Genomic DNA, 56,732 nt, shown 5'->3' with positions numbered 1-56,732 from the left:
CTTGCGGCCGACGCCTGGAACCGGCGCCTGGCCGGGGCGTTCGACGCCGTGGTGGCGGCATCCGCCTTCTCCTGCGCGGAATTCGCGCGCGTGGCGGCACCGGCGCTGTACCGGGTACCGCTCGGCGTCGACCTGGACGTCTTCTCACCCATGGGCACAGCCCCGGATCCGGTGGTACGGCTGGTGTACGCGGGCCGGCTGTCGGCGGAGAAATCCCCCCGACTCCCCCTGGAAACACTGCGCGTACTGCTGCGGCGCGGCGTCCCGGCCCGCCTGGACGTCCTGGGCGACGGCCCGGAGCGCGGCCGCCTGGAACGACGGGCGTACGAGGCCGGGTTGCCGGTGCGCTTCCACGGCCATGTGACCGACCGCCGCGCGGTGGCCCGCGCGCTCGCGCGGGCGGACGTGGCGCTGGCCCCATGCCCGGTGGAGTCCTTCGGCCTCTCGGTCCTGGAGGCCCTGGCCTGCGGCACCCCGGTCGTCACGGCGGACTCCGGCGCCGCGCCCGAACTCCTCGCGCCGGGAGCGGGCTTGGCGGCGGCCGCCTCGCCGGAGGCGATGGCGAACGCGGTGGCCCGGCTCCTGTCCGTCCCGGAAGACCATCGCCGCGCGGCGGCGCGGAAGCGGGCGGAAGAGTTCCCGTGGGAGCGGACGGTGCGGGGGATGCTGGCGGTGCACGCACGTTCCGGTGAACAGAGTTTCCGTAATCCGTAATCTCCGCCGATACGGCCGGACTTGAGGACGGAAGGGGATATGCTCGCCCTCGGCGGCGCACTTCGTGCGCCCCCTCTCCGAGGACCGCCACTTCCGGACGCTCGCCCTGGGCGCCCGGCAATGCGGGCGCCCTCCGGAGCGCCACTGGCTATGGCGCACTGCGAGAGAGGGGGCGCCTATGGGGCGTCACCGCAAGGAGCGACCGACGTGGTTTTCCGGGACTGGAGCCCGGCGCGTGGCGAAGCGAGCTGCCGGGGCGGTTTTCACCGCCCTGGTCAGCTACGCCGTCCGTGAAGGGTTGAACCAGACCCTTGACCATAAGGACGGCCCGCTGTCCCACGAGCAACATGGGGCAGATGACCGTTAGCTCCTCGAAACCCTCGGCGACGGTAGCCGCCGTCGCTGAGGGTTTCACCATGCCACACCGCATGACGGGGGTGCAACGGCATCGCGCCGCCTGTCGCCCCACCCGGTCTCGGGCACAATCCGCCCCATGACCCTGCGCGTCCTGCTGCTCTCCCCCGCCACCGGCCCCGCCCTCCGCGCGGCCCGGTTCGACGACGACTCGCCGCTCGACGAGCGCGGCATCGCGCAGGCCCGCGCGGTCGCCGGGGCCGTGCCCCGCGCCTCCCGGCACCTCACCGCCCCCTCCCGTCGCTGCCGTGAGACGGCCGCCGGCCTGGGGCTCTCCGCGGAGCCCGCCCCCGGGCTCGTCGGCCTGGACGTCGGCCGGTGGCGAGGCCTGGGCCTCGACGAGCTGGCGGCCGCCGAGCCGGAGGCCGTGGCCGCGTGGCTGGCGGACCCCGCAGCCGCGCCGCACGGGGGCGAGTCGGTGGTCGCGCTCGTCGGCCGGGTCGGCGCCTGGCTCGACGGGCTCGGGAGCGGGAACGACGGGGAGAGCGACGACGGCGACGGCCGGGTGCTGGCCGTCGCCGAACCCGCCGTGATCCGGGCCGCGGTCGTGCACGCGCTCGCGCTGCCGCCGCAGGCGTTCTGGCGGCTGGACGTGCGGCCGCTGACGCTGACCGCGCTCAGCGGGCGGGCGGGCCGGTGGAATCTGCGGTGCGGGGAGGCACTGGGGCCCGCGTCGTAGCGGCTATGCGTACGGGTGGAACCCCCGGCCCGCCTTGCGGCCGAGCAGCCCCGCCTCCACCATCCGCCGCAGCAACGGCGGTGCCGTGTACAGCGGTTCGCGGAACTCCTCGTAGAGCGACTCCGCGATCGCCAGGACCGTGTCGAGGCCGATGAGGTCGGCCAGGGCGAGCGGGCCCATGGGGTGGGCGCAGCCGAGCTCCACGCCCGTGTCGATGTCACGGGCGGTGGCGAAGCCGGACTCGGCCATCCGGATCGCGGAGAGGAGGTACGGGACCAGCAGGGCGTTGACGACGAAGCCGGCCCGGTCCTGGGAGCGGATCACCCGGCGGCCGAGCGTCGTGGTGACGAACTCCTCCGCCGTGCGCCGGGTTTCGGCGCCCGTGTGGAGGGACGTGACGACCTCGACCAGCGGCATGACCGGCGCGGGGTTGAAGAAGTGGAGGCCGATGACACGGTCGGCTCGAGTGGTGGCCATGCCCAGCCGCATCACGGGGACGGAGGAGGTGTTGGTGGCCAGGACGGCCGCCGGATCCTCGACGATCTTGTCGAGGCCGGCGAAGACCTCCGCCTTGACGCCGGCGTCCTCCACCACGGCCTCGACGACGAGCTGCCGGTCGGCCATGTCGTCGAGGTCGGCGGTGAGGACGATCCGGGCGAGGGCGGCGTCGCGCTCGTCCGCCGTCGCCTTGCCCCGGGCGACGGCCCGGTCGAGCGAGCGGGTGATCCGCTCGCGCGCGGCGCGCACGGCCGTGGCGTCGGCTTCGCGGACGACCGTGTCGAGCCCGGCGCGGGCGCACACCTCGGCGATGCCCGCGCCCATCTGCCCGCCGCCGACGACGCCGACGCGGCTGATCGGGGTGCTGATCGGGGTGCCGGTCACCGGAACTGCTCCTCCTCGGTGGAGCCGCGCAGGGCGAGCGTCTCGGCGGCCGGGTTGAGGGCGGTGGACACCAGGTCGAAGTAGCCGGTGCCGACCTCGCGCTGGTGCTTGACGGCCGTGAAGCCCTGTTCCTGGGCGGCGAACTCCCGCTCCTGGAGGTCGACGTACGCGGTCATGCCGTGCTCGGCGTAGCCGCGCGCGAGGTCGAACATCGCGTGGTTGAGGGAGTGGAAGCCGGCCAGGGTGATGAACTGGAAGCGGTAGCCCATCGCGCCCAGCTCGCGCTGGAACTTGGCGATCCGGTCGTCGTCGAGGGCGGCCTTCCAGTTGAAGGACGGCGAGCAGTTGTAGGCGAGCGCCTTGCCGGGGTACCGGGCGTGGATCGCCTCGGCGAACTCGCGGGCCTGGGCGAGGTCGGGGGTGCCGGTCTCCATCCACAGCAGGTCGGCGTAGGGGGCGTAGGCCAGGCCGCGCGCGATGACCGGGGCCATGCCGGGCTCGACGCGGTAGAAGCCCTCCGCCGTGCGCTCGCCCGTACAGAAGCGGGCGTCGCGCTCGTCGATGTCGCTGGTGAGCAGGTTGGCGGCGAGCGAGTCCGTGCGGGCCACGATCAGGGTGGGGACGTCGGCGATGTCGGCGGCGAGCCGGGCCGCGTTGAGGGTGCGGATGTGCTGGGCGGTGGGCACGATGACCTTGCCGCCGAGGTGGCCGCACTTCTTCTCGGAGGCGAGCTGGTCCTCGTAGTGGATGCCCGCCGCGCCGGCGGCGATCATCGCCTTGGTGAGCTCGAAGGCGTTGAGCGGGCCGCCGAAGCCGGCCTCGGCGTCGGCGACGATCGGCGCGAGCCAGTCCACGTCGCCGCCGGAGCCCTCGGCGGTGGCGATCTGGTCGGCGCGCAGCAGGGCGTTGTTGATCCTGCGGACCACGGTGGGCACGGAGTTGACCGGGTAGAGGCTCTGGTCGGGGTAGGTGTGCCCGGCCTGGTTGGCGTCGGCGGCGACCTGCCAGCCGGAGAGGTAGACGGCGCGCAGCCCGGCCCGGACCATCTGCACGGCCTGGCCGCCGGTGAGGGCGCCGAGTGCGTGGACGTAGTCGAGCTCGCGCAGTTCGCGCCACAGCCGCTCGGCGCCGCGCCGGGCCAGCGTGTGCTCCTCGCGGACGCTGCCGGAGAGCCGTATCACGTCCTCGGCGCCGTAGGTCCGTTCGATGCCTTTCCAGCGCTCCTCGGTGGCCCAGCGCTCCTCGAGTGCCGCGGCAGCGGTTTCCACGTGCTCCATGTCCCCTCCTGATGTGAAGACTGCTGTGAAGTCTGCTGTGAAGACTGCGAAGAAACGGAATGCCTGCGAAGGCCGCCGGCCCGGCCCCCCTCAGGGCCGGGCCGGCCGTGCGACGACTCTCCCACCGGCACGGCAGGGCCGTCGACGATGGCCTCGTGCCAATTTCCGCGAAGGGTCCACGGCCACTTTGCGAACATTGCCAACACCGCTACGCTCGCGGGTATGGGCAGGACCTACGCCGGTGCCCGGCTGCGCCGACTGCGCGAGGAACGCGGACTCAGTCAGGCCGAGTTGGCCCGGCGGCTGGCCGTCTCCCCGAGCTATCTCAACCAGATGGAGCACGACGCCCGGCCGCTGACCGTGCCCGTACTGCTGCGGCTGACCGAGGCGTTCGGTGTGGATCCCGGGTTCTTCGCCGAGCGGGACACCAGCCGCCTCGTGGCGGACCTGCGGGAGGCGCTCGCGGACGGGCCGGAGGGCGGCCGGGTCTCCCCCGCCGAGCTGAGCGAGCTCGCCCACCGGCTGCCGACGGTGGCCCGGATCCTGCTCGACCTCGACCGCCGCAACCGCGCGCTCACCGAGCGGGTGGCCGAACTCGCGGGCGACCGGGGGCCGGACGAGGCCGCCGTCCTGGGCCGCACCCCGTACGACGAGGTGCGGGAGTTCTTCTACCGGCGGCAGAACTACCTCCACGACCTGGACACGGCCGCCGAGGGCCTGGCGGCCGGGATCGGGCTGCGGCGCGGTGAGGTCCGGCAGGCGCTGGCGGCGCGGCTCGCCGAGCGCCACGGCGTCCGGCTGGTCGCCGATGCCGAGCAGCAGCACCGCTACGACCCGGCCTCCCGGGTGCTCCACTACTCGCCCCGGCTCCGCCCCGGCCAGCAGGCCTTCCGGATGGCGACGCAACTGGCGCTGCTGGAGTACGGGCGGGAGCTCTCCCGGCAGGCGGCCGAGGACTTCGCGGAGGACTCCCCCGCCTGGACGCCCGCCCGGATCGGCATCGCCAACTACTTCGCGGCCGCGCTGATCCTGCCGTACGGCGTCTTCCACTCCGCCGCCGAGGAGACGCGCTACGACGTCGAGCGCCTCGCCGACCACTTCGGGGTCGGCTACGAGACCGTCTGCCACCGGCTGTCCACCCTCCAGCGGCCGGGGGCGCGGGGCGTGCCGTTCTCCTTCGTCCGCGTCGACCGGGCGGGCAACCTCTCCAAGCGGCAGTCCGCCACCGGCTTCCACTTCTCCCGGGGCGGGGGCACCTGCCCGCTGTGGAACGTCTACGAGGCCTTCGCCTCGCCCGGCCGGGTCCATGTGCAGATGGCCGCCATGCCGGACGGCCGGCGGTATCTGTGGACGGCCCGTACGGTCACCCGCTCCCGGGGCGGCTGGCACGAGCCCGGCAAGACCTTCGCCATCGGCCTGGGCTGCGAGATCCGGCACGCGCACCGGCTGGTCTACTCCGCCGGCCTCGACCTGGACGACGCGTCGGCCGCGACGCCCATCGGCATGGGCTGCCGGGTCTGCGAACGGCTGGACTGCCCCCAGCGGGCCGTACCGCCCCTGGGGCGCCGGCTGGCCGTCGACGAGAACCGCACGACCTTCGTGCCGTACCCGGTGGAACGGCCCTGACCACGGGCCCGGCCACAGGCCCCGGCCACCGAAGCGCGAGCACTCCGGTACGGCTATACGATGAAAAAGGCCCTTATACAGGAACCCGCGTCCCATCGTTTGCCCTCTCTCCAGGAGACCCCCCGTGAAGAGGAGCGACAACCGTGGGCCTTACGTCCCAGACCTTCCTGCTGACCCTGGTGGTCATAGCCGTCGCGGTGACCGCGCTGGTCCTGTGGCTGTGGCCGAGGGCCGCGAAGAAGGGGCCCCTGGCGTTCGCCTCCCGCCTCGGGATGCTCGTGCTGGCCCAGGTCTGCATCCTGTCCGTGCTCCTCGTCGCGGCGAACAACGAGTTCGGCTTCTACTCCACGTGGAAGGAGCTCCTCGGCCAGAACTCCCGCAAGCAGGCGCTGCAAACCGGTTCGGGCAACGGCAAGCGGCCCCCGGCCCTGACCGTCAAGGGCCAGGAGCCCGTCGGCCTCGGCCCGAAGGACAAGGCCGGGCAGGTCGACCGGATCGAGATCAACGGCCCGGTGACCGGGCTGAGCATGGACGGCTTCGCGTATCTGCCGCCCCAGTACTTCCAGAAGGGGCATGAGAAGGACACCTTCCCCGTGATCGTGGCGATCACGGGCCAGCCCGGCCAGTCCATCAACCTCATCACCAAGGCCAAGGTGCCCCAGGCCGCCTCCAAGGCCGTGATGGCGGGCGAGATGAAGCCGACGATCGTGCTGATGCTGCGCCCCTCGGTGGTGGCGGACCGCGACACCAACTGCACGGACGTGCCCGGCGGTCCGCAGGCGCTGACCTTCTTCAACCAGGACGTCCCCGTAGCCGTCAACGACGTCTACCGCGTGGACAACGCCCGGGGCGCCTGGGGCGCGGTCGGCAACTCCACCGGCGGCTACTGCGCGTTGAAGATGGCCATGACCGACCCCTACCGGTACGGCGCCGCCGCCGGTCTGTCCACCGACCTCTTCGCCCGCCAGGACCGCGACACCGGCGACCTCTACGCCGGCAACAAGCAGCTCAAGAACGAGTCCGACCTGACGTGGCGCCTGGAGCACATGCCTCCGCCCCCGGTCTCGCTGCTGCTGGCCGCCAGCGAGAAGGGCGAGGAGAAGTACTACGCGCAGATGGAGAAGTTCGCGGGGAAGGCCAAGCCGCCCACCAAGGTCGAGAAGCTGGTGCGCGAGGAGGGCGGCCACAACTTCGTCACCTGGCGCGAGGAATACCCCGTGGTGCTCCGCTGGCTCGACAAGGAACTCGCCACCCGCCGCTGAGCCGTGCGCACACGGCCTTCACCACCGGAGGGGAACGGTATCGGCAGGCACCACGTCCCAGCCAGTGTGGCCCGAATGCGCACGGCTCCGTACGCCGTACGCGGGGGGAAGGGGCGTACGGCAAATGGACACGGAACGCCGCAAACCACTGCTGGCCGGGCGCTACCGGCTCATGGAGCAGCTCGGCCGGGGCGGCATGGGCGTCGTCTGGCTGGCCATGGACGAGGTCCTGGACCGCGAGGTGGCCGCGAAGGAGGTCCAGGCGCCGGAGCGGATGAGCGCCGACGACGTACGCGTCCTCTACGCCCGGCTGAAACAGGAGGCCCGCGCGGCCGCCCGGGTCAGCCACCCCAACGTCATCACCGTGCACGACGTGGTGGAGCAGGAGGGCCGCCCCTGGATCGTGATGGAGCTGGTGCGCGGGCAGTCCCTGGACGCCGTGCTCCGCCGGGAGGGGGTGCTGACGGCCAAGGAGGCCGCCCGGATCGGCGCCCTGGTGCTCCAGGCGCTGCGCGCGGCCCACGCCGTCGGGGTGCTCCACCGCGACGTCAAACCGGCCAACGTCCTGCTGGAGTCCGGGGGCCGGGTCGTCCTCACCGACTTCGGCATCGCGCTCGTCGAGGGCGCGGGCACCCTCACCCGCACCGGCGACCTCATCGGCTCGGCCGAGTACCTCGCCCCGGAGCGGGCGGTGGGCAAACGCCCCGGCATCCCCTCCGACCTCTGGTCGCTGGGCACCCTGCTGTACGTGGCGGTCGAGGGGGTGTCGCCGTTCCGGCGCGGTGACGCCCTCAGCACGCTGCGGGCCGTCGTCGACGACCCGTTGGCGCCGCCCCGGCGGGCCGGCCCGCTGACGCCGCTGCTGGAGGGGCTGCTGCGGAAGGACCCCGCGCGGCGGATGGGCTCGGCCGAGGCCGAGCAGCTCCTGGAGGCCGTCGCCACCGGCCGGCTGACGGAGCATCCGGGGTATGTGCCCACGACCCTCGACGAGCCGGTGCGCGCCCGGACGGAGACCCCGGCCCCGGGGCCCCTGCCCGTACGGGAGACGCCACCGCCGTTCGCACCGACGCCGACGCCGTCCCCGGCGCCCGCGCCCACCCCCACCCCCACCCCCACGCCGACACCGACGTACGCCCCCACTCCCACGCCGCCTTCGCCCAGGCCCTGGGCCGGGCCCTCCCCGGTCGCCTCGCCGACCCCGCCGCCCGTACCGGTCGGGCTCCAGCAGGGGGGTCTCGCCACGCCCCTGGTCGTCCCGTCCTACGGCGATCCCCGCCACCCCTCGTACCCGGTGCGCCCGGATCCGGATCCGGGCGCACCGGATCCCGGGCGGCGGAAGGCGGCCTGGATCGTGGCGGCCGTCACCGCGCTGGTCCTGGTCGCCGGGGGCACCGCCGGAGTGATCGCCCTGCGCGACGCCGGGGACAAGGGCACGGGGACCCCGGGCGGCGGGCCCACCGCCTCGGCCTCCCAGGACACGGGCGGGGGTCAGGACGGGCAGAGCCAGGCCCCGGCCACCGGGGGGACCGGGGGCAACGGGGCCGGTGACCCGTCCCCGTCGCCCAGTTACGAACCATCTCCCAGCCCGCGGACGTCGTGCGGCGGTGGCTGGGTGACGTCGTGTTAGTCACGCTATCGGGGGTGTGAGTGTGCAACGGACCAGGATCGTCCCACTGCTGACGGTGCCCGTGCTGCTGGCCGGCGCGGGCCTGACGGCCTGCTCCTCGGACGGGGCGAAGCCGGCGAAGATCGCCCTGGAGGCGGCGGGGGTGGTCGCGGCGCAGCCGTTCGTCCAGGCCCCCGGGGCCGACATCCGGGGGGTCAAGGCCACCCCGGTGAACGGGGGCACCACCCGGGCCGACGCCAAGGGGGCCTTCGGCGGCACCCCGGGCCAGACCCACTGCGACCGGGCCAAGCTGATCGACCAGCTGACCCAGGACCCCGTGAAGGGGAAGGCCTGGGCCGACGTGCGGGGCATCGCCTTCGAAAGGATCAAGGATCACATCAACAATCTCAGCGAGAAAACCCTCACCCAGGACACCCTGGTCGAGAACCACAACTACCAGGGCGACGGCAAGACCGTCGCGTACCTCTCCGTCCTCCAGGCGGGCGTCACCATCCTCTGGGACGACTACGGGAACCCGGCTGTGAAGTGCAACTGCGGCAATCCGCTGGGAAAACCGGAGGACGTCGACCGGAAGGGGTCCACGTACACCGGGAACAGGTGGGAGCACTTCGAGGTCACCCAGATCACCGTGATCGAGGCGCGCACCATCGAGGAGGGCCCTCTGAAGGAGGTATCGCTCGTCGACGTCCGGCACCCCGACAAGGCCTTCGACCGGCCGGCCAAGGGCGACGGCACGACCGACGGCAAGCCGTATTCCCTGCCGTCGCCGAGCCCGTCGCGGCCGGGCGGGTCCGGGTCCCCGTCGGAGCCGGGGTCCGGGTCTCCCTCCGGTTCCGCTTCCGGTTCCGCGTCCGGCTCCCCGTCCGGGCCGGGTACGGACTCCCCGTCGGACTCCCCCTCCGGCTCGGGATCGGCCTCGGGACAGGGCCCGTCCTCGACCCCGTCCCACTCGGCCACCCTGCCGGGCAACGGCACCGGCGGTCACAACCCGTCGTCCGGGGGCGGGCAGACGGCATCCAAGCCGCCCTCGCACCCGGCGCCGTCACGGACCGGCGGTAGCGGCGGCGGTGGCGGCGGTACGCACACGCCCCCGCCGAAGTCGCTCGCCCCTCCGCCGCCCGCGTCCGGCCGGACGCCGGGCACGGCGCCGACGCACGCCACCACCGCCGCGCCCGCTCACACGACGGCCGTGGCTCCCCCGCCCGACCGCACCACCGCCGTGGCCCCGCCCGCGAGGACGGCGGCCCCGCCGGAACGGACGGCAGCTCCACCGGAGCGGAGGACGGAGGCCCCGCCGGAGCGGACGGCGGCCCCGCCGGCCGTCAACCCGCCGGCTCCGACCGGGCACGCGCCAACCGGCTATCAGTGATCTCGTACGTCGGCGACGCGTACAGCCCCCGCGCCCGCCGCTCCGGATCGGGGTGGGGGTTGCGGCAGAGCCACCCGGCGAGGTCGCGGAGCTCCAGCATGGTGGGCACGGTCCGGCGCAGCGCCCCGGGGTCGCCGGTGAAGGCCCGTTCCAGGACGCACAGCAGGAGCGCGTAGACGTCGTCGAAGCGGTCGGCGGCCCGCCGGACCTCACCGTCCGGCGGGTAGTCGCGGACCCGGGCGGCGGGGTCGATGGGGTAGGCGTCGTGCCAGGTCACCGGGAGTGCCGGGCCGGTCGGCCCGGTGGCGGGGGTGTCGTGGGGCCCGTAGGAGCGCTGCCGGAGGATCTCGTCGAAGCGGAAGTAGTGCGCGGGCTGCCGGGCCTCGCCGAAGAGCCGGTCGTCGGAATCGAAGACGGTCCGGTCGGCCCCCTCGCCCTGCTCGGTGATCACGCGCAGGGCGGTGAGCGCCGAGGCGAGGTCCGTGACGGGGAAGACCTCGCCGCCCGAGTCGTAGAAGTCCCGGGGCCCCACCTGGCGCGCGGGGTCGCCGTTGAAGAGCTCGCGCTCGCCGAGTTCCGCCGTCAGCCGGAGCACGCCCTCCCGGATGGTGCGGTAGAACTGGCCGACCGAGGTCCAGCCGTCGTCCTCGCGCACCGACGGATGGCCGGGCGGCTCGGCCACGTAGGCGGGCCGTTCGACGGCCAGGAAGGTCTCCAGCGCCTCGACGCCGAAGTGGCGCAGGGCGACGGTGACGCCGTCCCTGCTGAAGGGCAGCCGGGCGGGGTAGGCGCTGACGAACCGCGAGTGGGCCACGAGGGGTCGGCCGCCGACCGCGTTGAGGAGGTTGGCGACGAGCGTCATATGGAGCATCTCCTCCAGCACCACGCTCCGGATGACGAAGAAGGCGGGGCGGTTGGTGCCCGCCCGGATCGTGTGCATGGCGGTCAGATAGGGCGGGATGGTGAGGTGCTCCAGCGTCAGCGCGGCCTGGAGGAACAGCTGGAGGTCCGCGCGGTCGCGCGGCACCCGGAACGGCGGCTCGGCGAGAACGGCGGTCAGGTCCGTTCCTCCTTCCCTCGTGTGACGGGGACGGGCCGGTGCAGCTCCCCGAGGTCGCGGTCGACGGCCTCGGCGCTGCGCAGCGCGAGGGCGGCCATGGTGAGCGAGGGGTTGGAGGTGCCGACCGAGGGCATGCTGCCGCAGCCGACGGCGTAGAGGTTGGGGTGGTCCCAGCAGCGCTGCCAGGGGTCGACCACGGAGGTCGTGGGCGAGTTCCCCATGATGTGGGTGCCGGCCGCGTGGCCCGCGCCCTGGTAGACGTAGTCGTGTCCCTCGAAGCGGTACCAGCCGGGGGCGGCGGGCCCCGGCGCGTACGCGGTCCGGTCGTCGGCGCCCAGCAGGGCGAAGAGGCGGCCGGAGACGGCCCTGGCGGCGGCGATGCCGCGTTTGACGTGGTCGGAGAGGTCGTAGGTGAGGACGGGCCGCGGATTGCCGAGCGCGTCGCGCCGGCGGGGGTCGAGGGTGACGCGGTTGCGGCTCTCGGCGTCCTGTTCCATGGCGAACTGGAGGCACAGCTGACGGCCGACCTCGTGGCCCAGGGTCTCGCGCAGCGCGGTGCCGAAGAGGCCCGCGCCGCGCGGCGCCCCGGTGTCGGCCCCGATGCCGAGGAGGCGGGCGACGTCGCTCGCCGGGGCGCCGGTGGGCCAGCTCCACCCCCAGTTGGCGATCTCCACTCGGAAGGGGGCGCGGGCGCGCCGGGCGGGCCCGGTGCGGAAGCCCTCCAGGCCGGAGGTGGAGCCGGGGCCCCGGAACGGGCCGACGGGCCGGTCGAGCAGGCCCCAGGTGAGCAGGGTGGGGTGGTCCATGAGGTTGCGGCCCACCTGGTCGCTGCTGTTGGCGAGCCCGGAGAGCAGCAGCAGTCTGGCGTTCTCGACGGCGTGGGCGGCGAGGACGACGACGTCCGCCTCGGCGGTGTGGGTGGTGTGCGCGGGGCTCGCGGGGTCGTCGTAGCGCTGGTACTCGACGCCGAGGACGCGTCCGTTGCCCGCGACGAGGACCCGGTTCACCACGGCGCGGGCGAGGAGGGTGACCCGGTGGCTCCAGGTGGCCTGGGTCTTACGGGCGTCGTACTTCGCCTGCACGGGGCAGATGGGGACGCAGGAGGCGTTGCCGACGCACCGTTCGCCGTAGTTGGGCAGGCCGGTGGCGCCCACGGGCCGGTATCCGGGGTGCCGGGGGTCGGGGGTGCTGTTGCGGGCGTGCGGGGTGGTGACCACGCGCAGGACGGTCCCGGGCCCGTCCGGGGTCTCGTGGACGGAGGTGCCGTCGAGGCGGGCGGCGAGGACGCGGTCGAGGTGGCTGCGGGGGATCGGGCGCATCGGGTAGGCGTAGCCGGGTGGGAAGGGCAGGCCGATGGCGTCGCGCTGTTCGTCGGCGTCCCCGGCGGCGCCCAGGGCGTGTTCGGCGGCCCGGTAGTGGGGTTCCAGGTCGGCGTAGCCCAGGGGCCAGTCCCGTCCGTAGCCGTAGGCGGCGCGCACGGCGAAGTCGTCCGGGTGCATCCGGGGCACCAGGCCCATCCAGTGGAGGGTGGTGCCGCCGGAGGCGCGCAGGTAGTCGCTGGCGTAGGGCAGGGGGCCGTCCTGGACGAAGTAGCCGTGGGCCCGGTAGCCGCCGGACGGCAGGCCCTCCAGGTCCAGGACGTCCGGGGAGGGGGCGGCGGCGTTGGCCCGGTAGGGCGCGTTGGGGACCTTGGCGAGGGCCCCGTAGTAGGTGTTCAGGGCGTCGAGGTGGCCCGGCCAGGTCTCCAGGGTGCGGGTGCCGGCCTCCAGGACGAGGACGCGCCACCCCCGGTCGCCGAGTTGTTTGGCGACGAGGGAGCCGGCGAGCCCGGCGCCGACGACGACGGCGTCGTGGCGGCGCCCGGTGGGCTGACGGGCGGTCATGCCGTGCCCTCCGTCGCCGTGCCCTCCGCCGCCGGGTCGGGGGCGCCGGGGGGCGGGTCGGCCCAGGTGCCGAAGCCGGGCGGCCGGGCGCCCGGCGGGTGGCCGTGGAAGGTCCGCCAGGCCAGGCCCTCGGTCCAGGCCTCGGGCGAGACGACGAAGGCGGTGTTGGGTTTCTCGCGGCCGAGCGCCGTGTGGGTGGCGCGGGCGAGGGGCGGCCAGACGCCCAGGTACCACAGGTGGGTGATGGCCCGGGCGATGTCGCGCGAGACCTCGTCGGCGAGGGCGCCCGGGTCGCCCCCGGCGGCGGCCAGGTCGTCGAGGAAGCGGCCCACGGCCGCCCGGCCCAGCTGGTCGAGGGTGGTGTCGTGGTAGAGCCGGACCATGCCGGTGCCCCGGAGGTCGAATTCGTCGAAGCCCGTGAGGCGTACGGACAGTTCGACGAACCCGGCGCATTCCGGGGGCACCGTGGCCGGTGCGGCGGGTGTGGGCGGTGGTGCCGTGTGCTGGGTGTCCATCCGTACTCCCCCGTCCATACGACTGCCGCATTTCTAGCGGACCGTCCGCAATGGGCGGAAGAGGGGTGAACGCCCTTCATTCCTCGCGGTGGCGGCCGGGGGCGTACCCCTGGTTCCTCAGCGTCGTACGAGGTCGCTGGGGTCGGTGTTGGCGCCGCAGACCACCACGGCCACCCGCTCGCCCTCGGCCGGCGTGTACGCGGCGTCCGCTCCCCCGGCCAGGGCGGCGAGGGCGGTGGCGGCGGCGTGTTCGACGGCCAGCCTGCGGTCGTCCCAGAGGTCCTGGCGGGCGCGGACGATGGCGGTGTCGGGCACCAGCACGGAGCGCACGCCCGGATCCCGGGCGATGGCCAGGGCGGTGCGGGAGGCCCGGCGGGCGCCCAGCGCGTCGGCGGCGACGGAGTCGACGGGCACGTCGACGACCCGGCCGGCCTCCAGCGCGGCGTTCAGCGTGCGGCAGCCCTCGGGCTCGACGGCGACGGTCCGCACTCCGTGGTGGCGGGCGGCGGTGGCGACGCCGGAGAACAGCCCGCCGCCGCCGACCGCGACGACCACGGTGTCCAGCCCGGGGACCCGGGCCCGGATCTCGTCGACGAGCGTGCCCGCCCCGGCCGCGATCAGCGGGTGGTCGTAGGCATGACTGGCCAGGGCGCCGGTGGTCGCGGCGAACTCCTCGCAGGCCGCCAGCGCCTCGGCGTACTCGGCGCCCACCAGACGGACGTCCGCGCCGTAGCCGCGCAGCTTGGCCACCTTCACGTGGGGCGCGTTCTCGGGCAGGAAGACCGTGGCCCGCACGCCCTGGAGCCGGGCGGCCCACGCACAGGCCAGCCCGGCGTTGCCGCCGGAGGCGATGGTCACCCCGGCCTCGGGCAGCGTGCCGGCCTCCCGGTGGGCGGCGAGGAAGTTGTAGGCGCCGCGCGCCTTGAAGGAGCCGGTGTGCTGCATGTGCTCCAGCGCCAGCCAGACGCCGTCGCCGCCCTCGACGACGGCGACGGACCGGGTGCGCCCCGCCAGTCGGTCGGCGGCCCGCTTGATGTCGTCATAGGTGAGATCACACACGGCCTGCTCCTTCGAATGAATGGATCACTCCACGGTACGGGATCGTTTCCGGTGGCCGCTGGGCCGGATGGCCCTGCTTTTACCGGTCATTCGGCGGGATACGGGTGCTGACGCCGTCTCAGAGATCATTGCCCGCGTAGGAGAGGTTGAAGCTCTTGTTCGCCAGGGGGAAGTCCGGGACGATCGTGTCCGCCAATGCAACCGGCAGCGCCGGCCAATTGAAGAACGACGGGTCCACGATCTTCACCCGGCTCAGTACGGGGCCCGGGCCGAGCTCGACGCGGGTGGCGATCGTGCCGCGCCAGCCCTCGACGAGCCCCACGCCCGAACGGGGGCCGGGGGCCGCCGGGTCGCCCTCCGGCGGCGGGGCCACGACGGCACCCGGCGTCAGGCCGTCCGCGAGGTGGCCGACCAGGGCCAGCGAGGTGTCGGTCTCCTCCGCCCGGACCAGGAACCGGGCCAGCACATCGCCGCCCGAGTGGACCGGGACGCGCAGCGCGGGGCCGTAGTCGTACAGCGGATGGGCGATGCGCGCGTCGGCGGACAGGCCGCTGGCCCGTGCCACATAGCCCAGACAGCCCAGGTCCCGGGCGGCCCCGGCGGCGAGCCGGGCCGTGCCCGTGAAGCGGTCCCGGACGGTGGTGTGACCCAGGGCCAGCTCCACGATCGAGCGGATGTCCTCGCCGAGCGCCCGCATCCGGCCCGGGCCGGGCAGGGACCGCAGCCACGCACCGCCGAGGACGACGCCGCCGCGCAGCAGCCGGTGCCCGGTAACCTCCCGGTTGAGCCTCAGCAGCTCCTCCCGGACGCGCTGGGCCTGGGCGTTGAGCACGCCGTGGCCGACGTCGTTGCACAGCGCGCCCAGGTCGGCGACGTGGTTGTGGAGCCGTTCGAGTTCCAGGAGCAGCGCCCGCGCGCGACGGGCGGCGTCGGGCACCCGGACGGCGAGGGCCTCCTCCACGGCCAGGCAGTAGGCCAGCGCGTGTCCCACGGCGGTGTCGCCGCTGACCCGCTCGGCCAGCGGCAGCCCGCGCCCGGGGGTACGGCCCTCGAAGAGCTTCTCGACGCCCTTGTGCGTGAACCACAGCCGGGCCTTCAGCTTGATGATCGTCTCGCCGACCACGGAGAACCGGAAGTGGCCGGGCTCGATCAGCCCGGCGTGCACCGGGCCGACGGGGATCTCGTAGACGCCGTCGCCCTCGACCTCCAGGAAGGGGTACGGGCCCTCGGGCTCGGCGAACGGCGGGGGCGGTCCCGCGTCCGGGCTCATCGGGTACCAGCCGCGCGGCCAGTGGAAGTGCCGCACGAGCCGGTGGGGCAGCGGGTGGTCGCGGGGGACGATGCCGTACAGGTCGCGCGTCTCCCGCTCGAACCGTCCCCCGGGGAAGGAGAGCCGGGCCAGCGTGGGCAGTTCCGGCGCGTCGGGGTCGAGGCGCACATGCAGTTCGGTACGGGTGTCGGGCGGGCCGGAGACGAAGAGGTGGACGACCCGCACGGCGCGGTCGCGCTCGCCGTGGGCCGGGTCGTGGTGGGCGGCGACCAGGGCGAGACGGTGGCCGGCGCGCAGCAGTCCGGCGAAGCGCGCGGGCAGTCCGGCGACGTCGGTGTCGATGACGGTCCGTGATCCGGCGCCCGTGGTGCCCGTGTCGAGCGGCTTCATGGCTCACCGCCCTCCGACGATCGCCGCGGCGTCGGCCAGCAGCCCCGTGAGCGGCCCGGTGGTCACGCCGAGGGCCGCGCACAGCAGCAGCCCGACGGCCGGCGGGATCGCCTCCGAGGCGGGCAGCCGCGCGGGCGGCCCCGGCAGGGGCGGCGGGCCCAGCAGCATCCGGGCCGTCCGGGCGCCCAGCGCGGCGAACGCGACCAGCAGCAGGAGCAGCGCGATCCCCATGACCGCGCCCATGCCCGCCGCGAACCCGGCCCGTACCAGCCCCAGTTCGGCGGCGAACAGGGCGAACGGGGGCAGCCCCAGCAGGGCGAGCACGGCCAGCGCGAACAGGGCGCCCACGGCGGGCGCCTGCGCCAGCAGCCCCCGCACCCGGCCGATCCGGCTGGTGCCGCGCAGCCGCAGCACGTGCCCGGCCGTGCGGAAGGCGACGGCCTTGGCCAGCCCGTGCCCCGTGATGTGCAGCAGCATCGCGGAGGCGGCGAGCGGGCCGCCGACGGCGGCGCCGAGGGCGATCAGGCTCATGTGCTCCATGCTCGAGTAGGCCAGCATCCGCTGGTGGTCGCGCTGCGCCAGCAGCAGGGCGGCCGCCAGCGCGAGGGTGAGCAGGGCCGTCGCGGTGAGCAGGGCGCGGGTCCAGCCGGGGCCGAGGGCGGCGTCCGCGATCACCTTGTAGCGCAGCAGGGCGGTGAAGGCGACGGCGGACAGCACCCCGGACATCAGCGCGGAGACGGGCGCGGGCGCCTGGCCGTAGGCGTCGGGGAGCCAGGCGTGCAGCGGGGCGAGCCCGGCCTTGGCGCCGAAGCCGAGGACGATCAGGCCGGTGCCCAGCCGGGTGACGGCCGGGTCGAGCTCCCCCGCGCGGGCGGCGAGCGCGGGCCAGTCCAGCGCCGACGCCTCGGGGATCCCGGCGCGGCGGGCCGCGTAGTAGAGGAGCACGGTGCCCAGGAAGGCCAGGGCGATGCCGGCCGAACAGATCAGCACGTACTTCCAGGCGGCCTCGACGGAGGCCCGGGTGCGGCGGTGGCCGACCAGGAAGGCGGTGAGGATCGTGGTCGCCTCGATCGCGATCCAGACGATCCCGAGGTTGGCGGCGAGCACGGCGGTGGCGAGCGTGCCGAGGAAGGCGTGGACCAGAGCGTGGTAGCGCCGGGCGGTCCGGGCCTCGGGCCCGGACGCCGCGCAGGCGAGGACGGCCACGGCGCCGACCGTCAGCAGCATCCACACGCTGAGCGCGTCGGCGCGCAGCCCGTACGCGGCGACGGGGCCGTGCCGGGTGACGGTCCGGGCGAGCGCGACGGCGCAGGCGAGGACGGTGAGGGGGGAGAGGAGCGCGAGGTGGGTGACGAGCGGGTGCGTTCTTCCCTGACCCGCCGCTTCCCGGCCGTTCGGCACGCGCCGCGATCGCCCCCGGCCGGGGCGCCGGCCCGTCTCCCCGGTCCCGGCGCGCTCCGGGGGGCCGGGCGCGGAGCCCCCGGTTTCGGGAAGGGGCGGGGAAGGGGAGGAGGCCACCGCCCCCGCGGCCACCCGCTCGCGCTCGGCCACCGCCCCGCGTTGCCGCGGCGGCCGTGCCGCGCCCGGCGCGGCGGCGGCCCGCCGGCGTGCCCCCGCCAGGGCGAACGCGGCGGACACCGCGAACGGCACCCCCACCGGCGCGGCCAGCAGCACACAGGTCGTGGAGTGGGTCATCGATTGGGTCATCGGTCGCAGAGCTCCCGCAGGTCGTCGATGCCTGTCCCGCCGAAGGCGGCCCGCATCCGGGTGGTGAGGATGCCCAGCACCAGCACCGCGAGGAGCACGTCGAAGGACACGCCGAGCTCGACGATGAGCGGGACCCCGGAGGCGGCCAGGAACGCGGTGGCGGTGATGCCGTTGTCGAGCAGCAGGAAGCCCACCACCTGGGCCAGGGCGCGCCGCCGGGTGACCAGGACGAAGAAGCCGATGAGGACGACGGCCAGGCCGACCGGCAGGGCACGGGTGGCGGGCGTGGGATGGAGGGCGACCAGGGGCCTGGCGACGGCGTAGGCGAGGAGGGTCAGCAGGGCCGCGCTCAGCAGGGAGGCCGCGACGTTGACGAGCGGCTGTGTCTCACGGGCCTCGCTGACGTCCTCCGCGTAGTGGTGGCCCGTCCCGCCGGCCGGTGACGCGGGCCCGGTCGCGACGGCGGTCAGGGCGCGCCGCATCAGCAGCGGCAGCAGCCCGGCGCGCAGCAGGCCGATGCCGACGGCGACCGCGAGCAGCTCCCAGCGGCTGTCGTGCCCGTCGAGGAGAGCGGCGATCCCGGCGAGCGCCACGCCCTGGAGGGCGAACACCCGGACGATCGAGGCGAGCTGGCGCAACCAGAGCACCACCACGGCCGCCAGCAGGAACGCGCCGCAGACCAGGTCGAGGAGCTGGGCGTGGAGGGTGCCGGGCACGGCTCGTCACGCTCCCGTCAGGAAGTAGGAGGCGGTCACCGCGAGGAGGGCCAGCAGCAGGGAGCCCGCGAGGAGTTCGGGGACCCGGAACAGCCGGACCTTGGCCCAGCACACCTCGGCCGCCGCGAGGGCGGCGCCCAGCACCGCGACCTTGGCGGCCAGGAGCGCGATCGCGAGGGCGACGGCGAGCGGGGCGGCGGTGGTGGCGATGCCCCAGGGCGCGGCGAGCGTGGCCAGCAGCCCGAGCAGGACGGCGAGCCGCATCTGGGCGCCGAGTTCGACGAGCGCGAGGTCCGGGCCCGCGTACTCCAGGATCATCGCCTCGTGGACCATGGTCAGTTCCAGGTGGGTGGTGGGGTTGTCCACCGGGAGCCGGCCCGTCTCGGCCAGCACGGCGAGGGCGAGGGCGGCGGTGGCCAGCAGCCCGGACGGGGAGGCGAGCCGGTCCGCGTCGCGCAGGCCGCCGGAGACGATGGCGGCCAGGTCGGTGGAGCCGGCGGGCAGCGACAGGGCGAACACGGCCAGCAGGATGGCGGGTTCGACGAGGGCGGCGACGGTCATCTCCCGGGAGGCGCCCATGCCGCCGAACGCGGTGCCGGTGTCCAGCCCGGCCAGGGCCAGGGCCACGGTGCCCAGGGCGAGCAGCGCGACGACGAGGATGAGGTCGGAGCGGCCGGTGGCGAGGGTGGCGGTGCTGGCCAGCGGCATCAGCGCGGCGACCACGGCGGTGGTGGCGACCAGCAGGGCCGGGGCGACGCGGAAGGCCGGGCCGGTGCCGGTGGGGGTGATGGGCTCCTTGCGCAGCAGTTTGCGCAGGTCCCGCCACGGCTGCCGGACGCCCGCCCCGGCCCGGCCCTCCATCCGGGCCCGTACCTGCCGCATCAGCCCGGTGAGCAGGGGCGCCCCGGCGACGACCGCCAGGACCTGGGCGCACATGGCGGCCGCCCCGGCGGCGGTGTGGCCCGTCACGGGCGGACCGCCAGGACGAGGAGGAGGGCGACGAGGCCGCAGAAGCCGTAGCCGAGGTAGAGGTGGACGCTGCCGGTGGCGAGCCGCCGGGAGGCGTGGCCCAGGGCGGAGAGGGCCTCCAGCAGCGGCCGGTAGAGGCGGTGTTCGAAGCGGTCGGGGACCCGGCGGCGGAACCGTACCCGTTCGACGAGGTACGCGGATTCGGGGGCGGCCGTCACCCGGACGTCCTGTTCGGGCGCCAGCACCCGGTCGAAGACCCGTTGGAGGGGCTCGGCGAACGAGGTGGCGGTGTAGGCCATGCGGGCGGTCGGGGCGCCTCCGCCGCAGTCCCACAGGTGGGCGTTGTGGCGCCGGCGGCGGCGTGCCGCGAGCCGGGTGAGCGCGGCCGCGGTGACCAGACAGGCCGTCAGCGCGCAGGCGGCCCACAGCGGGGAGAGGGTGGTGGCGAGGCGGTCCAGACGGACGCCGAGGGGGCCGCCGGTCAGCGGCGGGCCGTCGGCGAGCCCCGCGGCGGCGACCGCCGCGGACAGCCCGTCGCCGAGGACGCCGGGGACGAGCGCGAGGGCGGCGCAGAGGGCCGCGAGGAGGCCCATCCCGGCGAGCAGGGCCGGGGGGCTCTCACGGGCCTCCGCGGCGCGGGGGCCGCGTGGCCGGGCGAAGAAGGCGACGCCGAGGGCCTTGACGAAGACGGCGGCGGCCAGTCCGGCGGACAGGGCGATCACGGCGACGGCCGGGGGCAGCACGAGGGCGGTGACCAGGCCGGGTACGGCCAGGCCGTGGATGAGGGACTGGAGCAGGAGCCATTCGCCGAGGAAGCCGTTGCCGGGCGGCAGGGCCGCGGCGCCGAGCGCGGCGAGCGCGAAGAGGCCCGCGGTGACGGGCATCCGGGAGCGCAAGCCCCCCATGCGGTCCAGGTCGCGCAGGCCGGTGGCCCGCAGCACCGAGCCCGCCGCGCAGAACAGCAGGCTCTTGAAGGCGGCGTGGTTGACGAGGTGCAGCAGGGCGGCCGCCAGGGCCAGCGCGGCGGGGGCGCCGCCGCCGGCGTCGGCGAAGAGCCCGGCGGCGCCGACGCCGATGAGGGCGAGGCCGAGGTTCTCGGAGGTGGAGTAGGCGAGCAGCCGCTTGAGGTCGGAGGCCATCGCGGCCTGGAGGACGCCGTACGCGGCGGAGAGCGCGCCCGTGGCCAGGACGCCCAGCCACCACCAGCGCGGCCCGCCGTCCAGCAGGTCGAAGCCGGTGCGGACGAGACCGTAGATCCCGAGGTTGACCATGGCGGTGCTCATCAGCGCCGAGACGTGGCTGGGGGCCTCGGGGTGGGCGCGGGGCAGCCAGGGGTGCAGCGGCACCGCGCCCGCCTTGGCCGCGAACGCGGCGGCGGTCAGGACGAAGACCGTGCCGCGGACGGCGGAGGGCAGTTGGTGGGCGCCGTCGCGCAGCGCGGTGAACGTCTCGCCGCCGGCGCGGGCGGCGAAGAGGGCGGTGCCGGCCAGGAGCAGGAGGAAGCCGAGCTGGGTCATGACGCCGTACCAGAGCCCGGCCGCGCGGACCGCCGCCCGCGCGGCGGGCGGTCCGCTCCGGTGCCCGGCCAGGACGAGCAGCAGGGAGGTGAGGGCCATCAGCTCCCACAGCAGCAGGAAGGAGCAGACGGACGCGGCGGCCGGGACGAGCAGCAGGGTGAGCGCGAAGAGCGGCAGTACGGCCTGGGCGGTGCGGGAGGCCGCTCCGTGGCCGGTGTGCCCGGCGGCGTATCCGATGCCGTAGACGGCCACGGGGAGGATCACCCCACCGGCCACGGCCATGAACAGGCCGGACAGGGCGTCCACCGCCAAGTGGACCCCGGTGGGCGGGAGGAGGCCGGGCAGGAAGGCCGACCAGCGCGCGCCGCGCAGCGCGGCGGTGCCGGCCGCGAGCCCGGCGGCGCCCGTCCCGGCGACGCAGACGCCCGACGCGACGACACGGGCCCGGCCCGGCAGCGCCGCCCCGCACAGGGCCCCGGCGGCCGCGCAGGCGACCGCCGCCGCGACGGCGGTCCCGATGACGCTCACTTGGCCGCTGCCCACGGGCCGCGGGCGGGCCCGGTATCCGGGGGCTCGCCCCCCGTCGTCGTACCGCTCACCGGCCGGCCACCCTGCGCAGCGCGGCCACGATCCGTTCCGGCTCCGGAGGGCAGCCCGGCACCTCCAGGTCGGTGGGCACCACATCGGCGACCGCGCCCTCGACGCCGTACCCCCCGGCGAACTCCCCACAGTCGAGGGCGCAGTCGCCGACGGCCACCACGAGGCGGGGCCGGGGCATGGCGGCGACCGTGCGGCGCAGCGGCTCGGCCATGTTGCGGGTCACGGGGCCGGTGACGAGCGCGACGTCGGCGTGCCGGGGCGAGGCCACCAGGCGGGCGCCGTACCGCTCGGCGTCGTACACCGGCCCGAAGGCGGCGGCGATCTCGATCTCGCAGCCGTTGCACGACCCCGCGTCCACGCAGCGGACCTGGACCGAGCCGCCCAGGTCCCTGGCGGCGCGTGGCGGGCCGGCGGTGGGTGGTGGCGGGGCGGCCTCCGCCACCCGTCCGGTGTCGCGGATCTTGCGCAGCAGGCCCATGCCGCCTCCCTCGGAACTCCCCGGCGCCCGGTACCGCCGCGCCGTGGGACTGAGTAGTAAACGGCCGCACCCCCCTCAGGGGTTACGGGGGCCCGGGTCGTTTCACCACCGCCCGCGCCGTTGCCGCCGGGGTCGCACCGTGAGGGGTCCCGGGGCCCGTCCGCCGGGAAATACCGGGCGTTCACGAGGACAGGTGATAACGGAATGGCCAAGAGGCCGGCGATGCGTGTACCGGCGGTCGACACCTATGGATAGACCCGCGTCCTATGCCACTCGGGGGAAAGGCGGCCGGAGCTGCACATCGTATGACCAGCCGATCGTCGCCGTCGCCGAGCGGATGCCGTTTCCGCTGGTCAAGCCCGCAGGTCAGCACCGTGGGCCATTGCCCGGAACCGGGCTCGCCCGGAGTCCTCCGCTGCTACTGTCCCGCCTCATGGAGACCCTCTTCACTGCTGAGGAACTCGTCCGTATCGAGGCCGCCGCGCAGGAATGCGGCCTTTCCGTGCGGGATTGGGTGCGCGAGGTCGCGCTCCAGCGCCTCAAGGGCGAGTGGCGCCACGACCTCGAGGACGCGATCTGGCCGGTCACCGTCCACCGCCGGCCCGGCGGCACCCTCCAGGAGCTGCACCACGCGGGCTGCTGGGTGCCCCGGGGCGGTGAGGACACCCTGACCACCGCGGAGGCCCGTGAGCGCGCGGCCAAGTTCGACGTCCGGTTCTGCGACGCCTGCGAGCCCGAGAGGTTCCTCGTCCCCTTCGACTGACCGTCCGTCATCCCGCCCCCGTCCCACCGCCCGTGAGCGAGCAGTGGGCGCACCCCATTACTCTGTCCCCCTCAAGATCGATTAGGTGGGTGGGGGAAGTACGGCATGAGGGTGTGGACGCGCCTCACGGGGTGGGCGACGCTGCTCACCGGTTACGCGACCGTCCTGCTCGGGGCGGCCCCGTTCCGGGAACTGCCGCCCAAGCGGCATCAGTTGGGGCTGATCGGCGCGACCGCGTCGTGCGCCGCGTGCTGGATCGTCGCGTCGCTCCTGGCCCGCGCGCACCGGCGCAAGGCCCTGCGGAAGAAGACCTGGCGCAGGCGCTACGAGCCCTGGCCCGAGCCGCGGCCGTCCCGGCTGCTCTGCTGGGCGCTGGGCTTCGGCATCGCGCTCACCAGCGCCGCCGCGCTGTGCCAGGGCGTGGGGCCCGATGGCGCGGAGGGCGAGTGGCTCGCCAAGGCGGCCCGGTCCGGCGGGGTGACGGGCGAGGTGCGCGTGGAGCGGATCGTGGGTGAGCCGCGCCCCACGGACGTCGAGATCAACGACACCGACGAGTACGCCTCGACGATCGTCGCCACCGTCCCCTTCGCCTCGGGCGCCCGGCAGGTGACCGTCGAGGAGGTGCACACCGGCGGCAAGCCCGAGGCGGGCCGCACGGTGGAGCTGATCTATGTGCCCGACCGGCCCGAGCTGGGAGCCCGTCAGGCACCCGGCAACGACATCGGCACCTTCGCCGGCCGCATGATCCTGCTGCCGCTCATCTGGACCTTCGCCCTCGCGGCGGGATTCGTCACCGGCCTTGCCCTGCACCGCCGGGAGCCCGGCGTCCGCTACGCGCGTCGATTCGTGCCCTGGGTCCATCTGCCCGCGGCCCTCCTCCTGGTGTGCGGGGCGGGGCTCGTCCTGCCCCTGCTCATCGGCTTCCCCGACACGGAGACCGGCTGGGCCCTGGCGGCCGCGAGCGCCACCACGCCGTGGCTGGCGCTGGCCTGGGTGGCGAGAACGAGCTGAAACGCGCCGAAACGAGCTGAAACGCGCCGAGCGGGGCCCGCGTCGGCGGGCCCCGCTCGGCGGGAGGACGACCGGCCGGTCAGGAACGACGGCGCCGGAAGGCCCGGCGGATCATGAGGATCACCAGCACGATCACCGCCACCACGAAGAGGAAGGCGAGGATCAGGATGATGAGCAGGGCCACGCCCAGCTTCGCGAAGAAGCCCTTCTTCTTTTTCTTCTTGTCCTTGGCCAGCGTCGTGTGACCGTGCTTCTTGTGGGAGGCGGCGACGGCCCGGTGGCCCTGCGACGCGTCCGCGGCGCCCGTGCCCACCGCCGCCGTGCCGGCCTCGGCGGCCGCGACGGAGACGACCCGCGCGGTACCGGCCGACGGGCTCGCCGCCGTCGCGGGCGTCGCCATCAGGACGGCGCCCAGGACCACGGCCACCAGGGCCGAGATCCTGCGGGCCGTCCGGCCTCGGTACCGTCCGTCGGTCTTCCGCTCGTACTTCATCCGCGCCCCCTGTGTCTGGTGCTGTGGCTTTCGTCGCTCCGCGAGCCGCGGGGCGCATCCATTATCCGCACACCCGGACACCGCCCAGCAGGGCGCGTCCACGGCCCCCGGAGGGGCACACACCGCGCGCGGACCATAAGTACGGCCATATCGGGATTGATGGCGCCGGGGGCCGGACAGGGGTGGGGAATGCGGGCCGCGTCGCGCGGACCGGAGCCTAGAGTTGCGTCACGGGCTCCCGAAACGGCCGGAAGGAAGAACGCGTTGGATCAGCCGACCCATGGTTGTGTTCTGCTGCTGGACGGCACCCCCGACCGGCGGCGGGGCGCCCTGCCGAACCCGACCGCCCACGCCATCGCAGGAGCGAACCCCCGTGGCTTCCTCGCCGCCGCCTCGGCCGACGTGGTGCAGCTCCCCGCCATGGCCGGACCCCAGAGCGTCCTCGCCTACCTCCAGGACGCCGTCCGGGTGCCCGGACCGCTGCTGATCTGGATCACCGGCCATCTGATGGTCCCGGCCCGCCGCGGCACCGAACTCCACCTGGCGCTCCGCGAGAGCACCGCCGCGACCGTCCGCTACACCGGGCTGCCCTGGCAGTGGCTCACCCGGACCCTGCGCGAGCACGCGGGACCGACGCTGCTCCTCGTCGACGCGGAGGCCGACGCCCACGCCTGGCCGCAGGTGACCGCCGCCGCCCACGACGGCCGGCTCGCCGACGGCCTGGCCCTCCACGGGATGATCACCCCCACCCCGGCCAAGCCCTCGCTGGAGGCCGGGCCCTACACCCGCTCCTTCCTCACCGCCCTGTCCGTCGGGCACCCCACGGCCGGGCCCGTCCTCGACCCGGCGCTGCCGCACCAGCTGGCACTGACTCAGGCCACGCTGCCCGAGGGCTTCCTGGCCCTGGCGTACGGCGACGCCGGGCCCGTCCTCGCCAACCGGGCGGCCCCGCCGCGCGCCGCGGCGCCCCCGGCCGCACCCGTCACGCCCGCTTCCGCACCCACGCCCGCGTCCTCACCCGCACCCGCTGCCGCCGTGCCCGCGACGGCGCGTCAGGAGCCGGCGCCGCAGGAGGAGGATCCGCTGCCGGGCATCCTCGCCGCCGCCCACGCCGGGCGGCACAACGAGGCGGCGGCCATGGCCGCCGCGTGGGAGCAGCAGACGCTGCGCCGCCACGGCCCCCACAGCCCCGAGGCCGCTCTCTGGATCGAGGTGCGGGCCGACCTCGCCCGGCTCGCCGGGGACCATCCGCGCGCCACCGAGCTGTGGCTGTCGGCAGCCTCCCACCGGCTGGACCGGGGCGGCCCGGCCGACGCGGAGGCCCTCGCCGCGCTGAAACGGGCCCACTACTGCTGGCAGCACAGCGGCGACCGCGCGGCACGGCTGGCGCCCGCCCTGCTCGCGCTGTGGGAGCGGGTGCCGGACAGCGAGGAGGCCGCCGCCGACGTACGGGCGCGCCTGACGGGGGAGATGCCGCCGGTGGGCTCGCGCTAGGCCCTCACCCACCCCGTCGGGTCGTCCACCAGCGGGCCTTGTACATGCCACCGCGCAGCAGGGTCCGGGTGCCGTCCGGGCGGTAGAGGACCAGCGTGGTGGTGCACCACGAGCAGGAGTGGCCCGGCTCGGGGCGGGAGAGCAGGATCCGGCCCGTGGCGGGGTCGTCCCCGATGCTCTTGACGTCCGGTCCGCTGATCCTCGACTGGAGCGGATAGCCGACGAACGCCTGCTCGTCCGTCGCGTACTGGTACACCGCCGACGCCGTGGTCACCCACAGGTGCCCCGGTCTGCCCAGTACGGGCGCCAGGTCGTGCCCGCCCCGCGTGGGCAGGGCCACGCGCCGGACGACGGTCAGCTCCGGCTCCGCGGCCGGCCCGTCCACCCGCAGGGCGACGAGCTGCCGGCTGCCCAGCGCCCACAGCAGCCGGGTGCGCGGGTCCCAGTGCACCCCGTGCGCCCCCGGCAACGGCGTCTGCGCATGGCCCGTGGCGCGCGAGCCGGCGGAGGCCGCGTACACCCGGACGTAGCCGCCGGTGCTCGCCGCCACGGCCACGTTCCCGTCGGGCAGCAGGTCGATGCTGTGGGCGTTGCCGGTGCCGGTGTCGGCCGCCCAGTACACCTCCCGGTCCGGGTAGCCCACCACGGCGGCCAGTCCGCCGGAGGCCGTGGCCAGCAGATAGCGTCTGCCGTTCAGCGACCGGAACTTGACCTCGCTCGGGTTGGTCCACGTCGTGCCGGGGTCCAGGTCGGACAGTTCGGACCGCCCGTCCGCGCTCCACGACCAGAGCACCCCCGGATCGCCCTCGTCCTGGGCGTCCCACCGGGGCCGCGCGGAGTCCAGGACGTACACGGACCGCGTCGCCTGGTCGGCGGCCACGATCGGCGCGGCGGCCGCGCGCTCCCCCGCCCGTCCCGCCCGGGCACCCGCAACGCCCGGTGCCGCGAATGTCAGCGCCGCCGCCAGCAGGACGGCCACCGGCCCGCTCACCCCTGTGTTCACGACGCACAGCGTCGGGCCGGACCCCCCGGACGGACGCGGCACCACGCCCGCGCGTCACGCGAACGGCCCCGCCGGGGCGTGGGCCGGACGGGTGATTTCCCCGGCGTGGCGCGCCGCGCGTGCCCGTTTTGGGGGAGCGTGTCTGTCGGACAGACGTGCTCGTGGCCAGGGTGGGAGTACTCAGCGATGACGACGACCGAATCAGCGCAGGAGCCGTTCCCCGTACGGTTCTGGGATGTGAAGGACCTCCGGGGGCTGGACTTCGACCCCTTCATGGCGGCGCAGCTGCGGGACGAGCCGATCTCCCGCGTGAAGCTGCCCAACGGTGAGGGGCACGCGTGGTTCGTGACCCGTTACGAGGACGTCAAGTTCGTCACCTCGGACCCCCGGTTCAGCCGGCGCGCGGTGCTGGGCCGCCCGATCACCCGGCTCGCCCCGCACTTCATCCCGCTGGACGAGGCCGTGGGCTTCGCCGACCCGCCCGAGCACACCCGGCTGCGCAAGGCCGTGGCCAGATCCTTCACCACCCGTAGCCTGGACCGGCTGCGGCCGGGCGCCCAGCGCGCGGCGGACGAGCTGCTCGACGAGATGGAGCAGGAGGGGCCGCCCGCCGATCTGATGGAGCATCTCCACGGGCCGCTGCCCCTGGCCGTGATCAGCGACCTGATGGGCGTGCCCCAGGTCGACCGGCGGCAGATGGCGCTGTGGACGAACGTCATCCTCTCCGCCGGGTACGGCCGCGAGGCCAGTGACCGGGCGAAGAACGGCATGGCGGAGTACTTCACCGAACTGCTGGCCCAGCGGCTCGCCGAGCCCCAGGAGGACCTGGCGGGCGAGCTGGCCGACGCCACGGCCCAGGGCGGGCTCAGCACGGAGGAGGCCGTGGCCATCGCCCTGCTGATCCAGGCGAGCGCCGCCCACGCCGTGCGCAACAACAGCGCCAACATGGTCTACGCGCTGCTCACCCACCCGGAGCAGACGGCCCGGCTGCGGGCCGAGCCGGAGCTGCTGCCGCAGGCCCTCGAGGAGCTGCTGCGCTTCATCCCGCACCGCAGCGCCGTGGGGCTGGGCCGCATCGCCATGGAGGACGTCGAGGTCTCCGGGGTGCTGATCAGGGCCGGTGAGGTGGTGCACTCCTCCTATCTCACGGCCAACCGCGACCCGTCGGTCTTCGACCACCCCGACGAGCTGGACTTCGACCGGGAGCACGTCCCGCATCTGTCCTTCGGTCACGGGCCGCACTTCTGTCTGGGGTCGATGCTGGCCCGGCTGGAGTCGGAGATCATCATCTCCACGCTGCTGCGCCGCTTCCCGGAGCTGCGGCTGGCGGAGCCCGTGGAGAAGATCCGCTGGCAGCGCAGCGCGCTCATCCGGGGCCCGGAGAACCTTCCCGTCACCTGGTGAGAAAGGTTCCGCCATGACGCTCATCGGCGCCCCCGACGGTCTGGTCGTGCCCCCGGGCGAGGGCCGGACGCTGGTCACCGCGGCCCAGCGGGTCACCTTCAAGGTGACCGGGGAGCATTCCCGGGCCGCCTCCAGCTTCGAGGTGGTCGTCCCCCCGGGCTTCGACGTCGGGGCGCACCGGCACACCCGCAGCGAGGAGCTCTTCTATGTGCTGGAGGGCGAGCTCGACGTCCTCGCCTTCGAGCCGCGCGTACGCACCCGGGACAACTGGCGGGAGTGGGAGTCCGCCAGTGGTCAGCGCTGTGTCAGGGCCACCGCCGGCACGGTGATCGTCGTGCCCCCGGGCTGTCCGCACGCGTTCGCCAATGTGACGGGCGACCCGGCCCGGATGTTCTTCCAGGCGTCGCCGCCGCCCGATCACGAGCGGTATTTCGAGGAGCTCTTCGAGATCCTGGACTCCGGGCCGGCGGTGGACCACGAGGCGATCGCCGAGCTCCGCCTCCGCTATGACATCGAGCAGCTCACGCCGCTGCGGATGGCGCCTCCGGGGGCAGGTGGAGGCGCCGCTGCCGCTCGGTGATGGCGACGTCGTTGATGCTCGCGTAGCGGCGGCGCATCAGGCCGTTCGGGGCGAACTCCCAGTTCTCGTTGCCGTGGCTGCGGTACCACTGGCCGTGCACGTCGTGCCACTCGTACTCGAAGCGCACGGCGATGCGGTCGTCGGTGTGGGCCCACAGCTCCTTGCGGAGCCGGTAGCAGAGCTCGCGCTCCCACTTCTCGCGCAGGAAGGCGACGATCCGCCAGCGGCCGACCAGGAACACATCACGGTTTCGCCACTCGGAGTCCTCGGTGTAGGCGAGCGCGACCCGCTCGGGGTCCCGGGTGTTCCAGGCGTCCTCGGCGGCGCGCACCTTCGCCAGGGCGGTCTCGGTGGTGAACGGCGGGACCGGCGGTTTGATCTCGGGCATGACTCTCCCCATTTACGCCTTTTACGAAGAGGAGAACGATCGTTCTCCTCGATATGCGATAGCGTAGGAGAACGATGGTTCTCGCACAAGCGGCGAAGACGACGGGGAGAGGGGCAGCGATGGGGACGGTGACGCCGTCGGAGGCCGAGGCCCGGGTCCTGGACGCGGCCGAGGAGCTCTTCTACGCCCGGGGGCTCCAGGCCGTGGGGATGGACGCGATCCGGGGCGCGTCGGGGGTCTCCCTCAAGCGCCTCTACCAGCTCTTCCCCTCCAAGGACGTGCTGGTGGAGGCCTATCTGCGGCGCCGCGACGAGCGCTGGCGTGCGGCGCTGGCACGCCATGCGGAGGCGCTGCCCGCCGGGCGGGAGCGGGTGCTCGCGGCGTTCGACTGGCTGGAGCGCTGGTTCGCGGAGGACGGCTTCCGCGGGTGCGCGTTCGTGAATTCCTTCGGCGAACTGGGGGGTGTCTCGCCGGCCGTGGCGGAGGCGGCCCGGGCGCACAAGGACGCCTTCCGCCGCTACCTGGGCGGCCTCGTCGCGGAGACGGGCGCGCCGGCGCCGGTGGGCGACCAGATCGCCCTCCTCGCGGAGGGCGCGATCGTGACGGCGGGCGTCTCGGGCGACCCCGGGGCGGCCCGGACGGCCCGGGAGGCAGCGTCCGCCCTGCTGGCGGGGGCGGCCGGGCGGGGCTGAGCACCGCGCGGCCGCTTGCGGCGCGGACTACTTCGCGTGCGAGCCTACTTCGCGTGCGAGCCGAGGTAGAAGAGCAGCCAGATGAAACCGGCCAGGACGTGGCCGAAGACGATGTAGATCAGCACGCGCCAGCCCACCGCCTTCTCGGCGTACTTCTCGGAATCGTGGGTCATGGCTGCCGTCTCTCCGGTCGTCGTAGTGGATGCGCTCGTGGCGGGTGCGGTCGGCGGGTGTGCGGGCGAGGTCATCGTTCGGCGGCGCTCTCCGCGTCCCGCAGCTCCGTGAGGAGCTCCTCCTGGCCGCTGAGCACCTGGGCCAGGATGCGCCGGGCGGCGCCGAGGAGCTCCGCCACGTCCCCGCCGGCCAGGGCGTAGACGACGGTGGAGCCCTCGCGGGTGGCGGTGACGATGCCCGAGCGGCGCAGCACGGCCAGCTGCTGCGAGAGGCTGGACGGCTCGACGCCGATCTCGGCCAGGAGGTCGCGCACCGGCATGGGCCCGTCCTGGAGGAGCTCCAGCACCCTGATGCGCACCGGGTGGCCGAGCATCCGGAAGAACTCCGCCTTGGCCTGGTACAGCGGCACCCTCACGCCGATCAACTCCCACCCCGCCCGTCGTCCTCGTCCATGGTGATGCCGTGTGCGCGGGCCAGCCGCAGCGCGTCGTCCAGTTCGTCCTCCGCGACCATGGCCGCGTAGACGTCCCCGGCCGCCCGCGCGGCCGCGAGCTCGTCGCGCGCGGCGCGCACCCGCTCCCGCATCGCTTCGGCGAACGCACTCACGGCGGCCCCCTCACTGACTCGTCCGGCTCTCCGCAGACCTGCTGAATTGAAGAATTACGCAATTCTAGGCCGAGCGGGCGAACGGACCGTAGCTCTCGGCTGTGCAGGTGATGTGATGTCTGTTTCGGGGCGTTCATCACATGATCGTAGGTCCGTTTTGTTAGGTTTTCTCCCACTGTCCCTCCTGGTGCGACTGGGGGTCTGTGGTGGCGATTTCGGCGAGCGAGGCCCGGCTGGCGGCGGCGCGTGGCCGCCCTGACGGCGCGGTGCCCGCCCCCGGCGGCGCGGTGGGCGACACCGGGAACGCCGGGGGCGGCACCCCCGGCGTCCCGGCGCCCGCCGGGCCGGGCGACACCGCCGGCTACGACTACGCGCGTTTCAGCAGACTCGCCGGGCCGCTCACCGACCCTCCCGACGGCGACTACCGGGTGCGCTACCGGCGCCTCCTCCGCTCCGGACCGGGCGGCGGCGCCGGGGTGATGCTGCTGGTCGCGGCGGGCCCCCTGGTCTGCCTCACCCTCCTGCTGTGGCTCGTCTCCCCCGGGCACTGGCTCCACCGGCCCTACGTCAGCGGCTGGGAGCGCGCCCTCGACACCGTGATGCTGGTCTCGATCGGCCTCATCGAGCTGTTCCGCGTCGTCAACGTCGCCTCCAACGCCCATGCCACCTGGGTGGCCCGCGACCCCGTCCCCGTCCGCGCCCGGCCCGGCACCCGCGTCGCCTTCCTCACCAGCTTCGTCCCCGGCAAGGAACCGCTGTCCATGGTCCGGGCCACGCTGGAGGGGGCGGTGCGCATCGAGCACGACGGGCCGCTGGACGTCTGGCTGCTCGACGAGGGCGACGACCCGGAGGTCAAGCGGCTCTGCCGGCGGCTGGGCGTGCGGCACTTCTCCCGCAAGGGCGTCGCCCGCTGGAACCAGCCCTCCGGCCGCTACCGGGCCCGCACCAAGCACGGCAACTACAACGCCTGGCTGGACGCCCACGGCGACGCCTACGAGTTCATGGCCTGCGTCGACACCGACCACGTACCGCTGCCCAACTTCCTGGAGCGCATGCTCGGCTACTTCCGCGACCCCGACGTGGCGTTCGTCGTCGGCCCCCAGGTCTACGGCAACTACACCACCGCGGTCACCAAGGCCGCCGAGAGCCAGCAGTTCCTCTTCCACGCCCTGATCCAGCGGGCCGGCAACGCCTACGGCTCCCCCATGTTCGTGGGCACCAGCAACTGCGTCCGCGTCGCCGTCCTGCGGCAGATCGGCGGACTCTACGACTCCATCACCGAGGACATGGCCACCGGACTGGAGATCCACCGCCGCCGCAACCCCGCCACGGGCCGCCGCTGGAGGTCCGTCTACACCCCCGACGTCCTCGCCGTGGGAGAGGGCCCCTCCACATGGACGGACTTCTTCAGCCAGCAGCTGCGCTGGTCGCGCGGGACGTACGAGACGCTGCTGCGGCAGTTCTGGCGGGCGGCGTGGTCCCTCTCCCCCGGACGGCTGCTCAACTACGGGTTCATGGTGGCCTACTACCCCATGGCCGCGCTCAACTGGGTGCTGGGCGCCCTGACCTGCGTGCTCTTCCTGGGCTTCGGGGCCTCGGGGATCTCCGTGGAGCCGTCGCTGTGGCTGATGCTCTACTGCGACGCGGCCGCCCTCCAGATCGGCCTGTACGTCTGGAACCGGCGCCACAACGTCAGCCCCCACGAACCGGCCGGCTCCTCCGGGGCCGCGGGCATGGTGATGTCCGCGCTCTCCGCCCCCCTCTACGCGCGCTCGCTCGTCCAGGCCCTGCTGCGGCGGAGCTCGCGCTTCGTGGTGACGCCCAAGGGCGATTCGGCCAGCCCCGACCGCCTCGCGACCTTCCGCACCCATCTGCTGTGGGCCGCTCTGTTCGCCCTGTCGCTGGCGGCCTCCTGGGCGCTCGGCCACGCGCACGCGGCGATGCGGTTCTGGGCGCTGCTTGCCCTGGTGACCGCCCTCGGCCCGGTCGCCGTCTGGTGGGGCGGCCGGTGGCGGGAGCGGCGCGGGGCCTGGTGACGGTGGAGGCGCGGACCGCGCGCAGGACTCGTACGAGCGATGGGACGTGGATGCGGTGAGGTTCCCGACGAAGAGGATCCCGGCCAAGAGATTCCCGGCGGCGTTCCCGGGGAGATTCCCGGCGGCGTTCCCCGCCAGGACCTGGGCGAGGTCCTGGGCGAGGTTCCGGGCGAACAGGAAAGCGCGCAAGGCGGTGCTGGGCACCGGCGCCGCACTGGCCCTGATCGCGGCCAACGGCCCGGCCGCCACCGGCTTCGCCGAGCGGGCCTGGCACGAGTACACGATCAACCAGGAGTCGTACAAGATCCGTTACGGCCACTGGGACGTGGTGGACGTCCCCGCCCGGTTCCGGATCAACGCCATCCACGCGGCCCTGCTGCGCACCGGCCAGGTGTTGCTCATCGCCGGCTCCGGCAACGACGAGAAGAACTTCAGGGCGGGGACCTTCCAGAGCGTCCTGTGGGACCCGGTGCGCAACACCTTCCGGGAGATCGACACCCCCAAGGACATGTTCTGCGCCGGCCACGCCCAGCTCTCCGACGGCCGGCTGCTGGTCGCGGGCGGCACCGCCCGCTACGAGAAGCTCACCGGCGACGTACGGCGGGCCGGCGGCGCGATGCTGGTGAAGAACGAGAACCCCGACGCCCCCCGCACCTTCCCCGCCGGCACGGTCTTCGTCGGCTCCACCGGCAAGCGGTACCGCACGCTCCTGCCCGTCCTCGTGCCGCGCGCGAAGAAGAACGTCACGGAGGGGAGCGACCGCGCCCCGAAGAAGGTCACCGTCACCGCCGCCCAGGCCCGGGTCTACGTCGAGGCGGTCGCCGAGGGGGAGGAGGGCATCACCCACACCGCCGACCAGTACCGCGTCCAGGGGCTGCGCGGCCGTGCCGCCCAGGACCTCTACGGCCTCGCCGCCAAACTGGGACTGGACAAGAAGGACTTCCAGGGCCTGCGGGACGCCTATGAGTTCGACCCCGTCGCCGAGCGCTACGTCCGGGTCGACCCGATGTCCGAGGCCCGCTGGTACCCCACCCTGGTCACCCTCAAGGACGGCCGGGTCCTGGCGGTCTCCGGCCTGGACGACATGGGCGAGATCATCCCCGGCAAGAACGAGATCTACGACCCCAGGACCCACAAGTGGTCCCCGGGCCCCAACCGCTACTTCCCCACCTACCCCGCGCTCTTCCTCACCTCCGGCGGCCGCCTCTTCTACTCCGGCTCCAACGCCGGCTACGGGCCCGCCCGGGCGGGCCGCACCCCGGGCCTGTGGAACGTGGACACCAACACCTTCGTGCCCGTCCCCGGCCTGGAGGAACAGGACATGACGGAGACCTCGGCCTCCGTGCTGCTGCCCCCGGCCCAGGACCGGAAGGTGATGATCCTCGGCGGCGGCGGGGTCGGCGAGTCCCACGAGTCCACCGGACGGACCGCCATCGCCGACCTCCGCGCCCCCGCCCCCCACTACGCCCCCGGCCCCGACCTGCCCCAGGGCACCCGCTACCTCAACGCCGTGCTCACCCCCGACGACCGGGTCTTCACCTCCGGCGGCTCCCGCGACTACCGGGGCAAGCGCGGCTCGGACATCCTGCGCGCCCAGTTCTACGACCCCAGGACCGGCGCCTTCGAGACCGCCGCCGCGCCGGCCGTCGGCCGCGACTACCACGCGGAGGCCCTGCTGCTCCCCGACGGGCGGATCGCGGTCTTCGGCTCCAACCCGCTCTTCGCGGACAAGGACGACACCCGCATGGGGGCCTTCGAGAAGCGCATCGAGGTCTACACACCGCCGTACCTCTACCGCGCCCACCGCCCCGCCCTGCGCACGGGCCCCCTGAGCACCGCCCACGGCGCCACGCTCGTCCTGCCGGGCACCGACCCGGGCGAGGTGGCGACCGCCCGGCTCATGCGGCCCAGCGCGGTGACCCACGCGACGGACGTCGAACAGCGGTCCGTGGCACTGCCCCTGACCAACCGTGGCGGTGCCGTGGCCGTGACCATCCCCCAGGACCCCTCGCTGGTGCCGGGCGGCTGGTACATGCTCTTCCTCACGGACCGCGCGGGCACACCGTCCCGCGCGGCGTGGGTGCACGTACGCTGACGTCCCTCCGGCCCCCGTCAGCCCGACGCCGTCGCCCCCACCGCCGGTGGCCGCGCGGGCTCCGGCTCCGCGGGCGGTTTCGCCAGCCCCAGCGCGTACTCCGACCACCAGTGCCCGGCCGGCGGCGCTCCCCGGCAGCTGCCGTCCGACTCCCCCGGCCGCTTGACCCACACGAACGCGTCGACCTTCGGATCGCCGGTCGCCGTGGTCGGCGGCGTGCCCAGCGCCCGTCCCGGCGGATTGCACCAGCTCTCCGCCCCCGGCTCGTCGCTCCTCAGCGGCCCGTTCCCGTTGCGGCTGGTGTCGATGATGTAGTGGGCCCCGCCCAGCCGTGCGGAGAGCCGGTCGCCGTACTCCCGCGTCACGGACGTCGTATGGAAGTTGGAGACGTTCAGCGCGAAGCCGTCCGCCTGCCCGACCCCGGCCCGGCGCAGCGCGTCGGCGAGCAGCGCCTGGTCGGAGATCCAGCCCGCGTTGCCCGCGTCCACGTACACGGACACCCCCCGCCGGGCCTTGAGCGTCCGTACCGCCTCGGCCAGCAGCCCCAGCCGGGCGCGCGCCGCGTCCTTCGGCAGACAGCCGGAGGCCCACTGGGCGACCGCGTCGGGCTCCAGCACCACCCAGGCCCGGTGCTCGCCGATGCCGGCGGCCGCGCGGGAGACCCAGGCGCGATAGGCGGCGGCGGTGGGCGCACCGCCCGAGGAGTACTGGCCGCAGTCGCGGTGCGGGATGTTGTACGCCACCAGGAGGGGGATGCGGGAGGCGCGTTCGGCCTCCTCGGTGATCCGGGCGGCCCGGTCCCCGGGGTCGTCGCCCGGCAGCCAGACGGCCGTCGGCTGCCGCGCGATGCGCCGCACCGCCTCGGCGTCCCCGTCCCGGCCCCGTTCCTCCCAGGTCCGGGCCTGTTTGCCGGCCCGGCCCGAGGGCTCGACCCAGAACGGCGAGTCCGAGCCGTCCCCGGAGTCCTCGGCGGCCGCGGGGCCGGGCCCCCAGGCGAGGCACACGGCCCCGGCACACACCAGGGCCGCCGCGCCGTACCGCGCGCCGGCGCGGAAGCGGATCATCCGGGCACCGGTCATGAGCGTCACCTCTTCAAGCCGGTTTCAGGTGGTCGTACCAGCGTGAAATATGGCGACTCGTCAGCCGTGCATTGGGGCGGCCCTACGGGGCGTCGTTGCTCCGGAAGGTCTACCCGGCCTCCGGACCGCCGCCGAGGACCTCTGCGAGGTCGTAGCGGACCGGCTCCTCCAGCTGGTCGTAGGTGCAGCTCTCCGGTGTGCGGTCGGGGCGCCACCGGCGGAACCGGGCGGTGTGGCGGAAGCGGTCCCCCTGCATGTGGTCGTAGGCGACCTCGACGACCCGCTCGGGCCGCAGGGCGATCCAGGACAGGTCCTTCTTGCCGGTCCAGCGGCTGGGGCCGCCGGGGAGCCGGCCGGCGGCCCGCGCCTCCGCGTCCGCCCAGTCCTGCCAGGGGTGGCCGGTGACGTCCGGCATCCGCAGCGGCTCCAGTTCGGTCATCAGCTCCTGGCGGCGGCGCATGGGGAAGGACGCGCACACGCCCACGTGCTGGAGCCGGCCCGCGGCGTCGTAGAGGCCGAGCAGCAGCGAGCCGACGACCGGGCCGCTCTTGTGCGGGCGCAGCCCGGCGACGACGCAGTCGGCGGTGCGCTCGTGCTTGACCTTGACCATGACGCGTTCGCCCTGCCGGTAGGGCAGCCCGGTCGGTTTGGCGATCACTCCGTCCAGGCCGGCGCCCTCGAACTGCTCGAACCAGCCCCGGGCGACGTCGAGGTCGTGGGTGACGGGCGCGGTGAAGACGGGGTCGCGCGCGTCGCGGAGCGCGTCGGCGAGGGCCGCCCGGCGCTCGCTCTGCGGGGTGTCGAGGAGCGAGGTGTCGCCCAGGGCGAGCAGGTCGAAGGCGATCAGGCTCGCCGGGGTGACCTCCGCCAGATGGCGCACCCGGGAGTCGGCGGGGTGGATGCGCTCCAGGAGGGCGTCGAAGTCCAGCCTGCCGCCGCGCGCGATGACGATCTCCCCGTCGAGGACACAGCGGGCGGGCAGCTGTTCGAGCAGGGCGCCGGTGAGTTCGGGGAAGTAGCGGGTGAGGGGTTTGCCCGTGCGGCTGCCCAGTTCGATCTCGGCTCCGTCGCGGAAGACGACGGCCCGGAAGCCGTCCCACTTGGCCTCGTACTGCATCCCGGGCGGGATGGTGGCGGCGGCCTTCGCCAGCATCGGGCGGACCGGGGGCATCACCGGAAGGTCCATGGTCGTGATTGTGGGGGCGGGGCCGCCCGGCCGCCCGCCGACAGGCGCCGCCCCGCCGCCCCGCCTAGCGTGAACCGCATGGCAGAGGCGCTCGAGCTCACCGTCGGCGAGCGGACCGTACGGCTGTCCAACCCGGACAAGGTGTACTTCCCCCGGCGCGGGTTCACGAAGTACGACGTCGCCCGCTACTACCTGAGCGTCGGCGACGGGATCGTACGGGCGCTGCGCGACCGGCCCACGACGCTGGAGCGGTACCCGGACGGGGTGGAGGGCGAATCGTTCTTCCAGAAGCGGGCGCCCAAGAACCTGCCCGAGTGGATCCCGACCGGACGGATCGCCTTCCCCAGCGGCCGGTACGCGGACGAGATCTGCCCGGGCGAGCCGGCCGCCGTCCTGTGGGCGGCCAATCTGGGCTGTCTGACCTTCCACCCCTGGCCGGTGCGGCGGTCGGACACCGAGCACCCCGACGAGCTGCGCATCGACCTCGACCCCCAGCCGGGCACGGACTACGGGGACGCGGTGCGGGCCGCGCTGGAGCTCAGGGACGTCCTGGAGGGGCTGGGTCTCACCGGCTGGCCCAAGACCTCGGGCGGGCGGGGCCTCCACGTCTTCGTGCCCATCGCGCCCCGCTGGACCTTCGTCCAGGTGCGGCGGGCGGCCATCGCGGTCGCCCGGGAGCTGGAGCGGCGCGCGCCCGAGCGGATCACCACGGCCTGGTGGAAGGAGGAGCGCGGGGAAAAGATCTTTGTCGACTACAACCAGACCGCCCGGGACCGGACCATCGCCAGCGCCTATTCCGTACGGCCCCGGCCGCACGCCCCCGTTTCGGCGCCGCTGCGGTGGGACGAGCTGACCAGCGCCGTGCCCGAGGACTTCGACCTGGCGACGATGCCGGCCCGGTTCGCCGAGGTCGGCGATCTCCACGCGGGCATGGACGGGCAGGCCTGCGCTCTGGAGGCGGCGCTGGAACTGGCCGCGCGCGACGAGCGCGAGCACGGCCTCGGCGATCTGCCCTATCCGCCGGAGCACCCGAAGATGAAGGGCGAGCCCAAGCGGGTGCAGCCCAGCCGGGCCCGGAAGACCGATGACTGACAGGGCCCTGAAGACCGACGACCGACCGGGTCCGGAGGACCGATGACCGAAAGGGCGGCGGGCGCACGCCGAACGCGCCCGGAGGAGCGCCGGGATCAGCCATCCGGGCCGTCCCTGCGGGCCGTCAACTTGATTTGTGTTTATGGCGACATTTCATGTGGAAACCGGTCAATGCGTGATCCACTTCGCATCGAGGGAGTTCCCATGATCAGTACACTCGCGATCCGCAGCAGAAGAGTCTCGGCCGGTGTGATCGCGGCCGCCACCCTCGGCGGTTCCCTGCTGGCCGCCGCCCCCGCCGCATACTCCGCCGATGCGCCGCCGATCCCGCCCACCCGGCCGTACGGAGCGGTCGTCTCCAACACGGGCATCAACGAGCGCGTCTTCCCCACCACGGACTCCGCCGTCAAGGGCGTGCTGAAGTACCACTCCCAGGTGGCCCTGCGCTGCAAGGCCCACGCCCAGGACGTGGCGGGCAACCCGGTCTGGTACCTGCTGCGGGACCGCAACACCTGGGTCTCGGCGAAGTACGTGGAGAACACCGGCGCCGTGCCCGTCTGCAAGAACGTCAACAAGGGCATGCTGGACGACGCCCAGCAGACGCGCCCGCAGAACGTCCGCCCGCCGCAGCCGGCCCGTCCCTCGCAGCCGGCCCGCCCGCCGCAGTCGCGCAGCGCCGAGGCCGAGCAGCAGCCCTCCGGCCCCATGGGGTGACGCCCCGGCCCGCGGCGGCGCCGACCAGTCCGGGCTCCCGGACTGGTCAGGCCATGGGCCGCGGCGCCGGGCCGCCGGCCGCGTCAGCCGCTCTTGCGGCGGAACGAACGCTGCCCGCCCGCCTTGCCGTGGGTGCCATGGATCTTGGAGCCGTCACGGCCCCGTCCGCCGGAGGCACCCTCCGGCGATTTCCCGCGCTTGCGGTCCAGCGCCTCCCGGAATTTGCGCTTCACATCGTCCTCTTGCCCCTCCGGGGCCTGGGCGCTTCCGTCGTCCGCCATTGAAACCTCCTGGTCATAGGGGCCTTCGCCACAGCTTGACACACACCGGCCGGGGCCGGCCGCCCGTTTTCCGGGCCACCGGGCCCCCGGCGGACGGCCGGTGTCAGCCGACCGTCTGATCGCCGTCGGGCACGTCCTCGACGCTCACCCGCGCCGACGCCGGCAGACCGAGCCCGCCGGCCACCGCGCGCGCCAGCCCGTCCGGGTCGGGCCGCGTCGGGAAGGGCACGGTCTCGCCGTCGCCGTAGCCCTCGATGGCCTTGGTGAAGTACGACGGGTCCCAGGCGCCGACGGCGCCCCTGACCTCCACGGCGAGCACGCGGCGCCCCGCGACCCGGCGCCGGACGGCGCCGAGGATCTCGTCCGAGCGCAGCTCACCGGGCACCCGGAACAGACTGGCGTGCGCGCCGACCTTCGCTCCGCCGCTCAGCCGCACGGTGACGGTGAGACAGCTGGTGACGCTGGGGTAGAGGATCGCCTGCCCCCGGGCGGCCTCGGCGACCTGGCCCTCCGTGATACGGACGGGCGCGCCCTGGGCGGTACGGGCGGGCGCGGCCGGCTCGGCGGCCACGGCCGTGGCGGGCCACAGGGCGAGCGCGGCGGCTCCGGCGAGCACGGCGCGACGGGAGGGGGCGGACCCGGTGAGGACGCCCCTGGATGCTGATCGTGACATACCGTCAGCTTCGCAGTCCGTGCGGAGCGGGGGAGAGCCGGGTGCCGGTCCCGGATACCGGGGCTGCCGACGGGGCCTGTCCGCCTCGGGGCGGGGACCCGGGAGACCCGGGCCCTGGGGCCCCGCCGCCGGTGGCCGGAAAGCCGGCCTCCACGTGGTGGGCGGCAGCCGGGCCATCAGACTCCGCGGGGTCGGGCGGCGCGCCCCGGCGGACGGGCGGGATCCACGCCCGGGAGGCGAGCGGCCGTCTCCCGGAGCCGGCTCCGGCGGTCAGACCGTCGGAGCCTCCGGCTCGAAGCGGCTGCGCACCGCCGTCTGCACCTCCGCCTCCTCGGCCGGGTCGGCGGCCAGCCTGCGCAGCTGGTCGACGACGCGGGCGTCGGCCGTGGTCGCGTGGCGGGCGGCCAGCTCCCGGGTCGACTCCTCGCAGTCCCACAGGCACTCGACGGCGAAGCCCGCCGCGAAGGAGGGGTCGGTCGCGGCGAGGGCGCGCGCGGCCCGGCCCCGCAGATGGGACGAGGCCGTCTCGCGGTAGATGTGGCGCAGCACGGGCGCGGCACAGGTGATCGCCAGCCGGCCGGCCCCGTCGACGAGGTCCCACAGGACGGGCGCGTCGCAGCCCTCGGCCCGTACGGTCCGGCGCAGGGCGCCGAGGACGAGCGCGGAGTCGTAGGCGGCGCCCCGGCAGGCGAGCATCCCGGCCGCGGCCGCGCCCAGGGCGTCGCCCCGGTGGATCCAGGCACGGGCCCGTTCCAGGGCGGCCGTGCTGCGCATCCGTTCGAAGGCGGTCACGGCGGCCGAGGAGACGAGCTCGCCGACGTCGGCGGCGGCCGTCTCGATGAGGTCGAGGGCCTGGGGGTCGTGGTGCTCGGCGAGGTAGCGCAGGGCGGTGGCGCGGGCGGCCTCGGGGCCGAAGGCGGCGGCCTCGATGATCTCCAGGCGGTCCTCGGGTCCGGCCACGGCGGTCAGACAGCGGGTGGCCGGGACGTGGCGGTGCTGGGTGGGGTGGGCGTCGAGGCCCTGCTGGGCCCAGTCGAGGACCTCGCGCACGCTCCAGCCCGGGCGGGGGCCGGAGGGGCGCAGCTGGCGCTGCCAGCGGTCGAAGGAGCCCTGTTCCCGGGCGGCGCGCACCCGGGCGGCGGTGGCGGGGGCGCGGCGGTCGTCGGCCCACAGCCGCCAGGGCCGGGGCTCGAAGGCGTCGCGGACGGCGGCGGCCAGCGCGGCCTCGCCCTCGGGGGTGTGCGGGAAGCGGGCGAGGACGGGGGTGGCCAGGGCGCGCAGCCCGGCGTCGTCGTCGCGCAGGGCCAGCTCGTCGAGGGCCCAGGCCCAGTTCCCGCCGGTGGCGGCGTAGCGGCGCAGCAGGACGAGGGCGTCGTCGCGGCCGTAGGAGGCGAGGTGGCCGAGGACGGCCAGGGCCAGGCCCGTGCGCTCCTCGGAGGTGTCGATCAGGTCGTCCGGGTGGAAGAGGTGCTGCTCGATCTCGCCGAGCCGGCCGCCGAGGTCCAGATAGAGGCGCGCGTAGTAGAGGGAGCGGTTCTCCACCTGCCAGTCGCGGCGGGGGTCGCGGAGCACACAGTGGTTCAGCGCCGCGAGCGCCTCGGCCCGCGGCGCCGCGAGGGCATGCAGGGTCCCGTCGCCGCGGCCTCGCTGGAGGAGGCCGAGCAGGGTGCCGCTGGGCGCTATGTCTGGATCGAACATGGGGTCAGCATCCGGTGCGGGGAGTCGGCTGGCAACGGGATTTCCTTCCGGACGGCATTCTTGCCGGTGTCCACCTGTGCTATGCCTGGTGAACTGTGGAAACTCGGGTACTACCAAGCGCCGCAGCCTACCCGGAGCGGTGCGTTCCGCCGAGCGATGCCGGAAATGTCCCACCCATGTCACCGGCATATGCCGTAAGCACCACCGTATCGGGTATTGCCAAAGCCCTTACAGCCCGTCGCTCCCTGTGCCACAGTCGTGACAGCAGTCCTGCCGGCCGTTCCAGCGGATCCCCGGAGCCGGCCGCGCCCCGCCTGTATCGGAGTACGTGATGCCGTCCCCACAGTCCGCGGATCGTCCCGCCGCCGAGTCGCCCGAGCGCGGCCCGGTGGACGCGCTCATCTCGCAGACGCGACGGCTCAGAGGCGGTATCGACGCCGTGCGCCGTGAGGCGGTGGCGAGCGCGGAGACCTCGGACGACCCCCGGCTCCACTGGCAGCGCGCCCTGTGCGAGCTGGCCGCCCACCACGCGGACGACCTCGGCGAGCAGCTGGGCCAGCTCCGCGCGGGACTGCCCACGGACCGTCGCGGCGGGACGGAGAGCGGTACGCCCCCGACCGGGGCGGAGAGCGGTCCGGCGGCCCGGGGCGCCCGCCCGGCCACGCGCGCCGCCGTCGCCGGGGACGGCGACGCGGCCGCCGAGGGCTCCGCGGCATCCGGCAGGGTGGGCAGCGCCGAGTGGAATCTGCTGACCGACGAGGTCGTCTGGTCCGACGAGCTCTTCGCGCTCTTCGGCCGCCGCCCCGAGGACGGCGCCCTCACCCTCGACGAGCTCCCCTCCGCGCTCATGGAGGCGGACACCGCGCTGCTGACCACGATGGTCACGGACTGCCTGGTGGACGGGAAGCCGATCGACGGTGAGTTCCGCATCGTGCGCGGCGACGACCGCGCCGTGCGCACGGTGCACATGATGGGCGAGCCGGTGCTCGACGCCGACGGCTGCACGAGCTCCATGTGGGCCGTGCTGCGGGATGTCAGCGATCTACGGCGCTTCCGCCAGGAGGTGCACGAGACCCGTGACTCGGCGCACCGCCGACGGGATGCCGCCCGGACCGAGCACCGGCTTGCGGTCGAGTTGCAGGAGGCCGTGCTGCCACCGTGGCGCGGCTCCCTGCGGCTCCCGCAGAGCGTCCCCGCCGCCCCGCAGGCCCCGGGCGGCGGCGTCCTCGACCTGGCCGGGCACTATCTCCCCTCCTCGAACAGCAGCCTTGTCGGCGGCGACTGGTTCGACGCGATGGAGCTGCCCGGCGGCCGTACGCTGCTGACCGTCGGCGGCCTCACCGGCCGGGGAGTGGCCGCCACCTCGACCATGGCCATGCTGCTGGGCGCGGTGCGCGGCATGGCGGTCTCCGGGGCCGAGCCCGGCCCCCTGATGGGCTGGCTCAATCACCTCCTGGAATCCTCCGCCCAGCCCGCCCTGGGCAGCGCGGTCTGCTGCCGCTACGAGCCCTCCTCCGGCACCCTCCTGTGGGCCCAGGCGGGCCACCCCGCCCCGCTGCTCTTCCGCGACGGGACGGGGCGGGCGCTGCGGCCCCCGGAGGGCGTCCTGCTCGGCGCCATGACGGATGCCGCCTATGCGCAGGCCGAGGAGCGGCTGCTGCCCGGCGATGTGCTGCTGCTGCACACCGAGGGGCTGGCGGACCGGCCCGGGGCCGGGCGGCTGCTGGAGCTCGCGCCGCGATTCGCCATGGCGGACACCGCTCAGGAGTGCCTGCGGGCCGTACTGGAGGAGTTCGGCGACAAGGAGCGCGAGGACGACGCGTGCGTGCTGATCGTCCGCATCGGCTCATAGCCTCGGCGGGCCTCGCTTTTACACCGCTTCTCACACCGCCGCTTCTTACACCGCCCCTCTTTACACCGCCGTCGGGCGGCTCTTCCCCGGGCCCTTGGGCAGGGCCCGCTGGATGTCGTCCCGCAGATGCGAGATGGCGGGGTAGTCCGCGTACTCCCCGGTGAGCCGGTACATCTCGCGGAGCCGGTCCCAGGTGCGGTGGGAAGAGGTCTCGGGGATCGTGGTGAGCGCCATCCGGGCGAAGGTGTCGGCCTGATCCGGGTCATTGCCGATGAAGCAGGCGGACGCCATGGAGATGTAGTCGAAGATCATCGACCGCTGGCGCTGCCCTCCGCGCAGCTCCATCGCCCTCTTGGCGTGCTGCTGGGCGATGGGGGCGGCCGTGGGGTCGTGCTCGGCGAGCGTGCGGTAGGCCAGGGCCTGCATACCGTGGAGATCCGCCTCGTCGAACATCTGCATCCAGCTCGGCGGGGTGACGTCCCCCTTGTCGGCGACGAACAGCTGCTCGGCCTCGCCGAGCGTCCGTCGCATGGCCTGGCCGCGCCCCATCGAGGCCTGGGCCCAGGCCTCGACCGTGTAGAGCATCGCCCGGGTACGTGGGAGGGTCTCGGGGCCGGAACCGGATGTGGCGAGCTTCATCAGGTCCAGCGCCTCGTCCGGCTTGCCCAGGTGGATCTTCTGACGGGCACAGCGGGAGAGGGCCTCGGCGGCCCTCGGGCGGTCCCCGCCCTCCCGGGCGGCGTGGGCGGCGATGATGAAGTACTTCTGGGCCGTGGGCTCCAGGCCCACGTCGTGGGACATCCAGCCGGCCAGCACCGCCAGATTGGCGGCGACACCCCACAGCCTCCGCTGGAGGTGGTCGGGGTGGTGGTAGGAGAGCATGCCGCCCACCTCGTTGAGCTGGCCGACGACGGCCTTGCGCTGGAGCCCGCCACCGCGCTGGGCGTCCCAGAGCCGGAAGACCTCGACCGAGCGCTCCAGGGCGTCGATCTCGAGGGAGCCGACCGGGGCCGCCTCGTAGCGGTCGAAGGCGGCGGGGTCGGCCCGCGTTGCCTTGACGCGCAGGGGATCGTCGAAGTGCGGGGCGTCGGAGGCGAGGACCGGGTCCGTGTGGAGCCAGTCGTGCATCGCGCCACTGATTGCTGAGCCTGCGGCGAGCGCGGCGCCCGCGCCCACCAAGCCGCGTCGGTTGAGCATGAGGTCCATTCCCGTGAATTCGGTGAGGACCGCGGCGGTCCGCTCGGGCGGCCAGGGCAGCCCGTCAGGGGTCTGCGCCTTGCCGGCCCGCCCGCGCCGGCCGAACCCGAGGTCCTCGATGGTCACGACACGGCCGAGTCGCTCGGTGAACAGGGCGGCCAGCACCTTGGGCACGGGATCGCGAGGGGACTCCCCCACGTCGATCCAACGCCGTACCCGCGAGGTGTCGGTCGCCAGCTGCGGATGGCCCATGGCCGCCGCCTGCCGGTTCACGAGTCTCGCGAGCTCGCCCTTGGACCAGCCGGCCAGGCCGAACAGGTCCGCGAGGCGGGTGTTGGGTTCCCTCGTCACGTCAAGCCCCCAGGTTCCTCGGCTGACTTGAAGGTACTCGGGCCGTCATGGGCCAAGCGAGTATTCGCCAGGGTTCGCCAGGGTGCGCCACATGGTGTGCCACCCGCGGTCGGGTGTGATGTAGGAACGCGCAACCCCGGCCACCCGGCAGCCCGACCGCATTCCCCAGGGTGCCCAAAGGCCCGGGGACCGGGTAGCGCCGCAATTCGCCGACACGAAGGGACATGTTCCGCTCATGTATGCAGCCTCGACCTCCGTGTCCGCTCCGCCCCGGCCGCTCCGCCCCCAGCAGAGCGGCGGCGGCCCGTACCTCGACCCCTCCCACGCCGTGGGGGCCGCGTTCGGGGGCGGACGGGCGCGGAGGACCCCGGGGATCGGCGCCCAACCGCTCAGCGGGAGAATCGACTTGTCCGGCCCCCAGGGGGCACAGCTGCGCACGGTGATCTCATCGGTCCATCGCATCTGCCCCGAATTCAACCCCGTCCAGGTGCTGCGCCGAGGCGGTCGTTCCGTCCTCCTGGTCGGCACGACCGGACGGAGTACGGCCGTGGCGAAGTGTTTACTGGACCATTCCTCCGCATGGGCCGAGCGGTTCCGTCATGAAATAGCCACATATCGGGCGTTTGTGCGGCATCGCCCCCCGGTCCGGGTCCCTCGGCTCATCGCCGCGGATCCGGAGCACTGCACCCTGGTCATCGAGCGGATGCCCGGCCGGCCCGCCGCCACCCAGCGGCACCCGGTGGACACCCTGCCCCGCGCGGACGTCCGGGCGGCGCTCGGCGCCATCTGCCGGGTCAATCTCTGGCGGCCGCCCGCCGGGATGTTCGATATGCCGCTGGATTACGGCAAGCGCATCGCCCGCTATCACGAGCTGGGGCTGCTGACCGATCGTGACATGGGCGATCTCCAGAAGCTGCTGCACGGCCTGGCCCATGTCCAGGGGCAGTTCTGCCATGGCGACGCCCAGCTCTCCAATCTCCTGCTCTCCCCCGCCGGGCCCGTGCTCGTCGACTGGGACCACGCCGGCTGGTATCTGCCGGGGTACGACCTGGCGACGCTCTGGACCGTCCTCGGTGACGCCCCGGTGGCACGGCGTCAGATCAGCCAGCACGCCCAGCAGGCGGGGACCACCTCCCGGGACGCCTTTCTGGTGAATCTGATGCTGGTGCTCACCCGGGAGATCAGGACCTATGAGACGGCCGTGCAGCGCGCGATGCACGAGCCCGCCCCACCCGGCACCACCCCCGAGTCCGGCGAGGAGCAGCGACTCCTGCTCCGTCGGCTCCACGACGACTGCGCGATGGCCCGCCGGGCCGTCCGAGCCGCCGTCGGTACGCGCTGAGCGGTTCCACCGGCACGTCGTTCCGCCGACTTACGGCGTGTCGGTGCTCGCCCGGACGGGCGAGCGGCAGCTCCGCCGTGTTTCCACGCCCGCGTCGGGAAACCCCCGACGCGGGCGTTGACGCGTCTTGCACCATCCACCCAGTCTGATGAGCGCCACTCCAGTCATATTGACGGATCGTCTGCCGGGGCATCGCTCTTGGTAAGTTCGGTCCCCCTATCCGATCACGCACTCTTCACCGTCACTGCAAGCGCTCGGCACGGCCCGTCCCGAGGAGGCCGCATTGCGAGGATCCGTACCGGAGTCACGACGGAACGCGAGAACCGGCAGACGAACCGCCAGGCGAACCGACAGGCGAATCGGCCGGCGAAGAAGCCATCGGACCCGGGTGTTCGGCACGGTCGCCTCGGCGGCCCTGATCCTGCCGATGGTCACGGCCGGTCCGGCCGCCACGGCGGACAAGCCCGCCACAGGCGCGCTCCAGCGGGAGTTCGCCCAGGCAGCCGCCCGGTATCACGTACCGGGCAGTGTGCTGCTCGCCGTCTCCTATCTGGAGTCCCGCTGGGACGCCCATGGCGGCGCCCCCAGCGTCACCGCCGGCTATGGCCCGATGCATCTCACCGACGCCACCACCGCCCTGGCCACCGCCCCCCACCACAGCGACCCCGGCGAGGACGCCCGGGGTGATCTCGCCCGGCCGCGTGCCGCCGGCCGCAGCGCGGTGGCCGCCCCGGCCCCCGCACCCGCCACACTGCCCGCCCGGCTGCGCACGCTGGAGCGGGCCGCCGAGCTGACCGGCCGCTCCCCCAAGGAGCTGCGCACGAGCACCGCCGCCAACCTCCAGGGGGGCGCGGCCCTGCTGGCCGCCGAGCAGAAGCGCCTCGGCCTGCCGCCGAGCGGTGACGCCGCCGACTGGTACGCGGCGGTGGCCGGCTACTCCGGCGCCACCGACGCCGCCACGGCGGCCACCTTCGCCAATGACGTCTTCGACGTCATCCGCAAGGGACAGCGGCGCACCACCGACAGCCGTCAGGAGGTCGCCCTCCCCGCCACCCCCCGGATCGCGCCCCGCACCGAGCAGCTACGACGGCTGGGGCTCGGCACGGTCCCGTCCAGGGGCACCGAGTGCCCGGCGTCGGTGGCCTGCGAGTCCATCCCGGCGCCGTACCAGCGGCTGGAGGGCAAGGACTACGGCAATCACGACATCGCCGACCGGCCCGCCTCGCAGAAGGTCGACTTCATCGTCATCCATGACACCGAGGGGTCATGGGAGACGACGATCAAGCTGATCAAGGATCCGGCGTACGTCTCCTGGAACTACACCGTGCGCTCCGGGGACGGCCACATCGCCCAGCACGTGCCGACCAAGGACGTCGCCTGGCACGCGGGGAACTGGTACGTGAACACCAAGTCCGTCGGCATCGAGCACGAGGGATTCCTGGCCCAGCCCGACGCCTGGTACACCGAGGAGATGTACCGCACGTCGGCCCGGCTGGTGGAGTATCTGGCCGACAAGCTGGACATCCCGCTGGACCGCCAGCACGTCCTGGGCCACGACAACGTCCCGGGCACGGTTCCCTCGACCATCAGGGGCATGCACACCGACCCCGGCCCGTACTGGGACTGGGCGCACTACTTCGACCTGATGGGCCAGTCCTTCGAGGCGGACGGCAGTCCCTTCAGCGGGATGGTCACCATCGCGCCCGAGTACGAGGACAACCAGCCGGCCTACACGGGCTGCGTCAAGCCGGGCGCGAAGTGCTCCCCGCACGGCTCGGGCGCCGTGCGGCTGCACACCGCCCCGCGCGAGGACGCCCCGCTGATCCAGGACATCGGTCTGCGCCCGGACGGCAGCCCGTCGACGACCGACGTCAACGACACGGGTGCCCGTGCCTCCACCGGTCAGCAGTTCGCCGTGGCCGGCCGGCAGGGCGGCTGGACGGCGATCTGGTACCTGGGGCAGCAGGCGTGGTTCCGTAACCCCTGGTGGGACCCGAGGGCGGTGGGCACCCACGGCAAGCTGGTCACCCCGAGGGAGGGCCTGGCCGAGATCCCGGTGTACGGGCGCGCCTACCCGGAGCAGGAGGCCTACCCGGCGGGCGTTCCGGTGCAGGCCGTGACCCCGTTGCCGTACAAACTGCCCGCCGGGCAGTCGTACGCGCTGGGGGCGACCTCGCCCGGCGAGTATCTGTGGGCGGCGAGCTTCGAGCCGTCGGGCCACCGGATCGTCCGGGGCAAGGACGTCTACTACGAGATCCAGTTCGGGCACCGGGTGGCCTTTGTGAAGGCCTCCGACGTGGAGGTCCACTCCTCGAAGTGGTGACGACCCGGCACGGCGGGAGCCCGGCACGCGACGGCGTGCCGGGCTCCGGTGGTTCACGGTGCCGGTGGCGGCCCTAGCCCGCCTGGAACATCTCGGCCGGCAGGGGCTTCAGCAGCTGGTAGAGGTCGTCGGTGATCGGCCGGTCCCAGCTGGCGATGGTGACGAGGACGCCGTCGCTGCGGTCGAACTGGGTGCAGGAGATCCGGCTCTCGGAGCACTTCAGCCGGCGCACGATGAGGAGGTTGTCCTCGTGCATGACGGGCAGGTCCTCGGTCTCCACCACCTGGACCGGCTCGTCGTTGCCGAGCGCGGCCAGCAGCTGGGCCACCTCGAAGGGCACCTGGCCCTCGGCGAGCTCCCGGGCCGGGGAGCCCTCGGGCAGATTGCCGATGATCATCGCGGGGCCGCGGCCGCCGAACAGGTCGTAGCGGAGGAAGACCCCCTGGCAGCTGCCGTCGGGCGCGGGCAGCAGCCCGGCTCCGAGATCACCCGGCCAGTCACCGGGGTCCATGGCGAGGACGTCGAAGTCCGGCCCGGTGGGGGTGGCGGCGCTGCGGCGGCGGAGGAAGGACATGCCCACATCGTACGTGCCCACCGCGGCGCCGCGGCGCCGGGGAACCCGTCGGGCGGGTCCCTCCACCGGGAGCCGGCCGCTCCGGCGCGCTGTGGTCAGGTGAGGTCGAATTCCCCGGCCCGCGCGCTCATCATGAACGCCCGCCACTCCCCCGGTGAGAAGATCACCGCCGGGACGTCGGGGTCCCTGCGGTCCCGCAGGGCGATATAGCCCTCGACGAAGGCGATCTGGACGTTGCCCCGGCTTCCCCGGCCGCTCGACTGCCACGTGGCCGTGGCGAGGTCGAGGTCCGGCCTCACGTCGCCCACCAGTTGCTCGGTCGTGCTGTCCGCCACGTCCGTACCCCTTCCGGCTCGTCGTCGCCGCCCACACTAGCGAGCACGGCCGGTGCCCGACAGGCCCCCGGATCCGGCCTCATCCGGTGGGCGGGCCGGCGGCGACGAGCCACATGGCGAAGAACTGGGCACCGCCGCCGTAGGCGTGCCCGAGGGCCCTGCGCGCGCCGGGCACCTGGTGCTCGCCCGCCCCGCCGCGCACCTGGAGCGCGGCCTCGGCGAAGCGGAGCATGCCGGAGGCCCCGATGGGGTTGGTGGACAGGACGCCGCCCGAGGGGTTGACGGGGAGGTCGCCGTCCAGTTCGGTGGCGCCGGACTCGACGAGCTTCCAGCCCTCGCCCTCGGCGGCGAAGCCGAGGTTCTCCAGCCACATCGGCTCGTACCAGCTGAAGGGGACGTACAGCTCGGCGACGTCGATCTCCCGGCGGGGGTCGGTGATCCCGGCCCGGCGGTAGACGTCGGCGGCGCAGTCGCGGCCGGCGCGCGGCGAGACGAAGTCCTTGCCGGCGAAAAGGGTGGGTTCGCTGCGCATGGCCCCGCCGTGCACCCAGGCGGGCGGGTGCGGGGCGCGGGCGGCGCCCGCGCGGCCGGTGAGCACCATGGCGCAGGCCCCGTCGGAGGAGGGGCAGGTCTCCGAGTAGCGGACGGGGTCCCAGAGCATGGGCGAGGAGCGCACCGCCTCCAGGGTGAGGCCGTGCTCGTGGAGGTGGGCGTAGGGGTTCTTCAGGGCGTTGCGGCGGTCCTTGTGGGCGACGAGCGTGCCGGTGCCGGCGGGGGCGCCGGTGCGGCGGATGTACGCGCGGATGTGCGGGGCGAAGAAACCGCCGGCACCGGCCAGGAGGGGTGGCTGGAAGGGGACGGGCAGGGAGAGGCCCCACATGGCATTGGACTCGGACTGCTTTTCGAAGGCCAGGGCGAGGACGGTCCGGTGGACGCGGGCGGCGACGAGGTTCGCGGCGACAAGGGCGGTGGAGCCGCCGACCGAGCCGGCGGTGTGGACGCGCAGGACGGGTCTGCCGACCGCGCCGAGGGCGTCGGCGAGGTGGAGTTCGGGCATCATGACGCCCTCGAAGAAGTCGGGGGCCTTGCCGATGACGACGGCTTCGACGTCGGTCCAGGTGAGGGCGGCGTCGTCGAGGGCACGCCGGGCGGCTTCGCGGACGAGTCCGGCGAGGGAGACGTCCCGGCGGGCCGCGGCGTGGTGGGTCTGCCCGATGCCGACGACGGCGACGGGTTCCTTGTTCACGCGGGCGCTCACGCGGGTTCTCCTTCCGGTTCTTCTTCCGGTTCTCCTCCTCGTTCTCCTCCTCGTTCTCCTTCCAGCACGGCGACGAGATTCTGCTGGAGGCAGGGGCCGGAGGTGGCGTGGGCGAGGGCCCGGTGGGACTCGCCCCGGTGGATACGGGCGGCGGCCTCGCCGATCCGTACGAGCCCGGCGGCCATGAGGGGGTGGGCGGCGAGGGCGCCGCCGGAGGGGTTGACGCGGACGTCGCCGGTGAGGCCGAGGGCCTTGCGCAGGATCACTTCCTGGGCGGTGAAGGGCGCGTGGAGTTCGGCGGTGTCGACGGGCGCGTCGAAGGCTCCGGCCCGTTCGGCGGCCAGGCGGGTGGAGGGCGAGTCGGTGAGGTCGCGGCGGCCCGGGCTCTGGGGTTCGATCCGGTGGTCGATGCCGCGGATCCAGGCGGGCCGGGCGCACATGTGCCGGGCGCGTTCCCCGGCGGCGAGGACGACGGCCGCGGCGCCGTCGCTGACGGGCGGGCAGTCTCCGGTGCGCAGGGGGTGTACGACGTAGTCGCCCTGGGGGACGGCGCCGCGCAGCTGGGCGTGGGGGTTGCCGGCGGCGGCCGCGCGGTTGCGGGCGGCGATGGCCGCGAGGGCGTCCTCGTCGGTCTCGCCGGCGTCGATGAGGGCCTGGGCCTGGAGGGCGGCGAGGGAGACGGAGTCCGGCCACAGGGGGGCCAGGTGGACTGGGTCGAGCTGACGGGTGAGGACGTCGCGGATGTCGCCCGCGGAGGACTTTCCGTGGGCGTAGACGAGGGCGGTGTCCGCCTCGCCGGTGAGGATCTTCACCCAGGCCTCGTACAGCGCCCAGGCCCCGTCCATCTCGACGTGGGACTCGGCGATCGGGGGCCAGGCGCCGACGCCGTCGAGGGTCTGGGTGAAGGAGAAGGGCCGGCCGGCGAGGTAGTCGCTGGAGCCGGAGCAGGTGAAGTCGGCCTCGCCGGGGGCGAGTCCGGCCCGGTCGAGGACCTCGCGCAGGACGGGGAGGAGCAGTTCCGTCTCGGAGAGCTCGGGGGTGGCGCGGCGGTGGTCGCTCTGGGCGAAGGCGACGACGGCCACGTCGCGGGGGCGCGGGGTCACGACGGCCTCCTGGTCACAGCAGCCTCTTGTAGGTGTCGTAGTCGGCGTCGGGTTCGCCGGTGGGCCGGTAGTGGTCGGGGTGACGGTCGCCGTCGCGCCAGACGGGCTCGACGCGCAGCCCCATGCGTACCTGGTCGTAGGGGATGCCGGCGACGCGGCCGTGGAGGGCGAGGTCGGCGCCGTCGAGGGCGATGTGGGCGTAGACGTAGGGAACGTCGATGGCCAGGTTCTTGGCCTTGATGTTGACGACGCAGAAGGTGGTGACCGTGCCGCGGGGGCCGACGGCCACCTGTTCGGTGGTGGCGACTCCGCAGGTGGGGCAGGCGCCGCGCGGCGGTACGTGGACCTTGTGGCAGCGGGGGCAGCGCTCGCCGGTGAGGCGGCGGCGGGCGAGGTCGTGGAGGTGGCGGGTCTGGGCGCGGCCGGGCGTGTAGGTGTAGTCGAGGCGGGCGGGGGTGGTGAGGGAGGTGACGGGGTCGGCGAACGTGCCGGGGTGCGGGGTGGCGTGGCCGGTCTCCGGCACGTCGCGGGGCTCGTCGTGTGGCCCGTTGCACGGCTCGTCTTGTGGCTCGAAGCAGGCGATGTCGGTGATGGCTCCGGTGCGCTGCCCGGCCCAGCGGACGCGGACGCGCATGCCGGTGCGGACGGCTCCGGGGCCCGGGGCGTCGAGGACGTGGAGGAGGGCCGTGTCGGCGCCGTCGAGGCGTACGAGCACCCAGGCGAAGGGGGTCGCGAGGGGCTGGTTCGGGCGGGGCGCGGGGTTCCAGGCCCAGGTGTTGACCGTGCCGGTGGTGCCCACCTCGACGAGCTCGCCGAGGTCCTCGGCGGTGTCGGGGTCGTATTCGGCGGGCGGTACGAGCACGCGGCCGTCGTGGGCGCGGACGCCGAGGACGACGCGTTCGCGCAGTCCGGTGAGGAAGGCGCTCTGCACGGGGCCGAGGGAGCGGGTGAAGGGGAAGGAGACGACGAGGGGCGCGGTGAGGTGTTCCGGCATCGGTTCTCCTCCTCGTCAGGCGCGGCGGAAGACGGCGGGGCGTTTCTCGGCGAAGGCTCGGGCGCCTTCCTTGGCGTCGGCGGTGTCGAAGACGGGCCGGCCGCGTTCGAGTTCGAGGGCGAGGGCGTCGGGTTCGGGGAGGGCCGCGGCGTCGTGGACGCAGGCCTTGACGGCCTCGACGGCGAGCGGCGCGTTGGCGTTGACGAGCGCGGCGGTCTCCATGGCCCGTTCGAGGGCGGTGCCGTCGGGGACGACGTGGCCGATGAGGCCGACGCGCTCGGCTTCGGCGGCGGTGTAGGGGCGTCCGGTGAGCAGCATCTCCATGGCGTGGGTGTGGGGGATCTGGCGGGGCAGCCGGACGGTGGAGCCGCCGATGGGGAAGAGGCCGCGGCGGACCTCGAAGAGGCCGAAGACGGCTCCGCTGCCCGCGATGCGGATGTCGGTGCCCTGGAGGAGTTCGGTGCCGCCCGCGACGCAGGGGCCCTCGACGGCGGCGATCACGGGCTTGCGGGGCCGGTGGTGGCGGAGCATGGCCTTCCAGTGGAGGTCGGGGTCGGCCTTGAAGCGGGCGCGGACGGGGTCCTCCGCGTCCGGCCGCCGCTCGGCGAGCGCCTTGAGGTCCATGCCGGAGCAGAACGCGCCGCCCGCGCCGGTCAGGACGACCGAGCGGACGTCGTCGTCGGCGTCGGCGAGCAGCCAGGCGTCGTAGAGGCCGACGAGCATCGGCAGGGACAGCGCGTTCCTCGCCTCCGGCCGGTCGAGGGTGAGGAGGAGCGTGGCGCCGACGCGCTCCACGGTGAGGTGTTCGGTCCCGCCCATGGCGGACCTCCCGTCGCGGTTCATCTCGGTTGCGAGGACCGGAACAGCGTGCAGGAGGCGGGGGCACGGTTCAATAGTTTTCTGACTGATCGTCAGATTGCTTGGGTCGTGGCCCTTCCGGTCGTCGCGCCCCGGCGCTCTAATGACCGCCGTGGACTACAACCTCGCGGATCTCCTCGAGTCGGTCGTGGACGTGGTCCCCGACCGGGAGGCCCTGGTCCGGCTCGACCTCCCGGGCGGCGGCGCCGAGCGCCGGCTGACGTACGCGGAGCTCGACACGGCGGCGGACCGGCTCGCCGGCCACCTCCTCGACAGCGGCGTCGGCCCGGGCGACCACGTGGGGCTCCACCTCTACAACGGTGTGGCGTATGTGCAGACGCTCTGGGCCTGCCTGAAGATCCGGGCCGTTCCCGTCAACGTCAACTACCGCTACGTCGAGGACGAGCTGGCCTATCTCTACCGTGACGCGGACCTGGTCACGCTGGTCTTCGACGCCTCCTTCACCGCGCGGGTGACGGCTGCCCTCCCCCGGTCCGGTGGACGGCTGCGCCATCTCGTCCGGGTGGGCACACCGCCCGCCGACGCCCCCGAACCGGCCGTCTCCCCGGTGGACCTCGCCGACGCCGAGGCGTCCGGCACGACCGTGCGCGACGCCGTGGGCCCGCGCTCGGGCGACGACCGGTTCGTCATCTACACCGGCGGCACCACCGGCATGCCCAAGGGTGTGGTGTGGCGGCAGGAGGACCTGTTCTTCTCCGGGCTCGGCGGGGGCGCGCCGACGGGCGAGCCGGTGAAGCGGCCGGAGGAGGTGGCGGAGCGCGTCGCGGCGGGCGGGGAGGGCCTGGTCTTCTTCCCCACCGCGCCGCTGATGCACGGCACGTCCACCCTCACCGCGCTCATCGCCCACCTCCTCGGGCAGAAGGTGGTCCTGCACCGCAAGTACGTGCCCGAGGAGGTGCTGCGCACGATCGCCCGGGAGCGGGTCACCAATGTCTCCCTGGTCGGCGACGCGATGCTGCGGCCCCTGACGGAGACCCTGGCCGGGCCGCTGCGGGGGACCGACTGCTCGTCGCTGCTCAGCGTCAGCAGCTCGGGGGCGGTGCTGTCGGAGGCGGTGCGCGAGCGGTTCGCGGAGCTGCTGCCCGGGGTGCGGATCGTCAACAACTTCGGCTCCTCCGAGTCGGGTTTCAACGGCACCGCCACCGAGGACTCCGGGCCCGAGCGGGGCTTGCGGCTGCGCGTCAACGACCGTACGGCCGTGGTGGACCCGGTGACCCACCGGCCGGTCGCCCCGGGCGTGCCGGGCCGGATCGCCCAGCGCGGGCACGTGCCGCTCGGCTACCACAACGACCCGGCGAAGACGGCCGGGACCTTCTTCACCGCCGGCGGCGAACGCTGGGTGCTGCTCGGCGACATGGCGACCGTGGACGCCGACGGGGTGGTGACCGTTCTGGGGCGCGGTTCGCAGTGCATCAACACGGGCGGCGAGAAGGTCTTCCCGGAGGAGGTCGAGCAGGTCCTCAAGGCCCATCCGGCCGTCTACGACGTGCTGGTCACGGGCGTTCCCGACGCCCGCTGGGGCCAGCGCGTCACGGCGGTCGTCCAGCCCCGGGAGGGTGTGGAGCCCCCGACCCTGGAGGCGCTCCAGACGCACTGCCGGGCGAGGCTGGCGGGGTACAAGGTGCCGCGGGGGCTGGTCCTGACGGAACGGGTCGAACGCTCGCCGAGCGGCAAGGCGGACTACCGCTGGGCCCGGGCGGTGGCGGAACGGGGAACCGGGGCCTGAGCGTCGCGCCCGGCCGTCGCGGGCGGGGCCCACCGGCGCGGGCAGCGGTGCCCACCGGCCCGGGCGGCGCGGCCTGCAGGCGCGGGCGGCGCGGCCTGCAGGCGCGGGCGGCGGGTCCTGCAGGCGCTGGCGGCGGGGCCTGCAGGCGCTGGCGGCGGGGCCTGCCCGTTGGGCCGACCTTCAACCCCCGACCCACTGGGCCGACCCTCGCCCCCCGGCCCGTTGGGCCGACCCATCCCACACCGTCTCTTGGGCCGCCGGACACCTCGGATGCGGCGGGCGGTCATCCCCGCGCCCTTCACTGAACCCGCCCCTCCCTTTCCCCGGTCCCAGGAGATCCCATGACTCCCCTGACCCGTCGCGGCTTCCTCGGCGCGGCCGCCGCCACCGGCGCGGCCACGGCCCTGAGCTCGGCGCTGCCGGCGTCGCTCCAGCAGGCGATGGCGGCCACCTCCCCCGCCGGCACGCTCGACGACGTCGCCCACGTCGTCGTCCTGATGCAGGAGAACCGTTCCTTCGATCACTACTTCGGCACCCTCAAGGGCGTACGCGGCTTCGGCGACCGCTCCCTGCTCCGCTTCCCGGGCGGCTCCGACGTCCTCAGACAGACGACGCTCGGCCCGCTCGGCGGACGCGTGGTGCGGCCCTGGCACCTGGACACGGCCACCACCGACGCCCAGCGGGTCCGCGACCTCGACCACGGCTGGTCAGGGACCCACCGCGCCTGGAACGGCGGCCGCTACGACAACTGGATCCCCGCCAAGAGCGCCTGGACCATGGGGCACTACCGGCGCGAGGACATCCCGTTCCAGTTCGCGCTGGCCGAGGCCTTCACCATCTGCGACCAGTACTTCTGCTCCGTCCAGGGCCCCACCAACCCCAACCGGCTCTACCAGTGGACGGGGACCGTCGACCCGGGCGGGAAGCAGGGCGGACCCGTCACCGACAACTCCGAGAAGGGCTACTCCTGGACGACCTATCCCGAACGCCTGGAGGCGGCCGGGATCTCCTGGCGCGTCTACCAGCAGCAGGACAACTACGACGACAACCCCCTGGCCTGGTTCACCCGGTTCCGCGGCGCGAAGCCCGGATCGTCCCTGTACGACAACGGCATGCTGCGCCGCCCCGCCGACGCCTTCGCCCAGGACGTCGCGGCGGGCCGGCTCCCGGCGGTCAGCTGGGTCGTCGCTCCCGAGAACCAGTCCGAGCACCCCGCCTACCCGCCCGCGTACGGCGCCGATTTCACCGCGAAGTACGTCCTGGAGTCACTGGCGGCCCACCCCGAGGTCTGGGCCAGGACGGTGGTGTTCCTCAACTTCGAC

51 protein-coding genes (2 of these 51 cut by a window edge) are annotated in these 56,732 nt (G+C 74.0%); 21 read left to right on the top strand and 30 right to left on the bottom strand.

Annotation, left to right across the window (positions count from 1 at the left end; translation table 11 throughout):
• Positions 1–714, top strand: the 3' portion of a protein-coding gene (locus ACFYZR_RS26185; RefSeq protein WP_391914362.1) for a glycosyltransferase. The gene continues 405 nt to the left of window position 1, outside the view; only the last 714 of its 1,119 coding nucleotides appear in the window; the start codon falls outside the window, past its left edge; the stop codon is at positions 712–714.
• Between the two features lie 493 nt (positions 715–1,207).
• The gene (locus ACFYZR_RS26180) at positions 1,208–1,807 is read left to right on the top strand and encodes a histidine phosphatase family protein (RefSeq protein WP_391914360.1); all 600 of its coding nucleotides are present in this window, start codon (positions 1,208–1,210) and stop codon (positions 1,805–1,807) included.
• A gap of 3 nt (positions 1,808–1,810) precedes the next feature.
• On the opposite strand, the gene ACFYZR_RS26175 is transcribed toward ACFYZR_RS26180, so the two are convergent.
• Both ACFYZR_RS26175 and aceA read right to left on the bottom strand, forming a co-directional pair.
• Complete coding sequence (locus ACFYZR_RS26175; RefSeq protein ID WP_391914494.1) at positions 1,811–2,674, bottom strand: 3-hydroxybutyryl-CoA dehydrogenase; 864 nt, start codon at positions 2,672–2,674, stop codon at positions 1,811–1,813.
• Positions 2,675–2,685: 11 nt separating this feature from the next.
• Positions 2,686–3,966 carry an isocitrate lyase gene (gene aceA / locus ACFYZR_RS26170; RefSeq protein WP_391914358.1) on the bottom strand — a complete coding sequence of 427 codons (1,281 nt, stop codon included), beginning with the start codon at positions 3,964–3,966 and terminating at the stop codon, positions 2,686–2,688.
• A 222-nt stretch (positions 3,967–4,188) separates the two neighbouring features.
• Here aceA and ACFYZR_RS26165 point away from each other — a divergent pair, with 222 nt between their 5' ends.
• The 4 genes from ACFYZR_RS26165 (at position 4,189) to ACFYZR_RS26150 (ending at position 9,850) form a co-directional block, all read left to right on the top strand.
• Positions 4,189–5,592, top strand: coding sequence for a short-chain fatty acyl-CoA regulator family protein (locus tag ACFYZR_RS26165; protein ID WP_391914356.1), 1,404 nt, complete (start codon positions 4,189–4,191; stop codon positions 5,590–5,592).
• 143 nt (positions 5,593–5,735) lie between these two features.
• Positions 5,736–6,854, top strand: a complete 1,119-nt coding sequence (locus ACFYZR_RS26160) for an alpha/beta hydrolase (protein ID WP_391914354.1) — start codon at positions 5,736–5,738, stop codon at positions 6,852–6,854.
• Positions 6,855–6,978: 124 nt separating this feature from the next.
• Positions 6,979–8,481, top strand: a complete 1,503-nt coding sequence (locus ACFYZR_RS26155; protein WP_391914352.1) for a serine/threonine-protein kinase — start codon at positions 6,979–6,981, stop codon at positions 8,479–8,481.
• 22 nt (positions 8,482–8,503) lie between these two features.
• Positions 8,504–9,850 carry a DUF6777 domain-containing protein gene (locus ACFYZR_RS26150; RefSeq protein WP_391914350.1) on the top strand — a complete coding sequence of 449 codons (1,347 nt, stop codon included), beginning with the start codon at positions 8,504–8,506 and terminating at the stop codon, positions 9,848–9,850.
• On the opposite strand, the gene ACFYZR_RS26145 is transcribed toward ACFYZR_RS26150, so the two are convergent.
• The 10 genes from ACFYZR_RS26145 to ACFYZR_RS26100 form a co-directional block, all read right to left on the bottom strand.
• Entirely contained in the window at positions 9,804–10,877 is a 1,074-nt protein-coding gene (locus tag ACFYZR_RS26145) for a ferritin-like protein (RefSeq protein ID WP_391914348.1), read from the bottom strand. The genes ACFYZR_RS26150 and ACFYZR_RS26145 overlap by 47 nt on opposite strands.
• A 29-nt stretch (positions 10,878–10,906) precedes the next feature.
• A complete protein-coding gene (locus ACFYZR_RS26140) occupies positions 10,907–12,793 on the bottom strand; it encodes a GMC family oxidoreductase (RefSeq protein WP_391914346.1) in 1,887 nt (628 codons plus the stop codon).
• A complete protein-coding gene (locus tag ACFYZR_RS26135) occupies positions 12,790–13,308 on the bottom strand; it encodes a hypothetical protein (protein WP_391914344.1) in 519 nt (172 codons plus the stop codon). The genes ACFYZR_RS26140 and ACFYZR_RS26135 overlap by 4 nt, the downstream gene beginning before the upstream one ends.
• A gap of 117 nt (positions 13,309–13,425) precedes the next feature.
• The gene (locus ACFYZR_RS26130) at positions 13,426–14,367 is read right to left on the bottom strand and encodes a threonine/serine dehydratase (RefSeq protein ID WP_391914343.1); all 942 of its coding nucleotides are present in this window, start codon (positions 14,365–14,367) and stop codon (positions 13,426–13,428) included.
• A gap of 118 nt (positions 14,368–14,485) precedes the next feature.
• Positions 14,486–16,027: an NADH-quinone oxidoreductase subunit C gene (locus ACFYZR_RS26125; RefSeq protein WP_391914342.1), complete on the bottom strand. Its 1,542-nt coding sequence runs from the start codon at positions 16,025–16,027 to the stop codon at positions 14,486–14,488.
• A gap of 3 nt (positions 16,028–16,030) precedes the next feature.
• Entirely contained in the window at positions 16,031–17,722 is a 1,692-nt protein-coding gene (locus ACFYZR_RS26120) for a proton-conducting transporter membrane subunit (RefSeq protein WP_391914340.1), read from the bottom strand.
• 8 nt (positions 17,723–17,730) lie between these two features.
• The gene (locus ACFYZR_RS26115) at positions 17,731–18,450 is read right to left on the bottom strand and encodes a hypothetical protein (RefSeq protein WP_391914338.1); all 720 of its coding nucleotides are present in this window, start codon (positions 18,448–18,450) and stop codon (positions 17,731–17,733) included.
• Positions 18,451–18,456: 6 nt separating this feature from the next.
• On the bottom strand, positions 18,457–19,419 hold the full coding sequence (locus tag ACFYZR_RS26110) for a respiratory chain complex I subunit 1 family protein (RefSeq protein ID WP_391914336.1): 963 nt from the start codon (positions 19,417–19,419) through the stop codon (positions 18,457–18,459).
• Entirely contained in the window at positions 19,416–21,464 is a 2,049-nt protein-coding gene (locus ACFYZR_RS26105; protein ID WP_391914334.1) for a proton-conducting transporter membrane subunit, read from the bottom strand. The genes ACFYZR_RS26110 and ACFYZR_RS26105 overlap by 4 nt, the downstream gene beginning before the upstream one ends.
• 67 nt (positions 21,465–21,531) lie before the next feature.
• Complete coding sequence (locus tag ACFYZR_RS26100) at positions 21,532–22,014, bottom strand: NADH-quinone oxidoreductase subunit B family protein (protein WP_391914332.1); 483 nt, start codon at positions 22,012–22,014, stop codon at positions 21,532–21,534.
• A 433-nt stretch (positions 22,015–22,447) separates the two neighbouring features.
• Here ACFYZR_RS26100 and ACFYZR_RS26095 point away from each other — a divergent pair, with 433 nt between their 5' ends.
• Both ACFYZR_RS26095 and ACFYZR_RS26090 read left to right on the top strand, forming a co-directional pair.
• Positions 22,448–22,777: a DUF6233 domain-containing protein gene (locus ACFYZR_RS26095; protein ID WP_391914330.1), complete on the top strand. Its 330-nt coding sequence runs from the start codon at positions 22,448–22,450 to the stop codon at positions 22,775–22,777.
• A 105-nt stretch (positions 22,778–22,882) separates the two neighbouring features.
• Positions 22,883–23,788 carry a hypothetical protein gene (locus tag ACFYZR_RS26090; RefSeq protein WP_391914328.1) on the top strand — a complete coding sequence of 302 codons (906 nt, stop codon included), beginning with the start codon at positions 22,883–22,885 and terminating at the stop codon, positions 23,786–23,788.
• A gap of 79 nt (positions 23,789–23,867) precedes the next feature.
• Here the strand turns inward: ACFYZR_RS26090 and ACFYZR_RS26085 are convergent, their stop codons facing one another.
• The gene (locus tag ACFYZR_RS26085; protein ID WP_391914326.1) at positions 23,868–24,281 is read right to left on the bottom strand and encodes a hypothetical protein; all 414 of its coding nucleotides are present in this window, start codon (positions 24,279–24,281) and stop codon (positions 23,868–23,870) included.
• 264 nt (positions 24,282–24,545) lie between these two features.
• On the opposite strand from ACFYZR_RS26085, the gene ACFYZR_RS26080 reads away from it, so the two are divergent.
• On the top strand, positions 24,546–25,775 hold the full coding sequence (locus tag ACFYZR_RS26080; protein WP_391914324.1) for a hypothetical protein: 1,230 nt from the start codon (positions 24,546–24,548) through the stop codon (positions 25,773–25,775).
• 4 nt (positions 25,776–25,779) lie between these two features.
• Here ACFYZR_RS26080 and ACFYZR_RS26075 read toward each other — a convergent pair whose 3' ends face one another.
• Positions 25,780–26,778: a DUF6528 family protein gene (locus ACFYZR_RS26075; RefSeq protein WP_391914322.1), complete on the bottom strand. Its 999-nt coding sequence runs from the start codon at positions 26,776–26,778 to the stop codon at positions 25,780–25,782.
• A gap of 186 nt (positions 26,779–26,964) precedes the next feature.
• Between ACFYZR_RS26075 and ACFYZR_RS26070 the strand changes: the two genes are divergently transcribed.
• A complete protein-coding gene (locus ACFYZR_RS26070) occupies positions 26,965–28,182 on the top strand; it encodes a cytochrome P450 (protein WP_391914320.1) in 1,218 nt (405 codons plus the stop codon).
• Between the two features lie 13 nt (positions 28,183–28,195).
• Positions 28,196–28,762, top strand: coding sequence for a cupin domain-containing protein (locus ACFYZR_RS26065; RefSeq protein ID WP_391914318.1), 567 nt, complete (start codon positions 28,196–28,198; stop codon positions 28,760–28,762).
• Here ACFYZR_RS26065 and ACFYZR_RS26060 read toward each other — a convergent pair.
• Positions 28,704–29,150, bottom strand: coding sequence for a nuclear transport factor 2 family protein (locus ACFYZR_RS26060; protein WP_391914316.1), 447 nt, complete (start codon positions 29,148–29,150; stop codon positions 28,704–28,706). The genes ACFYZR_RS26065 and ACFYZR_RS26060 overlap by 59 nt on opposite strands.
• Positions 29,151–29,269: 119 nt before the next feature.
• Between ACFYZR_RS26060 and ACFYZR_RS26055 the strand changes: the two genes are divergently transcribed.
• Entirely contained in the window at positions 29,270–29,842 is a 573-nt protein-coding gene (locus tag ACFYZR_RS26055; RefSeq protein WP_391914314.1) for a TetR/AcrR family transcriptional regulator, read from the top strand.
• A 44-nt stretch (positions 29,843–29,886) separates the two neighbouring features.
• Here the strand turns inward: ACFYZR_RS26055 and ACFYZR_RS26050 are convergent, their stop codons facing one another.
• From ACFYZR_RS26050 to ACFYZR_RS26040, 3 genes are all read right to left on the bottom strand, one after another.
• Entirely contained in the window at positions 29,887–30,015 is a 129-nt protein-coding gene (locus tag ACFYZR_RS26050; protein WP_229357789.1) for a DUF6126 family protein, read from the bottom strand.
• A gap of 71 nt (positions 30,016–30,086) precedes the next feature.
• Entirely contained in the window at positions 30,087–30,431 is a 345-nt protein-coding gene (locus tag ACFYZR_RS26045) for an ArsR/SmtB family transcription factor (RefSeq protein ID WP_391914312.1), read from the bottom strand.
• A gap of 5 nt (positions 30,432–30,436) precedes the next feature.
• A complete protein-coding gene (locus ACFYZR_RS26040) occupies positions 30,437–30,622 on the bottom strand; it encodes a hypothetical protein (protein ID WP_391914310.1) in 186 nt (61 codons plus the stop codon).
• A 206-nt stretch (positions 30,623–30,828) separates the two neighbouring features.
• Between ACFYZR_RS26040 and ACFYZR_RS26035 the strand changes: the two genes are divergently transcribed.
• Entirely contained in the window at positions 30,829–32,658 is a 1,830-nt protein-coding gene (locus tag ACFYZR_RS26035; protein ID WP_391914308.1) for a glycosyltransferase family 2 protein, read from the top strand.
• A 193-nt stretch (positions 32,659–32,851) separates the two neighbouring features.
• A complete protein-coding gene (locus tag ACFYZR_RS26030) occupies positions 32,852–34,753 on the top strand; it encodes a galactose oxidase-like domain-containing protein (RefSeq protein WP_391914306.1) in 1,902 nt (633 codons plus the stop codon).
• A 17-nt stretch (positions 34,754–34,770) separates the two neighbouring features.
• On the opposite strand, the gene ACFYZR_RS26025 is transcribed toward ACFYZR_RS26030, so the two are convergent.
• Positions 34,771–35,832, bottom strand: coding sequence for a glycoside hydrolase family 6 protein (locus ACFYZR_RS26025; RefSeq protein ID WP_391914304.1), 1,062 nt, complete (start codon positions 35,830–35,832; stop codon positions 34,771–34,773).
• A 109-nt stretch (positions 35,833–35,941) separates the two neighbouring features.
• Positions 35,942–37,018, bottom strand: coding sequence for an ATP-dependent DNA ligase (locus ACFYZR_RS26020; protein ID WP_391914302.1), 1,077 nt, complete (start codon positions 37,016–37,018; stop codon positions 35,942–35,944).
• Positions 37,019–37,096: 78 nt separating this feature from the next.
• Between ACFYZR_RS26020 and ligD the strand changes: the two genes are divergently transcribed.
• Positions 37,097–38,110 carry a non-homologous end-joining DNA ligase gene (ligD, locus tag ACFYZR_RS26015; protein ID WP_391914300.1) on the top strand — a complete coding sequence of 338 codons (1,014 nt, stop codon included), beginning with the start codon at positions 37,097–37,099 and terminating at the stop codon, positions 38,108–38,110.
• Positions 38,111–38,314: 204 nt separating this feature from the next.
• Positions 38,315–38,824, top strand: a complete 510-nt coding sequence (locus ACFYZR_RS26010; protein WP_391914298.1) for a hypothetical protein — start codon at positions 38,315–38,317, stop codon at positions 38,822–38,824.
• 83 nt (positions 38,825–38,907) lie between these two features.
• Here the strand turns inward: ACFYZR_RS26010 and ACFYZR_RS26005 are convergent, their stop codons facing one another.
• The 3 genes from ACFYZR_RS26005 to ACFYZR_RS25995 all read right to left on the bottom strand — a co-directional run bounded on the left by ACFYZR_RS26005 (position 38,908) and on the right by ACFYZR_RS25995 (position 41,476).
• Positions 38,908–39,105, bottom strand: a complete 198-nt coding sequence (locus ACFYZR_RS26005; protein WP_229356609.1) for a DUF5302 domain-containing protein — start codon at positions 39,103–39,105, stop codon at positions 38,908–38,910.
• A 103-nt stretch (positions 39,106–39,208) separates the two neighbouring features.
• Positions 39,209–39,778 (bottom strand): hypothetical protein, encoded by a 570-nt coding sequence (locus tag ACFYZR_RS26000; protein ID WP_391914296.1) that lies wholly within the window; start codon positions 39,776–39,778, stop codon positions 39,209–39,211.
• A 270-nt stretch (positions 39,779–40,048) separates the two neighbouring features.
• A complete protein-coding gene (locus ACFYZR_RS25995) occupies positions 40,049–41,476 on the bottom strand; it encodes a HEAT repeat domain-containing protein (protein WP_391914294.1) in 1,428 nt (475 codons plus the stop codon).
• Positions 41,477–41,807: 331 nt separating this feature from the next.
• Between ACFYZR_RS25995 and ACFYZR_RS25990 the strand changes: the two genes are divergently transcribed.
• Complete coding sequence (locus tag ACFYZR_RS25990) at positions 41,808–43,328, top strand: PP2C family protein-serine/threonine phosphatase (RefSeq protein ID WP_391914292.1); 1,521 nt, start codon at positions 41,808–41,810, stop codon at positions 43,326–43,328.
• A gap of 60 nt (positions 43,329–43,388) precedes the next feature.
• On the opposite strand, the gene ACFYZR_RS25985 is transcribed toward ACFYZR_RS25990, so the two are convergent.
• Positions 43,389–44,876 (bottom strand): hypothetical protein, encoded by a 1,488-nt coding sequence (locus ACFYZR_RS25985; protein WP_391914290.1) that lies wholly within the window; start codon positions 44,874–44,876, stop codon positions 43,389–43,391.
• 235 nt (positions 44,877–45,111) lie between these two features.
• Here ACFYZR_RS25985 and ACFYZR_RS25980 point away from each other — a divergent pair, with 235 nt between their 5' ends.
• Together ACFYZR_RS25980 and ACFYZR_RS25975 are read left to right on the top strand one after the other, a co-directional pair.
• Positions 45,112–46,218, top strand: coding sequence for an aminoglycoside phosphotransferase family protein (locus ACFYZR_RS25980; protein WP_391914288.1), 1,107 nt, complete (start codon positions 45,112–45,114; stop codon positions 46,216–46,218).
• A 283-nt stretch (positions 46,219–46,501) separates the two neighbouring features.
• Complete coding sequence (locus ACFYZR_RS25975) at positions 46,502–48,541, top strand: N-acetylmuramoyl-L-alanine amidase (RefSeq protein ID WP_391914286.1); 2,040 nt, start codon at positions 46,502–46,504, stop codon at positions 48,539–48,541.
• A 73-nt stretch (positions 48,542–48,614) separates the two neighbouring features.
• Here ACFYZR_RS25975 and ACFYZR_RS25970 read toward each other — a convergent pair whose 3' ends face one another.
• The 6 genes from ACFYZR_RS25970 to ACFYZR_RS25945 all read right to left on the bottom strand — a co-directional run bounded on the left by ACFYZR_RS25970 (position 48,615) and on the right by ACFYZR_RS25945 (position 53,624).
• Entirely contained in the window at positions 48,615–49,115 is a 501-nt protein-coding gene (locus tag ACFYZR_RS25970; RefSeq protein WP_391914284.1) for a hypothetical protein, read from the bottom strand.
• Positions 49,116–49,210: 95 nt separating this feature from the next.
• Positions 49,211–49,450, bottom strand: coding sequence for a DUF397 domain-containing protein (locus ACFYZR_RS25965; protein WP_391914282.1), 240 nt, complete (start codon positions 49,448–49,450; stop codon positions 49,211–49,213).
• Positions 49,451–49,529: 79 nt separating this feature from the next.
• Positions 49,530–50,696, bottom strand: a complete 1,167-nt coding sequence (locus tag ACFYZR_RS25960) for a thiolase domain-containing protein (RefSeq protein ID WP_391914492.1) — start codon at positions 50,694–50,696, stop codon at positions 49,530–49,532.
• 8 nt (positions 50,697–50,704) lie between these two features.
• Complete coding sequence (locus ACFYZR_RS25955; RefSeq protein WP_391914280.1) at positions 50,705–51,811, bottom strand: thiolase domain-containing protein; 1,107 nt, start codon at positions 51,809–51,811, stop codon at positions 50,705–50,707.
• Between the two features lie 13 nt (positions 51,812–51,824).
• The gene (locus ACFYZR_RS25950) at positions 51,825–52,805 is read right to left on the bottom strand and encodes a Zn-ribbon domain-containing OB-fold protein (protein WP_391914278.1); all 981 of its coding nucleotides are present in this window, start codon (positions 52,803–52,805) and stop codon (positions 51,825–51,827) included.
• A 15-nt stretch (positions 52,806–52,820) separates the two neighbouring features.
• Positions 52,821–53,624, bottom strand: a complete 804-nt coding sequence (locus ACFYZR_RS25945) for a crotonase/enoyl-CoA hydratase family protein (protein ID WP_391914276.1) — start codon at positions 53,622–53,624, stop codon at positions 52,821–52,823.
• A 151-nt stretch (positions 53,625–53,775) separates the two neighbouring features.
• Between ACFYZR_RS25945 and ACFYZR_RS25940 the strand changes: the two genes are divergently transcribed.
• Both ACFYZR_RS25940 and ACFYZR_RS25935 read left to right on the top strand, forming a co-directional pair.
• On the top strand, positions 53,776–55,410 hold the full coding sequence (locus ACFYZR_RS25940) for an acyl-CoA synthetase (RefSeq protein WP_391914274.1): 1,635 nt from the start codon (positions 53,776–53,778) through the stop codon (positions 55,408–55,410).
• Between the two features lie 341 nt (positions 55,411–55,751).
• Positions 55,752–56,732, top strand: partial view of a phosphocholine-specific phospholipase C gene (locus ACFYZR_RS25935; protein WP_391914272.1) — the 5' portion only. The gene runs 948 nt beyond the window's last position; 981 of the gene's 1,929 nt are visible here — the first part of the coding sequence; the start codon lies at positions 55,752–55,754; its stop codon lies beyond the right edge, outside the window.

The sequence above is a fragment of the Streptomyces sp. NPDC001678 genome, from assembly GCF_042892945.1.
Classification (GTDB): Bacteria; Actinomycetota; Actinomycetes; order Streptomycetales; family Streptomycetaceae; genus Streptomyces.
The sequence above is the reverse complement of the archived record's forward strand: the minus strand, read 5'-3'. Positions and strand labels throughout refer to the sequence as shown.

Bases quoted from the DNA above. Each gene is read 5' to 3' on its own strand.
- ACFYZR_RS26180 (WP_391914360.1), top strand. From the start codon at position 1,208: ATGACCCTGCGCGTCCTGCTGCTCTCCCCCGCCACCGGCCCCGCCCTC.
- aceA (WP_391914358.1), bottom strand. From the start codon at position 3,966: ATGGAGCACGTGGAAACCGCTGCCGCGGCACTCGAGGAGCGCTGGGCC.
- ACFYZR_RS26165 (WP_391914356.1), top strand. From the start codon at position 4,189: ATGGGCAGGACCTACGCCGGTGCCCGGCTGCGCCGACTGCGCGAGGAA.
- ACFYZR_RS26155 (WP_391914352.1), top strand. From the start codon at position 6,979: ATGGACACGGAACGCCGCAAACCACTGCTGGCCGGGCGCTACCGGCTC.
- ACFYZR_RS26140 (WP_391914346.1), bottom strand. From the start codon at position 12,793: ATGACCGCCCGTCAGCCCACCGGGCGCCGCCACGACGCCGTCGTCGTC.
- ACFYZR_RS26135 (WP_391914344.1), bottom strand. From the start codon at position 13,308: ATGGACACCCAGCACACGGCACCACCGCCCACACCCGCCGCACCGGCC.
- ACFYZR_RS26125 (WP_391914342.1), bottom strand. From the start codon at position 16,027: ATGAAGCCGCTCGACACGGGCACCACGGGCGCCGGATCACGGACCGTC.
- ACFYZR_RS26120 (WP_391914340.1), bottom strand. From the start codon at position 17,722: ATGACCCACTCCACGACCTGTGTGCTGCTGGCCGCGCCGGTGGGGGTG.
- ACFYZR_RS26100 (WP_391914332.1), bottom strand. From the start codon at position 22,014: ATGGGCCTGCTGCGCAAGATCCGCGACACCGGACGGGTGGCGGAGGCC.
- ACFYZR_RS26095 (WP_391914330.1), top strand. From the start codon at position 22,448: ATGGAGACCCTCTTCACTGCTGAGGAACTCGTCCGTATCGAGGCCGCC.
- ACFYZR_RS26090 (WP_391914328.1), top strand. From the start codon at position 22,883: ATGAGGGTGTGGACGCGCCTCACGGGGTGGGCGACGCTGCTCACCGGT.
- ACFYZR_RS26085 (WP_391914326.1), bottom strand. From the start codon at position 24,281: ATGAAGTACGAGCGGAAGACCGACGGACGGTACCGAGGCCGGACGGCC.
- ACFYZR_RS26070 (WP_391914320.1), top strand. From the start codon at position 26,965: ATGACGACGACCGAATCAGCGCAGGAGCCGTTCCCCGTACGGTTCTGG.
- ACFYZR_RS26065 (WP_391914318.1), top strand. From the start codon at position 28,196: ATGACGCTCATCGGCGCCCCCGACGGTCTGGTCGTGCCCCCGGGCGAG.
- ACFYZR_RS26060 (WP_391914316.1), bottom strand. From the start codon at position 29,150: ATGCCCGAGATCAAACCGCCGGTCCCGCCGTTCACCACCGAGACCGCC.
- ACFYZR_RS26055 (WP_391914314.1), top strand. From the start codon at position 29,270: ATGGGGACGGTGACGCCGTCGGAGGCCGAGGCCCGGGTCCTGGACGCG.
- ACFYZR_RS26050 (WP_229357789.1), bottom strand. From the start codon at position 30,015: ATGACCCACGATTCCGAGAAGTACGCCGAGAAGGCGGTGGGCTGGCGC.
- ACFYZR_RS26025 (WP_391914304.1), bottom strand. From the start codon at position 35,832: ATGACCGGTGCCCGGATGATCCGCTTCCGCGCCGGCGCGCGGTACGGC.
- ACFYZR_RS26020 (WP_391914302.1), bottom strand. From the start codon at position 37,018: ATGGACCTTCCGGTGATGCCCCCGGTCCGCCCGATGCTGGCGAAGGCC.
- ligD (WP_391914300.1), top strand. From the start codon at position 37,097: ATGGCAGAGGCGCTCGAGCTCACCGTCGGCGAGCGGACCGTACGGCTG.
- ACFYZR_RS26010 (WP_391914298.1), top strand. From the start codon at position 38,315: ATGATCAGTACACTCGCGATCCGCAGCAGAAGAGTCTCGGCCGGTGTG.
- ACFYZR_RS26005 (WP_229356609.1), bottom strand. From the start codon at position 39,105: ATGGCGGACGACGGAAGCGCCCAGGCCCCGGAGGGGCAAGAGGACGAT.
- ACFYZR_RS26000 (WP_391914296.1), bottom strand. From the start codon at position 39,778: ATGTCACGATCAGCATCCAGGGGCGTCCTCACCGGGTCCGCCCCCTCC.
- ACFYZR_RS25995 (WP_391914294.1), bottom strand. From the start codon at position 41,476: ATGTTCGATCCAGACATAGCGCCCAGCGGCACCCTGCTCGGCCTCCTC.
- ACFYZR_RS25990 (WP_391914292.1), top strand. From the start codon at position 41,808: ATGCCGTCCCCACAGTCCGCGGATCGTCCCGCCGCCGAGTCGCCCGAG.
- ACFYZR_RS25980 (WP_391914288.1), top strand. From the start codon at position 45,112: ATGTATGCAGCCTCGACCTCCGTGTCCGCTCCGCCCCGGCCGCTCCGC.
- ACFYZR_RS25970 (WP_391914284.1), bottom strand. From the start codon at position 49,115: ATGTCCTTCCTCCGCCGCCGCAGCGCCGCCACCCCCACCGGGCCGGAC.
- ACFYZR_RS25950 (WP_391914278.1), bottom strand. From the start codon at position 52,805: ATGCCGGAACACCTCACCGCGCCCCTCGTCGTCTCCTTCCCCTTCACC.
- ACFYZR_RS25945 (WP_391914276.1), bottom strand. From the start codon at position 53,624: ATGGGCGGGACCGAACACCTCACCGTGGAGCGCGTCGGCGCCACGCTC.